Consider the following 57,671-nt stretch of genomic DNA (forward strand, 5'->3'; position numbering starts at 1 on the left):
TTCATCGCGACTTCACGGGCGCGAGATAAATCACGAACGGCCTCGTCTTCAGGCTCAGGCACATAAATAGGGGTTAAGTCTTCAGACTTAAGTAATTTAGCCAGTTTAAGGGCATCACGCTTGTCAGTTTTTACGCGCTCGCCAGGCTTTTTAGGGATAAGCGAAGGGGCAACCACGTAGCAACAATGTCCCAAAGAAGTAATTAAGCGATAAATCCAGTATCCACAGGGGCCAGCTTCATAAACGAAATGCAGAGTTGCATTAGGGTATTTAGATTCAAATTGCCTGATAAGTTTTTTAATAGCGACTTTAGCAGAAGAAATGCGGCCGAAATGAATGGGTTGTGCGCCACGATTGTCTTCAATATAGGCAACTTCAATGAATTCTTTATGAGTATCTAAGCCAATGAAAAGTATGTTATGTTTAGTCATGCTAGCCTCTGCTATTTAGTTATTTGACAAACTAATTATGGCTCTGGCTTTAAGCTAACCCACGAAAATGCGGGGGCTAGCACCGTGTGGGAGTCATTATGTCTATGCTCTTTGTTGAAAATAGGAGATTTCATGGCTAAAAATGTAGTAGAGCAAGCAATCGAAAACATCAGACTCAAGTCTCAAGGTATTGATTCTTCGATAGCTAGTGCTGTTACAATTAACTTCCATCCTGATCGCTTTACTGCTGAGAATAAGCCAATACTCCAAGCAATCGCAGAAGACGGCTATCTTAAATCTCAATTTGAAACTGGTACTAGCAATGGTGGCTTGACTGCCTATATTGGCGGTGAACGTTGGCTTTGGGAGCAAAGTGTCTTTGATGGGGCATACGATGATGCATCAAATAGTCTTCGACCAAAATATGGTGCTCTAAATTACAGAAACTACGAAACAGGAGCATCTCCTCGCTTTGGGTCATCATACTTCCAACTCAAACCAAATGTATCTTATCGAACCACGTTTTGTTATCCCGACAGCTATTTTGAACCTGAAGACTTTGCTGTTTTCAATCGAGTTGGCCTCTTAGTAGATAAAGCACTAGCTTCAAACTCAGACTTGCTAGATGACTATATTGAAGCCCATATACACGGTGAAATATCAGTAAAAGACGACATCGAATGTCTTGTTCTTGATCCAATTTTTCGTGCTGGTCCAATTGAGGAACAAGCTGCGAACTTGGGTGTCCCGGTCAAATGGCATAATGGTTACGAGCTTAGTCTTGAAGAAATGAGTCGTTATCCTGACTATCGAGGCCAGAAGTATATTGAACTAGCTAAAGAGTTAGCTCGAAATGGAAGAATAAATGCAAAGATACTGGGTTTAGCGGTTGCAAGGCAGGGCTATGATGAGCAAGAAGTGAAAAAAGTATGGCATTACTTAGCTCGGTTTGGCTACCAGTCAGCACGAGCATAACAAAGCATTTAAGAGTGATTCGCAACGCTTGCCGTTTTCGCTTCGCTCAAGTATAGGCAAGCGCCGCTCACACCTTAATGCGGCGTTAGGCATACAAAGGTAGGCATTTGGCAAATTTCAAAACCCTTACGAAATGGCATGTTTTCCTCGGAATTCTGAGTCTTATTCTGTTTGGAATTCCCAGTTTTTTAGCTGGAGATAATATTACTGAAGCTGGGAGGTTTTACTTGCCACTAATGAATGTGTTTTTTCCGTTACTGCACTTTTCAATTGCTTACGGGTGTAATATTCAATCTGAATTTGGAAGGCTAGCGTCAAGAACATGCGGCTTTTTGCTAATGCCTTTCTTTCCGTTCGGCACAATTATTGGATTTATTCTTTTTGAAAATACAAAGAAAAAGTTCCAGCTACAAGATGCCTAACAAGGCGCGTCACTCAGAAAACCTCTCGCTGGCCTTCGGCCAAAATACTCGTGTTTTCTGGTGCGCTTGGCGTTACTGATTAAATACTCTAACGTGTTTTTGTCCAAAAATGAGTTAAAACCTAGCGTTTTAACTCACTGAAATGAAAAGTTTAAGACTAACAACGTGTCTTTTTAAATTTAGTGTGGCTTTAAACTTTACGTTCTGTATAGCACTTTGATTACATGCCAACCAAAGCGCGTTTTAACTAGATGTGGCTCTAAGATTTCTCCGCTGAATGCTACTTTGTCAAACTGGGGCACCATTTGACCACGTCTGAATTCGCCCAAGTCGCCGCCTTTTTTACCCGACGGACAGGTTGAATATTTTTTAGCTAAAGTCTGAAACTTAGCACCCTTTTTAAGTTGCTTGATAATGTCTTCAGCTTGTTCTTTATGTTTAACAAGAATGTGCAGTGCGTGCGCTGTATTTGCCATGGGAAATCTCGAAAATTAAAACGCGCACATTTTATCACGGCAATCAACACTGAGCCACTGCGGCTACCTATGTTTACTTGTTGCCTGCAAAAATCCTATTACCAAACAAAATTGCGCTAAATAATAACTACCCATGATTGCGATATCTGCATGCGCTATTTCTAAATAAAAACGGTTAAGGCCTAGTATAGAGTCTGATATTACAAACACGGCCCCACCTAACACTAAAAAACCGTTCGATTTATCTGTCATCCAACTAAAGCTCGCCATTATGGTGAGCACCAACATATAAAAAAGCACGGGAATGAGCATGTCATTCAGGTTTGGGTAGAATAAGCAAAAAACGATGATGGCCAAAAATAGATAAAGGAGTACAACGTCTAGTCGCCAGTTTTTAATTGGCAACATAGTAATGATATAAAAAGCGTGGCTTACAAAAAATGCAGCTAAACCACCTATAAAAAGTTGCCCCGTATCAAGGGCTAACAACACATCACCTAGTGCTGAAAAACTAAGAGCGAATAATAAAGTAATAAAAGTTCGATTTTGTAACTGACTGCGCCCTTTTAACACCATCACAATCAACACACCGATTGGCAACGTTTTAAATAGCGCCATAAAAGGCTGAGGCAATGCCGGCATAAATAGCAGTAAAGCAATGTAAACTGTACTTAAGATTAGAAAGAGAATGTTCATATTCTTATTATTGTTATTTGTTCCCAATAACGAGAATAGCAAGCTTTACTTTAAATGTTTATAAAAAATGCTGCTTTTGTTTTTCGGACAATAACTTACACTTTGTTTGTTTGCCGAAAAACCGATAACGATGACGGCCAACCCAATCATACACACGATCGCGAAAGCCTTTTGGCAGTAGCTTGAACACGTTAGCGACAGAGAATGGAAAACCTAATTTCGTTGCGATAAATAATACAGCATCACTTTGTTTATATAGCTGGTTTTTATCAATCACTAACATTGAGGAAAGTGGATCTTTGACTTTAAATGCCTTTAATAAACGCTCACCTTTATCGCTTTGCATGGGGCATAACTTAAAGGTAATTTGCTTATCAAAACGAAGAATAAACCGCACACAAAAATGGCACAGATTGCACTGACCATCAAACAAAATGACTGGGCAGTGAGTACGCAAGTTTAACCGCTTACTTGTACAACTTGTTTACCTGTAAAACCCCCAGCAAGTTGTTTATTTAAAGCAGCTGAAACAGCCTCAGCGGTAAAGTCTACGGCATGGATTTGCGGCAATTTGATCTCGCCTCGCGCTGCATTATCAAGTAATAAGTTACCCATAAAGCTTAATCTTTGCTGAGCACATAAACTGTTTGCAAGCCATGCACCACCTAACGATACAATGCCAATATTGGGAGCGCGTCTAAACATAAGTTCTTGTTCAAACTTAGGTAATTCATTTAAACAGGCGATGCGACCACAAAAACGCATTAGCTCAACGTTGCGAATGGTGGTATCGCCACCGATACAATCAAGCACCGCGTCAAAGCCCTGCGGACCAAGTTCACGACGAATTTTATCCTGGAGTTTAGGGTCATTATAATCAAACACAACATCAGCGCCTAATTGCTTAAGTAACTTATGATTGTGTTTGCTGGCAGTGGTAAACACAGTCGCACCACGTTGCTTAGCAAACTGAATAGCGAATTGGCCAACGCCGCCAGCACCAGCGTCAATAAACAGTGAATCCCCTTCGCTTAGCTGCAACTTATCAAGGGCGATTAATGCCGTCATACCTGAACAAGGTAAGGTTGCAGCGTCTGCCGGAGATACATTATCTGGCACAACAGATACTGCATAGTTAGGCACTGTAGTGTATTCAGATAACACACCTTGGTCACCAAGGCTGGCATGCCATACAACACGCGCACCAACACCAGGGAATACACCTTTATTTGCTTGAACAACCACCCCAACAGCGTCATGGCCCAAAACATGAGGGTAATGCCATTTGCAAAAGCCTTGCTTTGCAAAGTTGGCATCACCATGATTTAAGCCCACATATTCAACTTTAATCAAGAGCTCATTGCCTTCAGGGCTCGGTACTGGCACAGAAAGCTCAGATAACGCTATGGCGTCATTCGGCTCAATCAGTGCAAGCGCGCGCATTGTTGACGGAAGATCTGTAGTTTGTTGAATATGTGACATTTAATACTCTGGGTTAAAGGTTGTTTAGTTCAAAGCTCCAACGACCATTAAACGCTTGATAAGCACTTACTTTGGCCTGTAATGAAGCAATTGTTGAATCAACAGCGTTCTCTTGCGCTATTAAAACATCCTGTCTCGCATCTAACAACTCTAAGTAAGGAATTTGTCCTTCTTGATACATTGCTTGAGCTTGACCAAATGCTTTATTCGCATAATTAAAACGCTGATCAGCATAACTTAACTGTTGCTGCTGTTTGACTAGCCTTTGTAAAGTAAGTTCACTATCGCTAATGGCTTTTAATACTTTACTTTGGTAGTTACTGTAAGCGGCTTCACTTAAAAATTGCTGTGCATCACGCTGAGCTAATAATGCAGGATAGCTGAGTAATGACCATTCAACTTTTGGCGTTACTTGCCATTGTTGCACAGTATCTTCTAAACCATTACTGGTTAAGCTCACCACACCTGCAAACCCTGCCAAACTAATATCAGGCAGTAACGCTTTTGAGGCTGCAACACTCAATGAATAAGCCTGACTAAATTGATACAAGGCACTGGTGATATCGGGTCTCAGCGCCATTGCTTCACTCGCTTTACTAAACGACACGCTAAATTGGTGGCTGAGTAACTCAGGCTCTTCGACCAATGTTATGTCGCTTGCAAGTCGACCGGTTAGCACCGCAAGGGTTGCTAAGTCGCGATATTGCAAGTAACTAAGCTCAGGAATAAGCGCTTGTTGTTGCTTTAACTGCGCAAGGGTGCGGTTAAGATCAAGCTCATTCGCAACACCCTCTTCTACTCGCGCTTTTAGTACATCAATACTTTGCTCGAGTGCCTCGATTTGCATCTCAATGATAGCTTGCTTTTGCACATTACCTTGATAGGTGACATAGCCTTGCACCACAGCTGAAACCACTTCAACCTGTAATGCTCTTAGCTGCTCTGCTTGGTTTAATGCGCCCGCATTAGCAGCATCGACTAACGCGGTAATACGGCCGAACAAATCAAGCTGCCAATTAACATTAACCCCAGCGTTTGATTGGCGTGTAATAACGCCATCTAAGCTGCTGCGCTCTGCACCTACGCTTAGGCTGCCCTGCGGATAATAATCCGCGCGGGCTGCACCTAAACGGGCAATGGCTGCATCAAGTTGAAGTTGACTGGTTTTTAGGTCATGATTCATTGCTAATGCATCAGTCACTAAATTATTTAACTGGATTGAATCTAAACGACGCCACCAGTTATTCTCGCTCGCGCCTTCGTTTTGTTCACCAATTTGTGTATCACTTACAAATTGCGTCAGGCTAACTTGCTGCTCTTGCATATCTACGCTTTGTGCGCAGCCAGCTAATACGCCGGCTAACAGCATTGCACTTAAAACTTTGCCCTGTTTAAAGATTGCATGAAGAGGCTTATGCATCATCTTGCTCCTTCTGCGATTTTTTCGTTACTAACATATAAAACACCGGGGTGAACAATAAGCCGAACACGGTTACACCAATCATGCCTGAGAATACAGCGTTACCCATGGCATGACGCATCTCTGCACCTGCGCCTGTGGCTAAAACAAGGGGTACAACACCTGCTGTAAAAGCAATTGACGTCATTAAAATTGGACGAAGTCGTAAGCGACACGCTTTAATAATTGCTTCAAGATGTGTCATCCCACCTTTATGCTGATCTCGTGCAAACTCAACCATTAAGATGGCATTTTTACTTGCTAGTGCAACGAGTACAATTAATGCAATTTGCGTAAAGATGTTGTTGTCATCACCTACAAGCCACACACCTAACAAGGCCGAGAAAATAGTCATAGGCACAATCAAAATAATCGCCAGAGGTAGTCTTAAGCTCTCGTATTGGGCAGCAAGTACCATGAACACGAGCAATACAACGAGTGGGAAAACATACACCATGGTATTACCCGCTAATATTTGCTGATAGGTTACTTCTGTCCACTCAAACTCAATACCATTAGGTAATGTTTCTGCAAGAATTGCTTCAATCGCATGCTGCGCTTGGTCAGAGCTATAACCTGGCGCTGGGCTACCATTTAGTTCAGCTGTAGGGTAACCGTTATAGTGCATTACACGATCTGGCCCTGTTGTTGGTGTGACCGTTAATACAGAACCTAATGGCACCATCTCACCCATGCGGTTACGCACTTTAAGATTCAAAATTTGCTCAGGATCTTGGCGGTAATCAGCATCAGCTTGTGCATTAACCTGATAAGTTCGACCAAACAAGTTAAAGTCATTCACATACATCGAACCTAAGTACACTTGTAAGGCATTGAATACTTCATCAAGTGGAATACCTTGAATCAGCGCTTGCTCACGGTCAATGTCGATATCCATTTGTGGCACTTGAATTCTAAAGCTTGAGTAAAGGCCCATTAATGCAGGGTCTTGCTGAGCTTTAGCAATGGTTGCTTGTAAGCTATTAAAGAGTGCTTCAAAGCCTTTATTAGCACGGTCTTCAATTTGTAGTTTAAAGCCACCAGTTGTACCTAAACCTTGAATTGGCGGTGGCGGGAATACCGCAACAAATGCTTCATCAATAGCGGCAAATTTTTGATTTAACTGAGCCGCAATCGCCATTGCTGACATACTCGGATCTTGACGATCTTCAAAAGGTGCAAGCGGAGTAAACACAATGCCGCTATTAGGGCTATTGGTGAAACCATTAACAGATAAACCAGGAAACGACACCGTATTTGCAACACCCGGTACTTGTAATGCAATTTTTTCCATTTCTTGCACGACTTCTTGGGTTCTATCTAAGCTTGCCGCATCAGGTAACTGTGCAACAGCCACTAAATATTGCTTATCTTGCTGTGGAATAAAGCCACCCGGTACAGCATCAAATAATTTAACTGTGCCACCAACAAGCGCAATGTAGGCAACTAATACAATCACACTCATGCGAATCAGTTTTTGTACCAGCTTTTCGTAGCCATTTGCACCTTTATCAAACAAGCGATTAAAAGGCTTAAATAGCCAATTACCAAATACACGGTTTAATAGCTTAGTTAAACGGTCTGGTTTTGCATCATGACCTTTTAATAACAATGCCGATAACGCAGGCGATAGTGTTAATGAGTTAAATGCTGAGATAATCGTTGAAATAGTTATAGTTAACGCAAATTGCTTATAAAACTGACCAGATAAACCAGTAATAAATGCCGTTGGAATAAATACCGCACACAGTACAAGTGCAATGGCGATAATTGGCCCTGTTACTTCTGTCATGGCAACACGGGTTGCTTCGAGTGGCGATAAGCCTTGCTCAATATTACGCTCAACGTTTTCAACTACAACAATGGCATCATCAACAACAATACCAATGGCTAGAACCAAGCCGAATAACGATAAGGTATTGATTGAAACGCCAAGCCATTGCATAACTGCAAACGTACCAATTAAAGACACCGGTACCGCAATCAGAGGGATAACCGATGCACGCCACGTCTGTAAGAACACCACTACAACGATTACAACTAGCGCGATTGCTTCTAGTAGCGTTTTGATAACAGCATCGATAGAACCGCGTACGAAAATTGTTGGATCATAAACAATGTCATATTCAACACCCGCCGGAAAGTCTTTCGATAATAGCTTCATGGTTTCACGCACTTGATCAGAAAGCTCAATCGCATTAGAACCTGGGCGTTGAAATACTGGCATAGCAAGTGCTGGCTGACCATCGAGCATTGCTCTTAATGCATAGGTGTCTTGTCCTAACTCAAGGCGTGCAACATCACTTAAGCGTGTAAGCTGACCTTGTTCACCTACCTTGATGATCACATTTTCAAATTCTTCTTGTGAGCTTAAGCGCCCTTTAACGTTCATCAGAATTTGAAACTGATTTGTTTTCGATGTAGGTTGTGCACCTAAACTACCCGCGGCAACTTGCTGGTTTTGCGCACGTAGTGCATTAACTACATCCATGGCAGTTAAATCACGTGCCGATAGTGCATCGGGGTTTAACCATACGCGCATTGAGTATTGACCACCACCAAACATACGTACATCACCCACACCCGGAAGACGTGCAATTTGGTCTTTGATATACAAGTCAGCATAGTTCGCTAAGTAAGTTGTATCATGCGTTTTTTCTGGTGAGTATAAATGCACTACCATGGTTAAATCTGGTGATGATTTTTCTGCTACGACGCCTAAACGCTGAACTTCTTGTGGTAAGCGTGGCAGTGCACTGTTTACACGGTTTTGCACTTGTACTTGTGCTCGGTCTAAGTCAGTTCCTAACGCAAAGGTAACTGTTAACGTCATACGGCCATCACTGGTTGCTTGCGAAAACATATACAACATGTTTTCAGTACCATTGATTTCTTGCTCAAGAGGTGTTGCAACAGTCTCAGCAATAACCGTTGGGTTTGCACCTGGGTAACTTGCTGTAACAACAACTGTTGGAGGCACCACCTCTGGATACTCACTCACTGGCAATTGAAATAACGAAATTGCCCCCGCAATGAGAAAGATAAGCGACAGCATCGCTGCAAAGATGGGTCGCTGGATAAAAAAGTGTGAAAATTTCATTTTGACCTACTGTTTAGCAACCAAATCTGAGTGATTATTTGAAAGAGTGAATGCAATACCGTCGCTATTAATCGTTACTTTATTAGGCGAAATAGGCATACCTGGACCCACACGAGCAGGACCGTTCACTGCAATCACATCGTTTTCGTTTAGTCCCGATTTAATTGCTCGTAAGCTGCCATAACGTTCACCAACAGTAACTAACTTATATTCAAGAACATTGCCTTCACCAACGGTTAGAACAAAACGATTCTTTAAATCTGTGCCAATAGCACGCTCCGGCACGATGACCTTTTCGCTTACTTTATTGGCTGCAAGCTTAATGCGGGCGAATGAACCAGCACGAAGTTGTTGCTCATCATTTTCAAACACGGCACGAACACGAAGAGTGCCTGTAGTTTCGTTAATTTGGTTATCAATGAAATTAATTTTGCCATTAAAGTTAAAGCTGGTTTCACCCACTTTTTGCATCACAACCGCTTGTTCACTTTGTGCCGTTACATCAGCAAATGACTGATTCCACGTGCGCTCATCAATATCAAAATAAGCATACATTTGCTGATTTGATACGATATTTGTTAACACACTTTGTCCGGCAAGTACGTTATTACCTTTGGTGATGTTGGCACGCGATACTACGCCATTTATTGGCGAGCGAACTTTCGTAAATGCTAAATCAAGCTCAGCTGCAGTTAGCTCAGCCTGAAGAGCGAGTAATTGTGCTTCTCGTTGTCTAAGGGTTGATTTACGAGACTCTGCTTGCTCAGTTGAAATCGCTTTACGCTCAGTTAAGCGCTCTGCGCGTTTTGCTTCACTTTTAGCTTGTTCAAGTGCTGCCTTGGCGCTTTCGATTTGCGCTTTTAAGCTATCAACCACTGCAGCAAAGGGACGTGCATCAAGGGTGAAAAGCAAATCCCCCTCTTTAACGCTATCACCTTCCTTAAAATTAATTTTGTCGATAACACCCGAAACACGTGGCATAAGCGCTACTTCTTGTGGTGCTTCTAAGCGCGTTGTATAGGTGTGCCAATTTTGTACGGGTTTAACCAGTACTTTTGCTACATCGATAGGTTGTAAATGCTGTTGCTGCGCTGCTTGGTTGGCTTCAGTACCGCACCCTGCAAGCGTTAAGCTCGCAATGGTGACAGCCACTGCAAGAATAGATTTGTTCATCACGACTCTCCTGTTAATAGATTGGAGACAATGTTACGGAACTAATTAGAGGATAAAAACGATAGATTTTTAAATTCATTAATGCCAGAATGGCACCAATAAATTTTAAGGAACTGCTATGGATACCACCAGCCGTTTATTAATGCTGCTTGAAGTGATTGAACGAGGCTCATTTGCTAAAGCTGCAGAGTCTAGAAATATAGACCGTTCTGTCATTTCGAAACAAATTAGCCGTCTTGAAGATGAGTTAGGGGTGCGCTTACTAAACCGTACAACTCGTTCTTTTTCGTTGACTGCTGCAGGCGCTGAAATGGTAAAAAAAGCAGCTGAACTCAGGGATTTATTATCAGATACTGTTAGACTGGCCGAGAACTATCACCAAGAACCTCGTGGCACGTTAAAAATTACCTCATCAAGTATTATCGGTAAAAGGTATATTCAACCAGTAATTAATGACTTTCAAAAACGTTTTCCGCAAGTTGAAGTTGAGCTTCGTTTAGACGACAGGCTGATTGACTTAGTATCAGAAGGCTATGATTTGGCTTTTCGTGTTGGCGAACCTAAAGACTCGTCATTTATTGCCCGTAAGATTGCCCGCAACCGTATGTTACTGTTGGCCTCACCAGAATTTATTAAAACTTACGGCATGCCAAAGCATGTTGAAGATTTAAAAGAGCTGCCTGCCGCTAGTTATTCAAGCCCAAGTAAACGCATTAGTGGTATTCGCTATCGTAATGCCGGTGGCGATATTATTGAGCAGGATATTAAAAGTGTCTTTCGTGCTAACGATGCGGAAGTACTTTTGATGAAGGCAATTTCAGGAAATGCCTATGTTCTTGCACCAGCATTTATTCTTGATGATGAGGTAAAACGCGGAGATTTAGTACCAATTTTAACCGATATGGAATTACTCGATTACAGCGCAGTGTACGCGGTTTACCCACATAGAGATTTACCAGTAAGAACACGTTTATTCTTTGATGCTATGCGTGAATACATTGGTAAAGATGTTCCTGTATGGGAGGCAAACATTCCTGATTTTGATACTATGTACAAAGGCTAAGTTTAAAAAGCACTAACTCGCTTTATTACGTTGTGCAAATTGTTCGCTTAACTCATAAGCCGTTACAACTCTATTTCGACCTTGCTGTTTTGCTTGGTATAGCGCATCGTCTGCGCGCTTAATAAAATTTTTAAGGGTTTGATTTGGCATGTAGCAAGCAACACCGATGCTAATAGTCAAATTTATCGCCTGCTCATCAATATTGTGGATAGTTGTTGATAAGTGCTCGCGCAGCATATCTGCAAATTCATATGCACTTTGCGGGTCGCTATCTGGTAAGAAGATAGCAAACTCTTCACCGCCAATTCGAAATACATAGCCTTTACTTATGCGTTGCCTAAAGAAACTGGTTACTTCAATTAGAATACGATCGCCAACATCATGGCCGTATTGATCATTTATATTCTTAAAGTAATCAAGGTCGAGCATTAAGATAAATAAGCCATTTTTGTTTTTCAGCTCAACTTCAAAATAATGGGTCATCGCCAACCGGTTACCTGCCCCTGTAAGTGGGTCAAGTAAAGCTAAGTTTTCGAGTCGCTTACCATATTCTGCACGACTATTCTCAAAGGTGTGAGACACCGCCCAAATACTGATGTATGTGAATGTAAAGTTGAGTAAAAAATTGATGCTATTAAGAGGCTCAAGACTTGATTTGGTGAATAGAATACCGCCTTGCAGTACCGCAACGACCAATGACAAGACTTTGCCGTACTGTTTACCTAACAATAGATAAAATAGAACCGGTAATGAGCATGTCCAAATGAACAGCAAGCTTTTAATATTACTGAGGTAAGTGCCCAAAGTGATAAGTAGGGTTAAAAACACGCATAAGGTGAGCGACTGCCATAGATGACCATTGCGTTTTCGGGTATAAAAAAATATATAAAAACAAAAGGATGCAAAAACGACTTCTAATGCACCAAGAACCCAAAAGTCATTTATAAAGAGATTAAAAACGGCGAATATTCCAGCTAGCACGCCAAGACAAAAGCCCATCCATTTAAGAACGGTATTTCGTAACGCTTGAGTGCCCCTTAGCGCCCCAATATCCATCCAGTTTCTCGTTATTGTTATAATTGCCTAATTTTAACGCGAAATAATAGATATAGGAACAAGTTATTAATAAAAAGTGCATAAAAATGCACTTTTTTACCTACAATTGTTAAACATTTTAGCTCCAAAGCAATAAGGGAAATACACCCCAAAGTGCTAAAATGAGTGACCATTGCAAAGCAGCTACCATTGCTAAACTATTTAACAAATTCATTTTACTCAACTTTTCATGAGCAAATATACGCCATAACCCGTAAGTCATAGCAAACGGTAATATTGTCGTGACTAATGCTAACAATGCACTGGCAAGTGTAAACTCACCAATATTTAAAAATGATTGAGTTAAAAATAAAGGCAGCGGTACAAAAAGAAATAACGTCGCCGTAAAAGGCAATAATAGAGGTGACGACAAGCGTAATTGCCCCTTAACCAAGCAAATAGCGCCATATACTAATATCCATAGTATGGCGATTACGCCGATGGCGAGGCTGAGCCACATTGGCAGTAACTTCCAAAGACTGGTTTGTTCATATGTTCGAAAACCATCACTGATCATATGTTGACCATTTTCAGAAATATACAGAGTGTGTGAAGGAAATCGCTTTGTTTTTTCACGAAACAAATTATCGCCTATAGCTAGCAAGGTTTTTTGCTGAGACTGAAATGGTGACAATGTTAGCGTTTCGCCATTTGAGCTCACTGTTGCAAAATGAAGTAGGCGATCAAAATAGGCAAATCTTTTCATTCTGTTTGGGGAAAGCGTGTAAAACCCTTGCCAATCATCAAGCGCTACTTGCGCTTTTGATGGAGCTATTGCATCGGCCTTATTTACACCAAGGTTGCTAATCAGCATGCTATCAAATTGTTTGTAATTTGCAGTTTCTACATCGGCATTAAAAGCGATAAAAAATGCTTTTTTTTGCTCAGGAAAAAAACAAAAGTTGGTGCGGTAACCTAAAGTAGAGCCACTGTGGCATTTGCCAACCACATTATGCCGGTCACGTGTAGTTACCCCTAGCGCATAGCCTATATCAGTTAAATTATTTAAGGCAGCTTCTGTTTTAAAAGGCTTTCCCATGCTTGTTAATAGTGTCGGTTCAATAAATATGCGGTCATTAATCTTGCCATCGCCCATTAAAAACTGCGCAAACAAAGCCATATCATAAGCAGTCGTTGTAAACTGCCCTGCCGGTCTTAAAAACATAGGTAACGTGGCTTGGCTAACGCCATTTTCAAAATGGCCCATAGCAAGCGCAGGATCGCTAAACTGTCCTACTTGAGAAACAAAATTAAATGTACTCATGTGCATACCCAGCGGCTCAAGCAAGTGTTTATCTAAGTAAGATTCATAGCGCTCTTTAACAACGGCTTCAATCACCATAGCTAAAATTGCATAACCAAGATTAGAATAGGATAAGCGGCTTCCGGGGCGATTTCTAATACGCAACTGGCTTTCAATAAAGGTTTCTTTTAGAGCCATATCAGGCTTTGCTTGTGTCGTTAATAATTGCCAAAGCCGAATGTCTTCAAGCCCTGACGTATGATCAAGTAAATGTCTAACCCGAACTGGTGTGTTCAAGGCCCAAGGATTTTGCAAGCCAATATCTGGTAATATTTCAGTAACTGGGGTATCCAAGGAGAGTTTGTTATCTGTTACAAGATGCAACACCCCTGTAGCAATAAGTGTTTTAACGATAGAGCCTGTTTGCACCTTATTTGCTGTCGTCATAGGTTTTAAATTCGTAAAGTCTGCATAGCCTTTTGCACCTTGCGCAATTTTATTTGCACTCACTGTTGACCAAACAACGCCTATTAGAGATTCGTTATGCAAAGAGTGTTCAATTTGATTACTTAACTCTATTTCTGACCCAAACTTTTCGTTAGCCAAGGTTACATGAGATACAAAAAATAATGCCGTTACAGCAATAACTAAAAATTTTACAAGGTGTTTCATGTTTTATTAAACCATTCCTTAGGCAGCAAGAAGTTGACCTGCGGCGTATTTAGTAACCGCAAGCTAGAAAGTTATTTATTAAAATTACGACTATAAGCGAGGCGTGATTATTTAGTCGTTCATTAAATCTGAAACATCATCGATTAGATCATCAAGCTCTTCACGAACATTTCGACGCTGTTTGTCTGTAAGAGTTGGTTTTAAGGCAAGCAGTAAGGTTACGTAGTCATCTAGATTTTTATCGTCAGCTTTGATTAATTCATCACTCATAAAAGCCAAACGATTATTAATGATCACCGCTAACTGTTGATCAAAATCCGCAGGCTTAGTTTTTTGCATAAACAAGGATTTTAAAGCATCTAAGCGCTTTTGTTTGTACTGCATCCAAAGTAAAAATGTACTAATGCGAGTGTTAGATGCCGATTCGATCAGTGCTTTTTGTTCAGCTGATAACTTTGTGCCAAACCACTCTTTATAGTTCTCAAGATTTTCATCTAGACGTTCTTGTTTGTGCTGCTCAGCAGATTTTTCTTGATGCTCTAAATATTCTTCATTGATTTTATCTTGCAGTGCCGCTACAAATTCAACTCGTTGTTCATAACTCAATGCGTTTGCTAAATCGATCAATTCTGGTTCTAGCTTATCAACTAGTGTTTGCCAATGTTGCTTTGCTTGGCTGAAATGCTGTTTTAATTGAGCGTGATTAACGTCAGTTTCTAACATTAGTTTTAAACTTTCTAAGTCATGTTTATATAGAGGTAGTTGAGTCTCTCGATGCCAATCACGGCTGGTTTTAACTATATGTTCAAACTTTTCAGCTTGCTCATTGTTTAAGTCAACATAATCATCAATCCAAAATCCTGACAGCCAACCTAAATTGTTATAAGTGAAGCTAGGAGAACAACCAGCAACTGCCAAAAGTAAACTCAATGTGATTAAACACTTTGCTATTTTTTTCATCATACTCAATTTATTAATCTAATTTTAATTAGTACCTTATTAAGTTAACACTGAGAATAAATAATCAGCAAGACCCTCTAAATGAAATTAATTATCATTTAAGTGTTGACGCCCACGTTAATCTAAGTAATAATCGTTATCAACAAGTTCAGGTAGGCTATTAATCTCACAACAATATCAATGTCTATAAGGCTTTGATGGTGTTTTTCTGGATTTGTTCAAGATTTAACACTTGATTGTTTGCGGCTTCCTCGACCCAAGCAGCGACATAAAACGTTACACTTTACTTGCTACATTGCTCATATCGGTGACGGTAGATATGACACTAAAAAGCCCATCATGGGCTTTTTTTATTTCTTTAATTTTTCTGTAAAATCTGTATCTTAAGCCTACTTGTTAATTACAACGCTTGCCGCTGTCTATAAATTAGGCATTTACAGCTGTTGGGTCTAAACTATAAGAGATGTTTTGCTCAGTGACTGTTTGGCAATGCATTTTATCAATAGCTGATTGCCTATTATTGATACATAACACATTTGGAGGCAGACTATGATCAAGCCTAATTTTAAATCACTACTGTTCGCTAGTACGTTAATCCTCTCACCTTTTGCAAATGCCAGTCTTGAAGATGCCCAATTAGCGGCTAATGAAGGTCGTTTTGAAGAAGCACTTCATGAATTTAATTACCTTGCTGATAGAGGTTATGCCCCTGCAATCTATGAGCTTGCTAAAATGTACGAAGGTGGTTTTGGTGTGCAACGAGACTATCGAAAAGCGGCAGAGTTGTATGAAAAGGCTGTAAAGAAAGTACATGCTGATTCAATGTTTGCATTGGGTGTGCTTTATCAAGAAGGTAAAGGTGTTAAACTTGATAAAGAAAAAGCGATTTCACTTTTTGAAATGGCATCAAAAAAGAATCACCCTGCAGCTCAATATAATTTAGGCGTTATGTACGCTAATGGCGAAGGTGTTATTCAAGATTATCGCACCGCGCTTAGCTGGTACCAAAAAGCTGCAGCGAATAACTTTACTCTTGCTCAGTTTAATATGGCCTTGATGTACTACGAAGGTTTAGGAGTACCCAAGAACCTTGAGAAATCATACATTTGGAATACAATTGCTGAGTACAATGGCAATATGAATGCAAGTCATAGTCGTAAACTAGATGAGCGCAATATGATGCCTGCAGAAATTGAAGCTGCTAAAGAAAAAGCAGACGCAATTTATGCAAAAATACAGGCAGGCCTTTACGCCCCTGACGGACGTTTGTAAACAAGTAATGTACTTGCGCTTAACGGCGCAAGTACATCCATTTTAACAGTTTAATTAACAGCTTATTTTGTTTTAACAATAGGCTTGTGCGTGGATTAAACTTTCCTGATACTAGGGTATTTCTTGCGTGGCTAAAGGTTTTAAATCCCTCAACACCATGATAGTGCCCCATTCCTGATTCACCAATGCCACCAAACGGTAACTGATCTGCTGTAACCTGCATAAGTACATCGTTAATCGCTAATGTACCGCTTCTGATTGATGAACTTAGCTTACTAATTTTCTCTTTGTCATGGCCCAATATATATAATGCAAGTGGTGAGGAGTCACCATTGATGGTGTCAATCACTTGTTGCTCTGATTCATAACTTTTAATAGGTAGTAAAGGGCCAAAGATCTCATCTTGCATTACACGCATATCATCATTAACTTGCGTTAAAATATGTAACCCCATGCGATGTTTAAGTTCATCAACTTGGTGCCCTTCAATAGGCTCAAACACTTGTGCACCTTTGTCTTTTGCATCAAGCAGTGTTACGCTTAAACGTTGGTACTGCGCATCAGAGACGATTGAAGTTAGGTTTTTACCTTCAACACCTTGTTTATAATACTTCTTATAAAGCTCACTCAACTGTAAGACTAACTGATGTTCAAGCTTTTTAGGCACAAACACATAATCTGGCGCGACACATATTTGCCCCGCGTTGTTTAATTTACCAAATAATAGTGTTTTTGCAGCTTCTTTAATATTCACATCTTCTAAAATCACTACCGGTGACTTGCCACCTAACTCAAGAGTCACAGGGGTTAGGTTTTTACTGGCAGCTTGCATAACTTTGCGCCCTACTGATGTCGAGCCTGTAAAAAGTAAGTGGGCAAACGGTAGGTCACAAAAGCATGCTGCGGTATCGGCTTCACCTTCAACAATGATGCAGTGTTCTGCAACTGTATCTGCCATCAGCTGTTTGATAACATTATTGGTATGCGGCGTAAATTCGCTTAGCTTTAACATCACTCTGTTACCAGCCGCTATTGCGCTTATAACTGGCACTAAAGCCAATTGAATTGGGTAGTTCCAAGGTGCGATAACGCCTACTACACCCTTAGGTTGGTAATGAATATGCGCTGATGAAGGCCACAAACTAATACCGACGCTGCGCGATTCGTTACGGGCCCATTTAGGTAAACGTTTTATTGTATCACTAATCGATTTCACAGTTGGCAGCAGATCGCCTAACACCGTATCAAACTCAGTACGATAACCAAAGTCTTTACTGGTTGCTGCAACTAAGGCCTGTTCATTTTCAATGAGGCGAGTTTTGATGGTTTTTAAAAGCTTAATACGCTTATCAAGCGCTAAATAAGGCTCAGCCAAAAAGGCGTCATTAAGTTTTAAAAATTTGCTGTGTAATTGTGCGTATATATCAGTCAAAAGGTCATCTCTTGATAAACGATTTTAGCCACTATAACCAGCTATAATTATCTGAGCAACTTTATAAATGTAAAAACAGCGCTCATAGTGAGCGCTGTTGATGGTTGGATTAGGTTGAAAACTTTTAAACTTATCTAAAAGCCAAACACAACTGCTGCAATGGTCATAGTTACTAAAGTGATCATCGCAATAGCAATAATGTTTAGTGCAAAACCAGATCGGATCATATCGCGCATTTGAATTTGTCCTGAGCCAAATACAATCGCATTTGGCGGTGTTGCAACTGGCATCATAAACGCACAACTACACGCGATTGCCGCAGGAATGACCCACACAAGAGGTGTACCAAATACAGATTCAGCAACCGGGCCTAAAAGTGGAAGGAAGCCTGCGGCTGTTGCTGTATTACTCGTGATCTCAGTTAAGAACGTAATTAAAGTAGCAACTGCTAGAACACTTAGTACCAAAGGTATAGCACTTGCACCCTCTATCATGTGCGCAATGTATTCAGCTAGACCTGATGATTTAATTTGCGCAGCAAGTGTTAAACCACCGCCGAATAGTAATAATACACCCCATGGCACCTTAGCAGCGCTTTCCCAGTCAAGAATACGCTCACCATCACCTTTGTTTGCTGGTAAGACAAATAACAATAGTGCCGCAGCAATCGCAATACCAGTGTCAGAGATTTTTAAACCCGACAGATCGGCAAGTAGTGGTCTAAAGATCCAACAAACAGCTGCTAAGACAAAGACTGCTGCTACGCCTTTTTCAGCGCGCTGCATTTTACCAAGCTCTTGTAACTGCGATAAGAATAACGATTTCGTATCTTTACTTGCTGCTTTTGCACATTGTGTATCTACTTTGTAAGCAAACTTAGTTAACCAAACCCAGCATAAAATCAGCATAACTGTTGCAAGTGGTACACCTACTTTCATCCACTGTGCAAAACCTATTTCGATTTTGTAGCTATCTGATAAATACGCAGCCATTAACGCATTTGGCGGCGTACCAATTAACGTTGCAATACCACCGATACTCGCACCATAAGCAATCGACAGTAACATTGATTTACCAAACTGGTCATTATCAGGGTTAGATTGCTTCACCAACATGGTTATCGACATAGCAATCGGTAACATCATCACAGCGGTAGCTGTATTTGACATCCACATTGATAAAAATGCCGTTACTAACATCATGGCTAAAATTTGTAGGCTTGGCTTAGTCCCTGCTCGAAGCATAGTATTAAGCGCAATACGTCTATGTAAACCCCAACGCTCCATCGCAATTGAGATTAAAAAACCGCCCAAGAATAAAAAGATCAAAGGATGTGCATAAGGCGACGCGACCCCTTTGATTGCAGCAATGCCAGCAAGAGGTGATATAACCAGTGGCAATAATGAAGTAGCAGGAATTGGCACAACTTCGCTTACCCACCAAGAAGCCATCCAAAAAGCAAGGCCCGCAGTGCGAAGTGCAGACACACTCATTCCCGCTGGTGGATCAATTAAGCAAGTTAATAGCATTACTAATGGGCCAAGCAGTAACATGACTGTGCTCATTAATGGACGTGGCTGAGAGCCATCTTTTGTTTGATTTACTAATGACATACCTACTCCTTAGAACTTGTATTTAAGGCCAATTGCAATGCTGTTGTCAGATTCAAGTTCTAAATCTAAATCAGTATAGAATAAGTAGGCTGTGGTTTGTTTATCAAAAACATAATCAACACCTGCTGTCCATTGTTTACCTTCTTCAGCATGGCGAATTTTTGAGTCATCTTTAACGTACTGAAGCTTAGGTACCCATTTATCGATAGCATAGCTTGCACTGAGTGCATAGCCATTACCTTCTTTACTGCCATCTGTTGATTCACTGCGTTGGAATAAGCCCGCAAGTTGTAGGTTTTCATGTTTCCATGCTGCAACCACACGGCTTGCAGTCAACTTGTTAAGTGCATCAACATGGCTGATAGCTAAATAGTAGTCTTTTGATTTTAATGCACGGTCACCATAAATAACGGTTGCAGCAAAACCATCTTCATCGTTGCTACTGTCATCTTTTGGTGCATAAGTTAGCGCAAGCGATGCGCCACCATAGGTTTTTGAGCTATAGGTAATTGTATCACCAATACGGTCTTGACCAGGGATCAACTGGGCAATGTCAGCTTGTGTTTCGTTAAAACCGTCAACTTTACCTTCTGAGTATTTAAAACGAGTATCGTTACGACCCACAACGACTTCACCAAAATCACCTGCTAGACCTAAGTAGGTATTACGAGCAGAAAATGGTTCACTGGTATCGTCATGCTCGAAGCCTTTTACTTGTACTTCGTATTTGAATACCGCTTTTAGCGATTCAGTTAGTTTATGACTACCTTTAATACCAATACGAGAAAAAGGTGCTTCAATTTGAGTGCCTTCATCTGCATAGCGCATAACGCCAGTATCTGTGTTTGCTATTTGAACTTCTGCTTTACCATATACAGCGTAATCTGCTGCCATTGCTGAGCCCGCTGTGCTCGCTAAAATCACAGCCGCTGCTAAGCGTGTTTTGTTATGAGTGAATATTGTTGTCATTATGCGCCCCTTATTAGGTTCAAATTGTTGTTCCTAACTGTTAAGGCAAGTAGGTTGCCAACTTAGTTAATTTATAAAAAAACTATAAATAACAAAACATTAACTTCATTGGCTTAGTGGAGGCTGAGTTTTATGGGTGGATCTCCACACATTTTTAAGATTGTGTTGTCACCTGTTCCACCCATTATCTTTAATTAACTGTAGATGTACTGGTTAGTCTTTAAACATTTCCCGATTAATACCGTATTTAGTCATCTTGTCGTAAAGGGTTTTACGAGCAATTTGTAAAGTGACCATAGTATCTTTAATGCTACCGTTGTTACGCTCTAACGCCTCTTCAATCAGTGATTGCTCATAAAAGCTGATTTTCTCAGCTAGGCTTAGGTCCTGAGCAAGTTCGTTCTCATTGTTTGCGTCGTTGTATGAAGCAAATGCTAAATCAGAGCCTAGCAATACTGCACGTTCGGCCTGATTTCTAAGTTCTCGCACATTACCTGGCCAATCATAAGCAAGTAGTCGCTGTTTTGCTTCACTACTAAGTGGTGCAGGTGGCTTATGAAAGCGTGTTGCAGCAATTGAGCTAAAGTGTTTAAAAAGTAATGGAATATCGGCTTTTCTATCGCGTAATGCAGGAATACTCACTTTAACTAAGTTTAATCGATAATAAAGATCGGCTCTAAACTCACCTGCTTCTACCAAGGTCATCAAATCAACTTTTGTAGCAGCAACAATGCGTACATCTAAATCAATGGCGTGGTTGTCGCCTACAGGCGTGACTTTTCTCTCTTCAAGCACCCTAAGTAACTTGACTTGTAAACTTGCAGGAGTTGACTCTATTTCATCTAAAAAAACGGTACCTCCTTTAGCAAATTCAAATTTACCTTGGCGAGATTGCGTTGCACCGGTGTAAGCCCCACTTGCCGCCCCAAATAACTCACTTTCAATTAATTGCTCAGGAATTGCACCACAGTTTATCGCTACGAAATTAGCCGCTGATCTGTTACTTTGATCGTGCAAGTAACGAGCGACTAACTCTTTACCAGTACCTGTTTCACCTTCTATAAGCACATCGGCGGGAGTATCAATTACCGCATTAAGTAAATGCATCATTTGTTGCATTTGCTCTGTTTCACCTAAAATACGCACACCGGGCGCTGAAGTTTTTTCTACCGCAATTTTCAAGGCGCGGTTTTCCATCACTAAAGCCCGTTTTTCTGAAGCACGCGCAATACAATCTAACAATTGCTCAGTAAGCGGCTTTTCAAATAAATCATAAGCCCCTAACTGCATAGCTTTAACCGCAACAGATACATCAGCAAAACCGGTAAGAAATATAACCGGCAGTTCACTATCAAACGCTTTTACTTGCTCTAAAAACTCCAAACCATCCATTTTTGGCATATTTATGTCGCTAAGCACAATTCCCTCAAAACGACGACCCAGTTTTGAAAGTGCAGCTGTAGGTTCGCTAAAACACTGAACTTGATAACCCTCAATTTCAAGCAGTTGCTTTAATGAATCGCGGATCACCGCTTCGTCATCAATAACAATTACCTGATTACAGGTAGTTGCAACTACACTCATGATTGTTCCTTATTAGTTTGTAAGGTTATTATAAATTGTGCCCCGCCTTCAGGACGGTTGTGAGCCGATAGTCGACCATTAAATGAGTCTATAATTTGTCGTGAAATAGATAAACCAAGCCCTAAACCATTACTGGTTTTAGTACTGTAAAATGGCTCAAAGATGTTACCTAATGCGTGTTGATCAATACCCGGACCCGTATCAAGAATAGATAGCTTCACTCGGTCGTCGAAAAGTTCGAGCTCGAAACTCAATTCGCGCTTTTCTGATTCACTCATTGCTTGGCTGGCATTGGTGATTACGTTTACCAAGACTTGTTCAAACTTCACGCTGTCGACCCACACGGTTATATTTGCGTCAATATCACTGGCTTTTACCTCGATATCGTCTTGCTTAAGTTGAGCGCTGGCAATCATTAAAGCATTCTTTAACATACTCGCTAAGCTTTGCTGCCTCAATTGAGTTTGCGCTGGTTTACTAAAATGCTTTAACTGAGCAACAATTTTATGAACACGCTCTATTAACGACTGTACTAGCACTAAATTTTCGCCAGCTTGTTCAATATTGCCTTTCATAAGTAACCTTTTTGTACTTACTAAGTAGGTATTCATGGCACTCAAAGGTTGGTTTATTTCATGGTTAATGCCTGCACTTAATTGGCCTATCGTGGCCAATTTAGCTGTTTGGATCAGTGCTTTTTGAGCTTTTTCGAGCGCTTGGGTTCGTTCAATCACTTCTTGCTCAAGACTATGCCTTGAAAAAAGTAGTTTTTTATAACCAGCAAATCGTACCATTGCCATATGAATAAGCACCACAGCAATGGCATAAAACACACTAAACCAAAGAAGCCTTGGAATTTGTGCAAGCTCCACATTTGTCACATCCACCAACACACTGGCTTTAGCGTTTATAATGTCTATTGTTTCGGTGGCACTAATAAAGCGCGCTTGTTTGCCATCAAGCTGAATGTTTTGCTGCGCTGTTTGTTTACTTAAAGGCTTGTGATTATGGGCAAGTAAGCTCGGTTTATGAGACAAGTATCGACGTGACTTAATTAAAGCAGCCATTTGTGCATCATTGAGGGGCATAAGAGATTTTAAACGCCAGTCAGCAACATCTGACATCACAATTACACTGTCTTCTAAAGTGATATAAAAATGGGTGCTATCTGATGCATTAAGTAGTTGGCGGTCTTGCTCAAACTTTTTAGCATTAACCTTTAATGTTACAACGGCAATGACTTTCCCTTTATCTATAACCGGCTCTGAAAAATAAATACCGCGCTCACTTGAGCGCATGCCTAAAGCAAAATAGGCAACTTTCCCACCTTGCTTGGCTAAATAAAAATAAGGCCGAAAAGCAAAATTACTTCCCAAAAAGGTGTAATCAACTTGCCAGTTACTACTTGCCACGACCGAACCTGATAAATCCATTAAATAGACATCTGATGCACCACTGGCACGTTGAATATCTTCTAAATAATAATTAACGGCTTGTTCGCCTATACCTTGCTTAATCACAAAGGATTTAACTAAATCATTAGCACTCACTAAGGTAGGAATTGTTTTAAATCGGGCTAATTCACTGGAGAAGTAATGACTTAACTGAGTCGCTTGAACACGGCTTTGTTGCTCTGCCTGCTGATAATCATGGGCTCGCCCAACGTAAAAAACTAACACAAGCAACAATAAAAGCATTGCACCTGCAATAACTAACTTTTTACTTAATGACGACATTCAAACCTTTGTGAGCAGCGCAACTAGAAATTAAACTGGTAGTGTAACGATAATTCTTCTGTTGTACCAGCGACAGCGCCATTGTCCATACGTGGGTCAAACACGTTATATTTCTTGCCTAACAGATTTTCTGCTTTTAACGTTAACTGGCTCTTTGCGTTTACTTGCCATTTTAAACTGCCACCTAATAAGCTATAGGCAGACTGTTTGAAGTGAGCACCAGTTACTGAACTTACCTCAACTTTATCACGCCATAATAAGTTTAAACTTACTTGCCAGCTGTCAGATAAGTTGTAGCTGCTAACTAAGCTTGCGAAACGCTTAAAGCTCGCATTAATTGGATCTTCAAAGTATTGCGTGTAAGTGCCCGTTACAGAGAACTCTTTACTTGATTGCCAAGTGCCATCAAGCTCGATACCACTGTTTTGAGTATTAAATGAGTTTGCAAAAGTAAATAAGGCATCATTAGATTGCGTTGGCTCAATGTTTATAAAGTCATTGAGTTCATTATAAAAAAATACGGCATTAGCTTGTAACTCTGAAGTTTGATAATGCCAAACAAGCTCAGTGGTTTTTACTGATTCAGAGCGAAGTGATGGGTTACCTACGGTGACATCATCATTTGAAAAAAGCTCATTAGTAACCGGGGTTCTGAACGATTCGCCATATTGCACTTTAACGGTATGCTCTGGGTTTATAACATAAACACCCGCAAGACGAGGCGAAAGTTTACTGTCGATGTCTTTCACATCGTCATAGCGTGCCCCTATAAATAAAGTAAGTGCCTCTGAATAAGGTATTTTTAACTGGCCATACGCACTATATGTTTCGAAAGTATATTTAAGTGGCGCAAATTCAGGAAAGTCCATCACAGTCACGATACCTTGCTGATAATAAGCGGGGTCAATAATGACTAACATAGACTCATCATCATAGTAATTGGTACGTACCCCTGCTTTTACTTGCTTAGCCTCTGCATATTCAACACCTGCGGCAAGCTGCCATTGATTATCAAATTGATAACTCAATTCCGTTTCAAATTTACTATCGGATGTTTGCCATGCTGGACCGAGGAAAAAGTCAGGTATATCGTCAAATGCAGCGATTAGACCAGCGCTAGAGATATTATGCTTTGTGTATGAGTAACTAGAATCTAGCTTTAGCTTATCGTTGTTAACCCAGTTATATTTAATGCCAACAAAGGTGTTATCACTGCTATGATGGTTCTGTGTTGAATAGCCAGCAAGGTTTAAAAACTCATCAAGGGATGTTTCGTTGTAACGAGCACGTAATTTAAGCTTTTTATAATCAACACCCGCTTCTAGATATATCGCTTCAAGAGGATCTTTTACTCCTTGCGGATAGCTTTCGCCGTCTTTTTGATCATAAGAAAAACTCGCAAAGAGTGCGGCGTCATCACTAAAAGAGCTATTAAACTGCCCTGTTCCGCCATAACGACCATTATTACCAACCACAAGTTGCATAGTATTTCGCTCTTTAGAGGTAACAATATTCATGACCCCTAAAAACGCATTACTTCCATACAGCGCCGAGCCAGGGCCGCGAATAAACTCAATTTTTTCTATAACTTCAATGGGAATATAAGGCATGTAAACAGAGGCTTTACCGAATGATGATTCATTGACTCGTTCACCATTGATCATCACCAGTACATTGCCACTATCTAGATAAACACCCCGAGCATGATCTTTAGGCACTGCACCGACCCAATCACCTCGGGTTGATTGCATACCAGGCACAAAGTTCATTACTTCATAGGCGTTATCAACACCAAGTGCTTGAATTTGTTTACGACTAAATACACTCATGGTTGAGGGAACAGAGGACAAGGTTTCGTTGGTTTTGCTAGCAATATCAACTTGAACGTCAAGCAAGTCTTCAAAACTTAAAGAGAATAAGTCTTGCTCTTCAGTCGCGTTTGCAACCAATGGAATGGTTGAGGCAACTGCAATTGAAAAAAGTGCTGAACATCTTAAAAACTTCACGTTGCGACATACCTGTACTAATAGTCTATGCTGCAATAGCAACACATTGTTTACACTATTAATACAAAAGATTGGCAAGCTTGCAATGTTTTTATAGCTTTAGTTGAAGAGTTCTCGGAAGTAGATGCAAAAAAACCCATTTTCAACTGTAAATGGGTTTTAAGAAAATCTGTATTGGTGCACCAAACTTAATTATGCTGTTTCAACATTACCAGTGCGCTTTGCTTTGATGTACTTATATAAACCAATAAGTGACGCCGCTATCCAGAAAATTTCGATAACAAAACTAGCAAGGTTAAAGTTATAACAAAGACTAATCAGTAACAGAATTGCACCGGTTAAGTTCATCATGTTATACACAAGGCCGGTTGGCGATGCTTTATTCAGTTGCAATAAAAAGAAAGCACCAACCACTAAGAATGTGCCTGTCATGCCAATAATATCAAATAAAAGTGCTATCACGTGCGTGAGTCCATTTTGTTCATGTGTTTATACCCATACAACTGGCCCAATCCATGGGGAGGGTTGTTTTCATTCATTGAAACAGCAAACCGGCTAATATTATCAGAGCATGAGGAATAAACGAGGATAAATGTCCGTATTTTAAATGCTACTTATGCGTCACCTTACCACCAATGATCTTTAGAGCAGGTGTGCCACGGATCATAGTCTGGCGGGCGAATTGACGTTGGCAGTCAGGACAAATACCGGTTTCGTTGGTAAAGTCTTGGCTAATACGTTCGACAAAACATTTAACCAACGCCCCTTTTCCACCTTTGCGGTATTTAAACAATTGGCTTTTACATTGTGAGCAAAAAATATCGACAGTTTTAGTCGGGCCTTTTTTGTTTGGTTTTGCCATTACAACTACATTACTAAACTAAAAGCATACTTTAACATGTTAAGGCCAGAGCCCCAAAACTAAGCCAATAACAGAAAACTGTAATATTGAATAACTTGCATTAACTAAAAACAACTTTAATGGTCGCTGTTCAAAGATATAACCAATTCCCAAAGCACAGCTGACCCAACATAAACCAATAATAAAGCCAGTGCCAACAGCCACCCCTACATTGACATTTGCACCAATAAATAACGATAAACTAAAAGCAATTAAACAACATAAAACAAAGCTGCCACCAAACACCATAAACGGGTTAATGCTCTGTAGGTCAAGTTCAGTTAAGCCACAGCTTTCCATCCAAATTCGTTTAAAAAGCCAAGGAGAATACCACACAGCGCCCAATAGGAAAGATGCAAGGGCAGCAAAAAATATCGCGAAGAAATTAAGTTCTGAAAAATGCATACGCCAGACTCATACAACTAACATGGTTATTTTGACTTTAGTTAACGATCAGCAATGCAGCAAATCAAAGAGGTCGAGTTTTGTACCTATTTGCATTAAATTAATACTTTATCATTAATTTTCTCATTATTTCAGTTTATTAAACAATCACTTTATTGTTGTACGGGTTTTTTCTGTAATTTACGTTGTAAAGTTCTTCGATGCATATTGAGTTGGCGTGCTGTCTCGGAGATATTGCCATTATTGCTATGCAATACATGCTGAATATGCTCCCACTCAAGTCGCTCTGGTGACATAATCTGGTTTGGCTTTGTGTCATCCAGTGATTGACTCGTCCCTGTATTACCTAAAATGGTTCTTATTAATGCATTAAAATCAACAGGTTTTGGTAAGTAATCATTAGCTCCTAAACGTATTGCTTCAACCGCACTGGCGATACTGGCAAAACCTGTGAGCAATACAATGCGTGCTGTTGGAAATTGAGCTCTAATTGGTTTAATTAATGCGAGGCCATTATCATCGCCAAGTTTCAAGTCCACTAAAAAGTGACTTGCTTCAAAAGTGACTATTTTTTTTAATGCTTGTTCACTGTTATGAGCCAGTTCACATGTAAAGCCTTGTTTTGTAAAGCGCCTTGCAAGTGTGGTGGCAAGATTTACATCGTCTTCAATAATTAAAAGTTTCATACAATTTTTAAACTAACCATTGCAATTGCACCTTGCTGCGAGTGATTGCACAGTGTTAATGAGCCATTTAAGCGCTCTAAAGTCGCATTAGATAACATAACTGCCATCCCCATTCCGCCGCTACTTGGCATTAGCTGACCACCTAATGATGTCATTTGTTGCTCGCTAAAGCCTTGACCGAAATCACGCAATGATAAAGAAAGTTGTTGATTATCTATTTGCCAATCAGCTTCTATGATGTTTTGTTGGCTCTGATTATTCGCTGAAACAGCATTTTGTAGTAAATTCAAAATAGCTGGTAACAGCATAGCGTCACTTAAAATAGAGCATTCTGGTGCATCATTTTGCCAATGTATGCTTTGCTCTGGAAAATGCAGGGTCATAGCATCTTGAATGGTATTTTGTAATGTATCCGCGCTGATCACCTGCTGTGTTTGACCGGTTCTTAATGCATTTGATAGTGCTCTAAAGTGCTCAAGCTGTTCTTTACATTGTGCTAATGGTTTAGCCATTTCTTGGACAATAGGATCATCAGCTTGTTGCTCTTGCAACTCTTCAAATAAAAGCTGTAAGTTTGCGATTGGTGTCGCTAGTTGGTGTGTCACTTGTGCTGCAGCGCCATCGAGAGTTAATAACTGCTCATGCCTCAGCTGCTGTTCACGGGTACGTGCAATGGTGGCTTCTCTAGCTCTTAAGGTACTATTTAATGTGCCAATTACAAACGCGATTACAATTGCACTAATAACAAAGTTAATCCACATACCAATAAAATGGTGTGTCATTTGCATTTGATGCATGGTGTGCTCAGGCATTCGTATCAGTAAAAAACTGTAAGCTGCGATTGCCAACACAGCGGTATAAGCAAGTCCTTTGGCATTAACAGACACTGCAGCTATCATTATTGGCAACAGCAATAATGAAACAAACGCATTGGTTGCCCCGCCGCTTAACGAGAGTAAAATAGTTAAAAACAGCAAATCAGCAGTTAATTGCATCAACACAGCAGCAGGTTTAGCTTTTGTTACTTTTCGATAAGCTAATATACTTAACAGCTGAAAAATTGCTTCAACACAAATAACAGCAAGTAACGGCAGTAAAGGTATTTGGTATTCAAATAGAAAATACACTGCAATCACAGCAACAAACTGCACTGCTATTGCGGCGCTTCTCAAAATTAGTAGACGACTAATCGCCGGATCGGTTTGCATAGCGGACTCTTTAAGGCTTAATCATCGTCCATTGAAATTGTAAAAACAGCACAAGGCGTTCCCTGATGAAACACCATTTGCCATTGTTTACCATTAAAACGCCACAGTGACATGCGAACTGAATAGTTAAATTCAGAGCGGGCAGAGCGTCTAAAGGCCGCTTGATAGCTTAGTTGTGCAATATCCTCACTGAGCATACGACCTTTAAAATATTGATTGTAAAATTGCGGCACCACCTCAGTTGGCAGACGGGTTAATACTTGGAACTTATTAAAAGACGTGCCATCGGCGGCTATTTCAATAAAATCATCATCAAGTAATGCATCAAGCGCTTCAGTGGATTGCCGCACTTCTGGTTCAAGCAATTGTCGCTCTGCATCAATCAAATGATTAAATAACGTCTCTTTAATTTTACCGCCCATAGTAACCCTTACTGTTTGAGCACTTTACCGTCCTTCATAACAAACTGAACCTGACTAAGTTCACTAATGTTATCAAGTACATTCATATTAACGCTGATAATATCTGCTTGTTTACCAACACTCAAGTCACCAAGGCTATCACTTTGACCTAATAGTTTAGCAGCTTCAACGGTGGCTGATTTAATTGCCTGCTTTGGTGTCATGCCATATTTTACTAATAACTCAAACTCTTTGGCATTATCACCATGCTTAGATACCCCTGAGTCTGTACCAAAGGCTATTTTAACTTTGTTTTTTAAAGCTAATTTAAAAGACGCTTCCATTTTTGGCGCTACGATTTCTACTTTATCAGCAATGGCTTTTGGCATATTCGGGTTGTTAAGCACTTCTTCTTTTACTGTTGCACCAGCTAACAAAGTAGGGACTAAATACGCGTCTTGCTTTTTAAATAATTTAACTGTGTCTTTATCTAAAAAAGAGCCATGTTCGATTGAGTCGACACCCGCTCTAAGTGCAGCTTTTATACCTTCCGTACCATGAGCATGAGCGGTGACTTTACGACCTAAATGATGGGCGGTGTTGACAATGGCACTGAGCTCTTCATCAGTAAATTGCTGATTAACCCCTGCAGCTGTATTACTTAAAACACCACCTGTCGCAGTAATTTTAATCACATCAGCACCACTTTTTATTACATCGCGCACTGCACGAGTACAGTCGTCAGCACCATCACAGATACCCAAACCACCCCCTTCTGTTGCTTTGGTAATATCACGGCGATAACCATGCATGTCACCGTGGCCACCGGTCGGTGTGATCATATCGCCTGCAGCAAAAATGCGCGGACCAACAATATCGCCACGTTCAACCGCTCGCTTTAATGGAAAGATAACTTGATAACTGCTGCCAAGGTCGCGCACAGAGGTAAAACCCGCTTCTACCGTGCGTTGTAAGTACTTTAAAGAACGCAGTGCATAATCTGCTTCGTATTCAGTTGCCCATTGGTGTGGGTTACGCTTTGCATCTCGTTCAAAGGTAACATGAACGTGCATATCAATCAGACCCGGCAATACCATCTGATTTTTTAAATCAATAACGTCTGCGTCACTGAGCTTTAACTGTTGTTTTGTTAAATAACCTGCTTTGATTGCTGCAATTTTACTGTCTTCAATAACCAGTGTTTGCTGCTCTTTGACATCTTGATCAGTGCCAACTAGCATTTTCCCAGCATGGATTATGGTGGTTTGAGCATGAACCGTAAACGCAGATAATAAAGTCAGTACCGATAATGTGCTTATTTTTAGGTTTATTTTTTTCATAATCGCCTCTTTTTTATACTAGGTTTAACTTAAATGCTGAGTAAATGCCATTATTTACGACGTAGCGCAGCAATGAACTAGTGTTAACAAGTGATTTTTGATATAACTTCGGAAAAATTTAACAAGTCTGACCACATAAAGAGAACACATTATGTCTTATGCCCAAATTACTGGCTGGGGTAAATGTATACCACCAGCAAGCATCAGCAATGATGAAATTAGCAATATTGTTGATACCAATGATGAATGGATAACAACACGTACAGGCATCAAATCTCGCCGTATCAGCCATGTTTCTACTGCCGATTTAGCAACTGTCGCAGCAAAACACGCGCTTGCATGTGCAGGTGTTGAAGGTAAAGACATTGACCTTGTGATTCTTGCGACTTGTACACCATCAACTATGGTGGCAAATACGGCGTCTTTAGTGCAAAAAAACATTGGTGCGGTAGGCGCAGCAGCAATGGACACTAATGCTGCATGTTCAGGCTTTTTATATGCATTACAAGCTGCTACAGCACAAATTCGTTCAGGTATGATCAAAAAAGCCGTAGTTATTGCAGCTGAACGCATGACTTGGTACATCAACTGGGCTCGTCGCGACAGTGCTGTATTATTTGGTGATGGTGCGGGTGCAGTTGTATTAGAAGCCTCAGATACACCATCAGGTTTACTCGCAACGAAAACAGGTTGTGACAGTGAAGATCGTGATATTTTGCATATCGAAAACTTTGGTAGCGACTTAAATAAATACGAACCAATTGGTCCGTCTAATTTATTATTCGAAGGACGTGAAATCTTCAAACGTGCAGTTAAAGGTATGAGTGAAGCCTGTGATGACGTGCTAAACCAAGCACAGTTAGATCTTGATGATATTGATGTATTAGTTCCTCACCAAGCTAATTTACGTATTATTCAAGCCATTCAACAACGCTTGAAAGTAGCTGACGAAAAAGTAATGGTGAACATTGCCGACTATGGTAATACTTCTGCTGCTACAATTGCGATTGCAATTTGTGAAGCTGTTGAGAAAGGCCTAATCAAGCCAAACTCAAATATTATGTCAGCAGCATTTGGTGCAGGCTTAACGTGGGCTGCAAGTTACATTAAATGGGGCGATCGGGTGACACCAATTGCAGTGTCTGATGCAGCTCTACCTGAGTGTGATAAAACAGGTCTTGAACTTGTTGCACCGGCTGTTGCGGCATGTAAAGCGGCAGAATAAAAAGCTGCACTCATTAATAGAAAAGCGCGGCTTAGTCCGCGTTTTTTTATGAGCATAAAAGGAATCGACCATGGAACTATTAGGTATACACCACGCTGCAATCATCTGTAGCAACTACGAGAGGTCGAAGCACTTTTATAGTGAAATATTAAAACTACCGGTAATTAACGAACTATACCGCGCTGAACGTGACTCTTATAAACTAGATCTAGCACTACCAGATGGCAGTCAACTGGAGCTATTTTCATTTCCCGCAGCCCCTAAAAGACCAAGCTACCCAGAAGCACAAGGACTTCGCCATTTAGCGTTTAAAGTTACTGATATTACAAAATCTAAACTCTATTTAGAAGAAAAAGGTATCAAGGTTGAAGAAATAAGAGTGGATGAAATCACCGGGAAGCAATTTACGTTTTTTGCTGATCCCGATGATTTACCATTAGAGTTATATCAGCTCTAATTTATTGGAAACGGTCTTGTAGATAGTTAAATACAGCGCGAATACCCAGTGCCTCACCACCAGTAGGACGACCTGGTAATGCACGTAAGTTCCAAGCCATTACATCAAAGTGGACCCAAGGGGTGCTTGGCTCAATGAACTCTTTTAAATAAAGCGCTGCAGTGATCGCACCACCAAATGGAGTCGACGCACAGTTAGCAATATCAGCTACATCACTTTTTAATAATGGCTTGTATTGATCAAATAACGGCAGTTGCCAAACAGGATCATGGCAGCTTTCGCCTGCATCCATCAATTTGTTAGCCACTTCACGGTTATTTGCGAAAAAGCCTGGTAATTCAGTACCTAGGGCTACACGACAAGCACCGGTAAGGGTTGCAAAATCAACAATAAGATCTGGGTTATCGTTTTGTGCTTCAGCAAGTGCATCACACAGCACTAAACGACCTTCAGCGTCAGTGTTATCAATTTCTACTGTGATCCCTTTACGAGTTTTGATCACATCACCAGGTCTAAATGCATTTCGAGAAACCGCATTTTCAACAGCAGGTACCAGTACACGTAAGCGAATTGGTAAGTTAGCAGCCATAATTAACTGCGCAAGACCAATAACATGCGCGGCACCGCCCATGTCTTTTTTCATATTACGCATACCTGAACTTGGTTTGAGATCTAAACCGCCAGAATCAAAACACACACCTTTACCTACTAAGGTAATTTGCGGAGCATCTTTTGCGCCCCAACGTAAATCAAGTAAACGAGGTTTATTCTCAGATGCACGTCCAACCATATGAATTGTTGGGTAATTTTGTTCTAATAGCTCATCACCAACCCACTCGCTAAACTCTCCATCAAAGGTGTCGGCTAAATCTGCCATCACTTGTGATAGGTGTTGCGGCATCATATCTGCAGCAGGCGTATTAACTAAATCACGCACTAAATTAATTGCACTTGCATGCTGCGATAAACGCTTAACTAAGCTTTCATCTTTAATAGCTAGTGTGGCACGTGGCGATGGTTTTTCTTTATATTCACTAAACTCGTAACCACCTAACACAAAACCCAGCGCTACTTGTTCTACAAATTTGTCATCACCTTGAATTTGATAACAGCCTGCAGGCAGTTTAGTTGATAAGTCACCTGCCAACCAAAAGTCCTGCAAATCATTAACTAAGCAATACACATGCTCAAGTGAACCCGATTCACTATCAGCAATTAAGGCCATGCCTTTGTTTTTGAAATCACAATTTGTTAGCCAATTTTGTAAGGCTTGCGGCTGCTCAGTTAACCAGGTTGATAGGTCAGCTTTAGCGATAAATGACAGGGGAATTCCCGTAGAAGAATGGCGAATTAATGAACTCATTAAACGACTCGATATAAAGAAAAGGTATTTAAGCATACCAATATCTTGGTACAAAAGGTATAGGCAAAATTAGATAATCAAAACCTAATCAGTCTTTGTTTTGGTTCTCTTTTTCTTCTTTTTCTACTTGTTGATCAAGTTCTTTAATCGACTTATTGATATTAAAAGAACTTGGCAGAACATCAACACCGACCCATTGTCCTAGTTTTACAACCAAAGGAATCGTAATAGGTGCAAAGGGCAATACAGCAAATACCCCTAAGCCAAGTCCTTTCAAAATATCTAAGAATTGATCATTAGCAGTATGCAATTCTTCTTTAGTAGCTTGCCCTTGGGTGTATCGTCTATAGATATGAAGCATCTCTTTTGTTTCTTGCTTTTCTTGGGCAAGTGCGATTTTAAGTGCTACCATAGCACGCTTAAAACGTAGGGTCTGACGCTTTTTGGTAATTTTAGCCACTCGGAACGGGGCTCTATGAATAACTTTATATAATCGCATTAGGTTATTTTCACACAGCAGGCGACGTTCACAAAGTATAATTTACTTATATTAGGTTTTGTTTTATTCTTAAAACTCTAGTCCTAATTATTTTTCAGTATTAAAAATGAACACACTCAAACAACAGGCTGAGCCTAAACCCCAAAAGCCAGCCCCAGATGAATGTTGTGGTGGTGGTAGCTGTTGTCCCTGTGTATGGGATGAATACCGAGAAAAATTAAAACAGTGGCAATTAAACCGCAATCCGCAACAAGCTCAATAGACTACTCCATACCCAATCCTGCTTAAAATTCACTCAAAAAATTCATTTTTTAAAATATTTTTAGATATTTTATATATTTTCTTACATGAACAAGAAGAATAAGGAATAAATTATCCCCATTGATTTCATAGACATAATCAAAAAACGAGCAATAAACAATCACAAAAAAACCAACAAACAACATAACATTAACAATTTGCAAAATAAATTTACAGGATGTATAAGAGATTTACACCAAGTTTAACATTTAGCTTCGGTGACATAATCACAAATATTCTAACTGGGGAAGTCAGAATGAAATTCAAAAATAATGCGCTACAACAAGCAATTAAATTTGCTTTAGCGACAACAACAGCAGGCCTGTTTGTGTCGGGTTCGGTTGTTGCTGCAGAACAAGCAGCTGAAGAAACTAAAGTTAACAAAAATGTAGAAAAAATTGCCGTAGTAGGTACTCGTTCAGCACCACGTTCAATTGGTGATTCACCTGTACCAATTGATATCATTGGTGGTGAAGAGCTAGATAAAGGTGGCAACACTGACATGCTAGAGCTTTTAAAAGGCTCTGTTCCTTCTTTTAACGTTCACCAAAACCCAATTAGTGATGCTGCGTCACTTGTACGTCCAGCTAACCTTCGTGGCCTTCCATCAGACAGCACTTTAGTGCTTGTTAATGGTAAACGTCGTCACCGTGCATCTGTTATCGCATTCTTGGGTGGTGGTATCAACGATGGTGCTCAAGGTGCCGATATCTCAGTTATTCCAAGTATTGCTCTAAAACAAGTAGAAGTACTCCGTGACGGTGCTGCAGCTCAGTACGGCTCTGATGCAATCGCAGGTGTAATGAACTTTGTTTTAAAAGATGCCTCTGAAGGCGGTTCTTTCGAAATCCGTAAGGGTGAATACTACGAAGGTGATGGCGACACAACACAAATTTCAGGTAATGTGGGTCTTCCATTTACTGATAGCGGTTTTGCTAACTTAAGCTTCCAATATAAAACTGCGGATGCTACAAGTCGCTCAGTGCAACGTCCTGATGCAGCAGCACTTAACGCTGCAGGCGTGCCAGAAGTTTCTTCTCTTGCTCAAGTTTGGGGTGCACCTGAAGTCGATGACGATATTTCAATCTTTGGTAACATTGGCCTTGAATTAAGCAATTCATCTGAATTCTATATGTTTGGTAACTACTCTGAGCGTGATGTACGAGGTGGTTTCTACTATCGTAACCCACACACTCGTCCAGGTGTTTACTCAAATGACGGCGGTGAAACACTCCTTGTTGGTGATTTAACAGGCGATATGAGCGGTAACTGTCCTACCGACATCATGATTGATGATAACGTTTTAGATAACCAAAGATACATTGATCTAGTTGCTAACAACCCAGACTGTTTTGCGTTTAACGAAATGCTACCTGGCGGTTTTACACCTAACTTCGGTGGTAATATTACAGATACTGCTTTAACAATTGGTACTAAAGGTGAAATCTCAGATGGTTTCCTTGCAGGTGCTTACTATGACTTAAGCGGTACAGTTGGTTACAACGAATCGCGTTATTTCATCTATGACACTATCAACGCGTCATTAGGCCCAGAAAGCCCTCGTGACTTTAGCCCTGGTAAATATTCTCAGTTAGAGAAAAACTTCAACGCTGATTTATCAAAAGGTTTTGACTTTGGTTTAGCCTACGACGTTAACGTTGCTGGTGGTCTTGAATGGCATGAAGAAACCTTCACTGTTGTCGCTGGTGATGTGGCATCTTTTACAGCGGGTCCATTAACTCAACAAGGTTTTGGTATCGGCTCGAACGGTTTCCCTGGTTTCAAACCATCTGATGCTGGCGAATATACTCGCCGTAACTATGCAGCATATGTTGATGTTGAAGCACCATTTACAGAAGACTTCTTAATGGGCTTAGCACTGCGCTATGAAGACTACGACACATTTGGTTCGACAACTAACTACAAATTAACTGGTCAATATCACTTAACTGAAGACTTGAACATTCGTGGTTCAATCAGTACAGGTTTTCGTGCACCAACGGTTGGTCAAGCAAACGTAAGTAACGTTCAAACTAACTTAAGCAGCGGTGTTCTAGTTGACTCGGCACTTTTACCACCAACAAACCCAATTGCTGTGCAACTAGGTGGTACAGAGTTACAACCTGAAGAGTCGCAAAGCTACACATTTGGTGCAGTATGGACCCTTGGCGACTTATTCTTCACCATTGACTACTACAACATTCAAGTTGATGACCGTATCAGTCAATCAGATAAAATTGAGTTAAGCCAAGCAGACAAAGACACACTTGAAGCAGCTGGTGTACCTAATGTACAAAACTTAGCGCAAGTTAGCTTCTTCACAAATGACTTTGACACAACGACACAAGGTGTAGATGCGGTTGCTAACTATTCAACTGAATTGTTAGGTGGTAGCTCAACATTTAGCTTAGCGTACAACTGGAACGACACCGAAGTAACTAAGTCGAGCCCAATTACAGGTGAATTTAAAGTAAGCCGTCTAGAAAATGACTTACCAAACCACCGTGCAACGCTTAGCTGGGCACAACAATGGGAGAACTTCTCGGCGTTTACACGTGTTAACTACTATGGCGAATACCAAGGCGTTCACGTAGATTACGATGCAACAGCCAAAACAGCTGATGCTGCAGTAACAATTGATGCAGAAGTTACTTACTTCCTAACTGAAGAGCTTAGCTTCTCTGTTGGTGCGACAAACTTATTCGACCAAGAAGCAGAGAAACTTGATTTCTTCGATAGTACAGGTATCCCAAACAACAACTGGGGTGGTAAATACTACGAGACTTCACCATATGGTATTAACGGTGGCTTCTATTACGTGAAAGCGACATATACTTTCTAATAGAAGTGCTTTCTAGGTTGAGCAATCAACCTAGAAAGTCGATACCCCGGATTTATTCTGGATATTTATAGTTAACCAAGGCGAAAGACATTTCGCCTTTTTCGTTTTATAGTAAATAAAAATAACAAATAACCCGCTATTACTATGCTGTTACAGAAAGCGAATCAACTACTAAATGAAAACAAGCTAAAAGAGGCTGAGTTTCATTTTAAAACCATTCTCGATTCAGATCCTGAAAATGGCGAAGCGTTATTTGGATTAGGCCGCATTGCGCTGCGATTAGAGCGTTATGATGCCGCGGTTTACCTTTTACAAAGAGCCTGTGAGCGCCTACCTCATATGCTTGAACCTTTACATGCTCTTGCGGATGCCTTCAATGGTGTGCATTCACCGCAAGATGCGTTAACTGTACTTGAATATGCTAAATCAATTGCTAGCCATAATCCTGAACCGCATTATTACCTCGCCCAGCATTATTTAACCTATGGTGAGTTAGACAAAGCTTATCGCATTTTAAAGCATGCTCTCAGTATGGGAAATTACCCAGTTACGGCGTACATATTATTTGAATTAGTACAGTTTGGCCGCTTTAATAACGAACATAATTACATAAATGAGCTACATCAATTTTTAACATTGACTAATAACCTACGTTTAAAAATGGTGTGTTATTATGCGCTAGGTAAAAGTTATGACCAGCTCAATGATACAGAGCAAGCCTTTAACTACTTCAGCCTAGCAAATAGATTACAAATAAAACTTACTCAGTTTAAAACCAGTGACTTAGTGCCTTTTTATCAGCGTATAATAGAGCAAAATACCGAAGAGCTAATAGATGCTAGAGACAAATCATTCACAGGCACCATTACACCCATATTTATTATTGGTATGCCAAGAAGTGGCTCAACGCTAGTAGAACAAATGTTGGCAAGCAATGATGATTTTGCAAGCTTAGGTGAAGATGCCAGTATCAGTAATCAGGTTGTTGCATATCTTGAACAACAAACACAGCTCCCCTACCCAGATTGCTTAGCAGAGCTAAACCAAGGGCTAATTAACAATGCCCGTAATATTTATATTGAACGAATAAAACAAGCGCCAGTTGTGCGGCCCTTTATGATCAATAAGCTGCCTGCGAACTATCAGTCACTTGGTTTGATTTACTTACTCTTTCCTAATGCCAAATTTATTAATATGCAGCGAGAGTATGATGCAATTGCTTGGTCGGTGTTTAGCAACTATTTTGCTGAAAACGAACCTTACTTTTGTTCTCTCCCAGAGTTTAAACAGTATTTTGATTTGTATCAGCAGTTAATGGAACATTGGCAAAACGTAATGCCAGAAGCAATTTTTGATTTAAGCTATGAAGCACTTGTCAGCGACAGCGAACAAACACTAACAGCGCTGTGTAAATTCTTAAACATTGAGTACAGCAAGCAGTTTTTAAATTTTTATAAGTCAAAAAAACCGGTGGCAACGCTCAGTAAAACGGCTGTAAGGCAGCCGTTAAGTGATAAAGCATTAGAGAAATACAAACGCTACGAGAGCGCAATGCACACGCTTATGCGTGAGTCTCAAACCAATTCAACAAATCAACAAACTGATCAAAACGCGCCTGTGGGTGAGTAAGCATATTTATGTGATCATAATCGACCTTATGGCCAAATTTACGGCCATAAATGGTCATCGTTTGCTTGCCGATGCCCGACTCTTCCATAAACTTTTCAATATCAATAGGCTGGCATAGCGCTTTATCTTTAATACCCGCCACATGCATAATGGGTGGCAGTGCCTTATCAGCTAATGCGTTGGCGTAATCAAAGCCATCGTCTGTATCGACCCAAGGTTTACGCTTAGCCCATTGCATACTTTGATAATGTGATTTACGGGTTTCATCATCACTGCCCCACTTCAGCTTTTTAGCCGGAACAAAGCCATGCTTACGGGCAACTAAGGGTGCCAAGCCATACCAAATTAAATTACCTTGAATATACTTACTCGGATGATGATTATACAAAGACCGTTTAGAACCAAAATAGCCGCAGGCTTTCACATCATCAATCAACTCAGGAAAACGGGCAAACACACTGTTCATTAACACCCCGCCCCATGAGTGAGCAACCCAATAACGAGCAGGCTCGCCTTCAAGTTGTTTAATTTTATCTAGAAATGCGGGGATATCTTCTAAAATAGCCTCAGTTTGACCATACTTTGCATGTTTCGAGATCGCGGGTTTACTTTCACCACGACCACGTAAATCAGCCACATAGCAAGTATAACCATGCTCAGCTAAAAAAGGGGCTAAGCCTTTATTGCTGTGAGTGTAAAAGATTTTGCCATTTTCAACGGCACCATGCATAAAAAACACCGCAGGGCCCTTCGCATCAGTTTTGCTAATACGGCGTAAATGTAAAGTTTGGTTCTCAGCGAGTTTGATAAATACTGATTCTTGTTTAATCGTCACGTTTGACCTTTTTATTCTTATAGACTCATCGTACCAGTATTAAGGTACGCCAGTCTATTTAGCAAAGCAAGTTTTGGCTTGGCGATTGCCACTCAAAATAAGAATCTCAGGCACGATGAGATTTTGACTAAATTGTAACGCCAATGCAGAGCCATTATTTATCGATGTTAGAAATTCTAGTTACAGAAGCCTTTGGCTAAATGAGCGCTAACGAAAAGCTATGAAATGGTGCTAAAAAAGTTTGTTTGATGATTTCTATAGATTCGGGGCTGATGTCTTTATAGATAAAGAGACAAAGGTTTATGTATGGAGCACAGAAACGAAGCGTTAGGGCACGCTAAACCAACAAACATTTTCCGTAAGTTTCAGTTATAAGTTCTAGCAATCACGATGCACAATAAAGTAGGCATTATATGATTTATTGCTTGCTTTATTAGGCATAATTTAGGTTTATTAATATCTTTAAGATATCAAAGCTTGGTATTTCCTTTACTAAACAGAAGCGATTATTTTTGACGAAAAACTTTCTCTAGTAGGCTTTAAGACCTCCAGTGAGCTAACTAACGGATTTACCAGTTTGGTCATAATGAACCCTTTAAATATAGAGTTTTATCCATATATCCAAATAGGTGTAATATTGCACTGCATTCTGTTTATAGGGATTGTTATGAAAGATTCGGAACATGTAAATTTTTCAGAAGATTATGAGTTAAATCGTCATCTTGAATTGGTAGGAAAGTCTAAGTCAATTAAGAACCGAGAGTATCTAAGAGAGCACACCGGTCCAAGAGCTAAAAAAGAATTAGGTAAAAGAGTCTTAACACATGCTGAGTTTAAGCCATATGTTAAGCAAGACAAACCACACTTAGATGATCCTGTTTAGTTGCCATCTTTGCTTGAAATGTATTCTATGCACCACAATAAAAGTCAGTCATTGGCTGACTTTTTGTTATGTCCCGTTAAGATAATATGTATATCAAATAATCATTTCCAGGCTGTAAATGCTTTTCAGCACTAACGCAGAATGGGGCAGTTTATAACTCGTCAATGGACAAAAACGTTTTATAGCCGCCAGTAGGAATTTGTCTTTTAAAGTTAGAAAAATTATTGTTACTTATTCTCAAAAAATCAATTCAGCCTTAGTTAGTTCAATAATATGAATATGTTGTTTGTCTATTTCTGATAGAAACTTTTTATTTTCTTCTATCGTATGTTCCGACCATTCACCCTCTGAAATGCCCTCATCAAAATCAAATGTTTGTGAACTGATTAACTTATCTTTGGCATGTTCAAAAAAATCACATAATTCAACAGTATTTGTGGACAATATAGCTTGATGAAAACTTATTTGATTCAATACAGACTCAATAGAACTGATGACTGATGTAAAAAGTAATTCATCCTTTTCCTTATATTCTGGAGAAGTATACTTTTGCTTGTGTTTTAATTTTTCTAATTCAATCTCTTTTTCTGCAAATGCCCAATACTCAGCCTCCTTTCGTTCGGCTTCTACTTGATGCCTTGGATCAACACCATAAGGGACATCAAACCCGCCACCAGAAAAACCACAGTGTTCATAATATATATGATGGTACATTAAATGTTCTTGATTACGTGAATAAACCAACTCTCTTAAATCAGTGACCGCTTTAGTCACAATATGCATAACCTCCTGTCTTATTGGGAAAAACTGCTGATTAATCCACGACTTATTAGAGATTTTGTTCTGAATTGTTTCCACTAACTCAGTTGTCGATTCCAACTTACGAAGAATATTTGGGAAGTTAGCATCATCTAGCTGGTCTTTAAGTTTCCGCAGTTCTTTGGCTGTTTCTTTGTCTTGCTCTATCTTGGTTCTATAGTTTGCAGTATCGATTCTGCGCTTTAACCAATATGTCGCAACAGCTATAGCTATTGGAGATATAATTATATTTCCATATTTAAAAATCTCTTGGAGCAGTACACTATCAGACACGTTAATAAAGTCCTCTTTTAATTGGTCCGCTTTATTTCAATCTATAAACAGACCTGAATGGCATTCATTTCATAGCATAATGGTGCATTAAAAAAATCAGGTCAACTTATAACCAAACAATTTCTAAATATTGAATGTAATAAAAGGAATGAGGCAAAGACGAGTTATATACATAACCCGCCTCTGGACATTTATGAGTTAAAGCCGTAAATGGCTATATGCAATATACTGTCGTTACATTTGTGATGCCCAAGGGGAAGGTTTACGGCTTTGACTTGTTGTACTTATGTAAAGCCTTATGTGCGAAAAATTATTTTTTTAAGGTGAGGTATGTTATTTTCACCTTCAGATACCCCCTCTATTGATTTTATATGGAGGTAATTTTACTAAAAGGATTTTTGTAATGCAGTTTGTGAATAATGGACCAAATATTCCTGAAAAGCTATTACAAGCACATGAAGAAGGTAAGGTTGTTTTCTTTTGCGGTGCTGGGATATCTTTTCCAGCTAAACTCCCGGGGTTTGGTGGGCTTGTTAGAAGCCTATATGAGAATCTAGGTGTTGTTCCTTCCCCAATACAAGAGCAAACATTAAAGCTAGGACAATTTGACACTGCTGTATCATTACTAGAAGCGACTAGACCAAGTAGTGAATGGAGAAACGCTGTTAGAAAAGAGTTGGTTAATCAATTAAAACCTGATTACTCTGATGCAAATGCTACTACTACTCACAAAGCTTTACTTCAGCTCGCAACAACAAAAGATAAACGAGTTCGTTTAATAACTACCAACTTTGATAGAATTTTTCAAGACGTTAGCTTAAGTGAAAAAATAGAATTTCCTATATTTCAAGCTCCATTACTTCCAGTCCCAAAAAGTAGGTGGAGTGGTTTGGTTTATTTACATGGATTAATACCTGAGAACATCAGCGATTTTGACCTTGATAATTTAGTTATTTCAAGTGGTGACTTCGGATTGGCATACTTGAATGAGAGATGGGCTTCACGGTTTGTTAGTGAGCTGTTCAGAACTTATGTAGTGTGCTTTGTAGGATACAGCCTTAATGATCCTGTACTTAGATATATGATGGATGCTTTAGCAGCGGACCGTTTACTAGGTGAATCACCTCCTGAGATGTTCGCGTTTGGTAATTATAAAACAGGTAAAAATGAAGAAAAAGAATATGAGCACGAAAAGCAAAACTGGTTAGCTAAAAATGTCACACCTATTTTGTACAAAAACCACCGACATCATTATTATTTACATAAAACGTTAGAAAAATGGTCTGAAACCTATAGAGACGGACTGGTTGGAAAGCAACAAATAGTAGTAACGACTGCTTTTACAAAGCCATCTGAAGCGGATTTAGATAATGGATATGCATACAGACTTGCTTGGGCTTTAAGTGATCCAACTGGTATTCCTGCAAAAACATTTGCTCAATTAACCCCCCCTCCACCTATTGAATGGTTGAATGTACTTAATGAAATTAAGCTTGATAAAAGTGATCTACCACGTTTTGGTATAGTAGACACAAGCTTTAAAGAAAATTTTGAGTTTAGACTTTTCAGTAGGCCTCCAAAAAGCGCTTTTTCACCAAATATGTCATTAGCAAGTTTTTCTCATGATGAGGTACAGTGGGATAAAGTAATGAACTTTCTTGGCATCTGGTTAGTTAAGCACTTAGATAAACCAGAACTTGTTCTCTTTATATGTAAACAAGGAGGAAGGCTACATAGCGATTTACACTGGAAAATTAATAATGAGCTAAGAGCGCACAGGAAAAATAGTGGTGACATTTTATGCGCTAATTTAGGTGAAGAAATGCTAACTATATGGGAGTTAATACTATCGGGCTATTGCACTAATTCTAGCCATCGTTTTAGTCTTTACTCATGGGTAGATAAATATAAGGTAAACTATTTATCATTACCCCTCAAACATGAGCTAAAGACATTACTTTCTCCAAGAATCCGTTTTAGTGAGCCTCTGAGTTTAGCTAGCTCTGTGAGTGGGATAAAACGTATTTTTAGGAGTGAGGTTGTTCTCACTAGTTCTCACCCATATTCTGCGTTGAAAGAACTAAATAAAGTTGATAAATGGAGCCATGATATTGGTAATCTATTTATTGAGTTTAATTTAATTCTATTAGAAATAATGGAGTTGAAGAGTTTACTGGGGGAAGTAAATGAGTATTACGATTATTCATACATTCACCAGCCTTCGATCGCGAAACATCCACAAAATAAACATCATAATGATTGGACTGTATTAATTGAGTTAGTTAGAGACTCATGGCTTGCAATGAAAACAACCAATTCCAATGCCGCTATGAACGCTATTATGGATTGGTGGGCGTTACCATTTCCAATCTTCAAAAGGTTGGCATTATTTGCTTTAGCAGAGTTACCCCAAAATTTTTCAGTGGATGTAAATGAGCTACTGGAAATAGATGACTCACGTTGGTTATGGAATACCGCGACACAACGAGAGATATTAAGTTTATTACCAAAACTTTTTTTAAATTTAAGTGATGTTGATAAGAATCGACTAGTTTGTAATATTTTAAAAGGGCCATCTAAATCTTGGTTTAGGAAAGAACTTACAGAGCAAGAGTTTAAGGATATTAAAGATCGTGCTATTTGGCTTAGATTATCCAAATTAAAAAATTCTAGACTAAATGTTGGTATTGAGGGTGATAGGGCATATGAAAAAATGCTTCAAAAGCATCCAATATGGGGGGAAAAAATTAAAGAGGAACAAGAGTTCCCTTTTTGGATGAGTACAGGTTTTCATAAAGGACTGGAAAATAATACTCCTTCAGAGCTTAATAGCTTAATAAAATGGCTGGAGGATAACCCTGAGGGAGGGTTTCGAAATGAAGATGATTGGTCCATTCGATGTAGAAAAGAACCAAAATTTGTTATAGAGGCACTTATTAAATGTAATTCATGGCTACCAGAACGATGGAATGAGGCAATAAACATTTGGTCTGAAAATAGGCGGCTTTCTTATATAGCTTGGGACTCGTCATGTAATTATCTTCTAAGGTTAGAGAAAGAAAAGTTAGTCGACATATCAAGGTCTCTTGCGTTTTGGCTTGATAAAAATTTCGATTGTAAGGTAATTACAAAAAGTAAATTTTTTACCTTTTATGATCTATTAATAACTTTACCATTTGAAAAAGAGATTGATATTAATAGAGATCCGCTAACGGCTGCAATAAATCACCCCGTTGGAATCTTGACTGAACTTTTATTTAAACAATGGTATAGAGAAAAACCAAAAGATGGTTATGGTATAACTTCAGATTATGAGGAAAGGCTCAACCATCTATGTAATCAAGATAATGAAATATATATTTTCTCTAAAGCTATTATATCTACTAATGTTTTATCTCTTTATAGTGTTTCACCTGAGTGGGCTGAAGAGCATGTTTTAAACTGGTTTAATTGGAGCGATTGTAGTTTTTCTCAGGTAGCATGGTTTTCCTACTTATGGTCACCAAGATTGCACAAAGAGTTTTTAATTAAAATAAAAGCAAATTTATTAGAAACAGCATCTCATTTAGATGATTTAGGTGAACAATCACAACAGTATGCTAAATTTTTAACCTATGTTGCTCTCCAGAAATATGATGAATATGGAGTCAAAGAAGTCGCCGTTGCCTTCTCACAACTCTCCGGAAATGCTTTTTATCATGTTACTGTTGCTTTAAACGATGCATTAACGAGTTCTGGAGATAAATTTGATGAATACTGGGAAAATAGAATTAAACCCTTTTTATTAAAAGTTTGGCCTAAAAATCAAAATTTTAGTGAATTAACAATAAATCAACTTGCAATTCTATGTTTAAACACTCAAAAATATTTTGTAGAAAGTTATTCTATACTGCAGCATAGTTTAAGTAACATTAGTGATTTTAATTATTTATTGAGAAAGTTAAATGAAACAAATTTACCTGAGGAATATCCTGAAACTGTATTGAAGTTTTTAAATCAAATTATCGAGGATGAACCTAGAATTATATTGGGTGATTTAAACGCAATCTTAGCTCGAATTAGCTCAGTTGATCCATTATTAATAGAAACTCAAAAATTCTCTAGATTAAATGCATTGGGAATGTTAACAGGTTAGTCCTGTATGGTTCTTCTGAGTTCAAACATAACATTTTTAACTTTGAAGTTTTAGTCAATGACTGTCCGTTAATCTCGAAGCAAACCTTTAGAGCATTTACGTTAGCTCGGAATAGGTCAGAGACGAGTTATATAATAACCCGCCTCTGGACAGAAACAATTTAGCGCCGAAGGATGACTCTGTGCCAAGGGCGGATCTTTATGCCGTAATGAGCGGAAATTTACCGTTGGCTAAAATTTGAAGCGAAGCGGAAAAAGCCAACTGTTAATTTTCCGACTTAATTGCCTTGTTATATTTTTTTTATTGCGTAACTTTCCGCTTTTTTATATGAAACTTGTAATTGCTTAGGAAGAAAACTTAATATTGTATTTTTTAAAAAATCTACAGCAAGCTCACCACCCTTTATGTCACTAAATTCCCATGCATCATTTGCATTGGTGCTAGAAGCATAACGTATTATATCTTCAAGTAAGGAGCGTACCGAGCTAAACGCTTTATCCAATTTCATACGTTCAAGATTACAAACAATTGCACTATTTATATTTAAGCTATAACTCTCATTCGAAGGGCTAACATCCAACAGTAACAATTCATTTTCACCGCTATATTTCCACTTTGTAGTATTTTCAAATGCTTCAATAGCTTCAACAAACGCATTGTCGCTGTAGTACCACTCTGTACCACCAATGCTAGTTACAATCTCTAAATCAGGATATTTATGCTCAGGCCAATATGCGCCGTAGCCACAACAAAATATATTAATATGATGCTTTGAACGGTGATGTAAATAACTTAAGGATGCAAGAATCTCTTTTTGGCAAAAGTCAGTCTTGGGATTGCAAAAAAGAATAGCTACAAGTACATGCTTTTTAATTTTACTATTAATTTCTTCCATTGCTTTAGATGTTACAGGATCAACAGAATCGAAGCATACTCCTCTTATTGGTAAAGATTTGAGATTTTGATTTACTGAATCTACGATATCCTTAAAGCAAATTGCATCGATCATATTTCTCTAACCCATTAAAATATAACAACTTTGTAGTTCACCCATCGCGCACCATCCTGCCGATGTTACGCACATGTATTAATAAATCTATTTTTAACAAATAACGTAATGCAATGCCAACTATAATATTCTTATTAACACTAAAGGTATTCAGAAATAGAAAATACGCTCATCGCTGATTTTCAAAGTACCCCGAATGTTTCTCTCTCATAATTGAAGTACCACGATAATTATGCTTTGCGCTGGCTCATATCATCGAGGTCTGAACAAGGGGCATCTCTGTTCTTTGATGAAAAAATATGAAACGTATTTGGCCATCCCCTCTTTTTGGCACACAAAAACAGCACTTATAATTGCTGTAAAACGCATTTTTGGTGTAGGAGCCCCCAAAATCAGCGTATTTATGGCCATAGCATTCCGGTAAAATGTCAGTTACAAACTCATAAAAAACCAATTATTACCATTAAAAATCATGACCTTGCTATTTTTTAACCAATTATTCGTGACATTTGGAAACGACAAGAGTAAGGTATAATTCAGATTGTTTCGTCTGTAATCGAAAGGTGGTCAGACCATGCAATCGTCCCAATTTTATGAGCAATTTCGCTCATCATTTCTTCCTCTTCGCGCTCATTTTGCGTCAATTTACCCTGCTGCGAGACAAAAAAAGAGCCTCCGAAAGCCCAAATTTCCATTAAACTTTCAAACGCTTAATGTTGTAAAAATTCAAGACCTGTTAACTTCCCGCTGTTCTATTTTGAAAAAAGAGACAGCAAGAATGAAATGGATTGATGCGCTTTTAGGGGGTTGCTATGACTCATTATAAAGCGAACAAACATCGCGGGCGTCACATAATTCGTATGTACTCTCCCAAGAATCAATGCGCGGTTAAGCTAGAGAGCGCTTTAGAAGCCGCCTTTGCGCGAGGTTTGGAATTAGACCCGAACGTTAAAAGCTATGCGAGCCAGCCTGAAACCATGTCATGTGATGGGCTATCGTACACGCCCGACTTTTTGGTTGTGTATCACAGTGGCCGGGGCAAATACATTGAAGTACACCAGTCTTCTCGCGTCGACGCCGAGTATGCACAGAAGCTTAAAAAGTTCTCTGCTTATTCTGTCAAAACCACAGACCGCCCAATTGAGTTGGTCACAGAGCGTTACATAAACCTTGGTTGCACACGGGCTTATGAGCAAATGCTCTTTATTGCTGCGGATGTGATTCCGGATGATTTGCTACTGTGTGATTTGCCGCACAGTCTAACGCTCGGTGAGCTCGTTTCTTGCCTTGCAGAGAGAGATGACGCGCCCCTATCGCTCGCTTACAAGCTGATTATTGACGCCTGGTATGACACAGACCTACGCAACTGCTTGTCGAGCGAAACTATCTTAACTGCTAATCAAAAAGTTCGCGGAGGTGGCTCATGTTCGGCATAGGGATTGGGGGTAAACTGAACTTTGACGACGGGCGTTCAGTCTCTTTACTATATGAAGACCCCTATAAAGTTATTCTCCAAGAAGATAATAACCCCTCAACGGCTCTACCTCTATCGGTGGAGGAGTTCAAAAATAAACTGCAATGTTGTGAGTTGCAGCCGGCGCTTGATTTCACGCCCAGACCAACGCTGACAGAGCCTCAAATTCGTGTGCGTGACTTACGTGTTAAATACATTCACACACTGCATCAGCTCGTAACCGAGCGTGGGCTGAATCACACGACGCTATCGACCTATAATATCTTGATAAAGGAAGTTGAAAAACGCCATCCAGATACTCAAAGTGCCAATCCACAGCTCGGTGGCAAGGGCCACCCAGGACGCTCAACCATCTCGCGCTGGTACAAAACGTGGGTCCAATCACTCAAAGAAGATGATGCACTGGCCTCGAAATCGCGCGATTGCAAAGTGCGTCTCGACAGTTATTCAGAATCTGTTCTTTTGAGCTTTTTATCAAATACATTCAATGGGTCTAAATCAGAGCAAAAGCGCGGGCACTATACAGCCTATTGCGAACATATCGAACGCATGCCGCTTGAGCGACGACCAGCGCACATTGCAAGCGAGCGGACATTTCGTCGAAGAATCGATGAACTCAAAGCATTTGACCATGAATACGAGTCGGCAAATGAAGCACAACGAAATCAGCTTTTACTGACTCTCACACGAAAATACCGACAGAATTATGCGTTGCAACGTGTTGAAATGGACCGCATCACATTGAATCTATGCCTCATCGATGATGATACGGGGAAAGCCACTGAAAAAGTGAGTTTACTGGTCGCTATTGACTGTTATTCACGACTGCCAGTCTCTGTTGTCGTTGAGATTGGCGAAGCTGAAAACAAAGAAAATGTGGTAAATCTCTTTCAAAATATGCTCTTAAAAGACAGTCAGTTGATAGGCCAAGGTAATGCAGTGAATTACGTGATTGATAACGGCCCTGGCTTTAACAATAATATTGTCCGAGAAATTGTAAAACGACTCAAAAGCTCGCTCATCCACACACCTGCATTGAAGCCGCAAGCCAAACCTTTTATCGAGTCTTTCTTCAGCGTGATGCGTAAACAGTTTTTCAAGGGATGGACAATTTTTGACAGCGATGGGCAGGCACATGTTGGCATCCCTGGTTACTATGCAAAACGCACCGCCGCCGATGTGGGTGTTAATCTTCCAAAAGAAGCACGACTCACTGTCAGTCAGTTTAAAGACCAGTTACACCGGTACCTGGTCGAGTACAGCAATAGGAGTCATGGTCAAACTAATCGCTCGCCAACTGAGATGTGGAACGACTCAATGCACGCGCATCACCATGTGTCTCTTCAAGCATTGCCTGATTATGAAGCCATGGCACCGGCTTTCAACGTATTTGTAAAACAAGGCTCAAACAGACTCGATAAACGCGGCTCAGTAAGATTACATGGTCACGATTTCGCCAGCCCAGATTTGAAGTCGCTGTTCCAGCAAATAAGTTTATATAAAGACAAAAGTAGCGGCAAAGCCCCGAAGGTCGCAGTGCACTACAACCCATTTGACGCAAGAACCGTGTCTGTTACCGCGCTTATACCTGGTGAAAATTCACACAAAGAAGTGTTGGCTTACAACCGCGACTTAGACCCCGATGCTGAACGTATATCATACGAAGAGCTCGCTGGATTAAAACCAAAGTCATTTGGGATTTACAGCGATTATGCTGAGCCACCGCGTGGCAAGTTGGTTGGAGATGTAGATAAGCTGCGCAAACCGAAGCACAGCAACAAGTCTAAGCGTTCAGGCACAAAGGCAGCCAGTTTTGAAGAAAACAATACGCGGTCACTCAGCGCCGAAGCGCGTGTCGAGCAGTCACATTTAAGTGAAAGTCAATCTGCATCACTCCCTGATGCCCACACTGCGCTTACTCAGCGCGAAGCTCAACAAGCAAACGAAGGGCCAACAAGCGATTGGACTCAAAGCAAAAAAACCAAGAAAAACAGAAAGAGGCGAGATAATTCGCAATGGTAGTAAAAACAACACAAGATATGCCGACCTCACTTGTCCCTCACGACAGTTTGCGCAAGGCGTGGAAGTTTCTTCACGCTGTGCATAAACTACATCAGCGCGTTTCAGGTAAGCGAGCGCTGCTGCTATATGGCGGCAGCGGTGAAGGAAAAACATTCACTGTAAAACAATATCTATCACTATTTCCAACAATCAAAACCACGGAGGTGCTTAAAGCGCCAGTCTTTTATTGTCGACTCGATGAGTCAAAGAAAACCCCCGACGACCTGCTGTGCATACTCATTATTGCTCTTGGCCAAACGCCGCCCAAAGGCAAACCGCGTGCGGGTGTCTTACTACATCAATTCAAAACACTCGTTCGAGAAAAGTGCATTGAGTTATTCATCATTGATGAAATCCAACAAGTGCTTCCTAAAACAGACGGACAACGCGCGTTAGAGATGTTGAAATTTCTGTGTGCATTAATAGACGCGGAAGATTTGCAGACTAGCTTTGTATTTGTTGGCAGCACGCGTGCAATGCATTTGCTTGCATTTGGCGCCTGCGAAAATACTGTAGACGATAATGAGCAACTATCTCGTCGCATGCTGCGACCAGTCAAACTCGATCGCATTGAGCCTCGCTCTCCCCAGTGGATACGTGTCACGAACTACTTCGTTCAAAAAATTGGCTTCAGAGAATTGGAGGTACCAGACGACAAAGAACTGTTTGACCGGATTTACTTAGCTTACACAGAGCGCGCATTTTCAACCCTTGAAGATTTGTTTCTCGATGAAGAGCGTCCCAACCACATTGAAGACACACCTCAGTTGTTAGCTTATCTCAGCGAACGCTTTTTGCTCACCTCTAAACGCGCAATTAACCCTTTTGATACCGAACAAATGGACGCAGACGAGGTCGATGAGGCCATGCAATGCGTGAAACAAGACTACTTTAAACAACTTGAAGCTGAGGATTAGTATGCAGTTTGCCGTCACACCTTGTTGCAAACCTCAAGAGAGCATCATCGGCTATTGCTTACGCCTCGCCAAACGCAATGGCTTCACCACCATCCGAGACATGTTAAGCGATCCAGTAATACTGAGACTCGCCAAAGGACTAAAGTCGGGCATATTCGAACTCGACGCACTTCTCCCAGATACAGCATCAGTGGGTCAAGCAAGTGTTCGCTGTGTGCTATTTAAAAAACCACACAGCATATTGCCGCGCATTTGCCTTACATGCATTGCGCAAGATAATGTAATTCCAGTCAGCCACCAATCCCCTTTCATTTACCGATGCGACAAACACAATGATGTGCTCATCGATACGTGCAGTCATTGCACCCATCCGCTTCACTGGGATGTAGATTTACTTAATGCGCGATGCACGAATGCGTCGTGCCAGCGCCCCCTGCACGCATGCCAATCAGTATTACCCGATTCACTGCCACCACAAGACTTAAGTGACTGTCTATTCGCAGGTATCTTTGCTCGCAATCCACATAAACTGTCCATCAAAACGCACACGTTTGCTAAGTGCTATCACATCCGGTCAATCATCGAGGACGGGTTCGAATTATTGACTCAGGAAAGGCGCGCAAAAATGTGGTTAGCGAAGACGATGAGTAACTTTTCTCACCAATTGCCAATTACCTTTCGCACTATCCCCATAGCCTTATTGCAACGTCATCTAAAGTCTAAAAATTGGCCTGCAAATGAAGCATTCAAGCAACTAGCGCAATGTGAGTATGACAATGCCGCTGGGTCAAATTGTTCAGTTCCGCCACTATTGACTCATGCTGATGTCGCTATGCAGTTATTCGGAGTTGAATTGTTTGAACTAAAACAGCTTCAGCAATTCGAACTAATCATTACTACCTCAGCCGCAAACCTCAATAAGGGCGTAGTAGTTGACATAAGCCCTGCATTTAACGCACTGTCATTTAACACTACCCTCCAACAGATGCCAACGCTTAAAGAGCTTATGCCGCTCCTACATGCGTCAAATATAACTGTAGGTAAAATACTGGAAGCAATACTAACACAACGCTTAGCAACGAGTTATCTACCCTCTTATGACATCCTAACGTCTCTTAGGGTGGACCCTGATTGTCTATTAGAACTTATAAAAGCGCTAAAATCCCAGTCTACGCTCCAAAAATTAACCCTATCAGAAGCCAGTAAACTAACCGGTTTAACTGAAAAAAAACTATTGTCACTTCGTGAGGATGGAATAATTAAAAAGCTCCCATGGGACCATGATTTTTCTCTAAAGTTTTGTTCGTATAATGAAATTGTGAAGTTACAAAAAGCGCAACTAACTAAGCAAATGCTACTCCAACTGCCACATGATTAGTTACACCGCTGAGTTTTTGAGTTTATTAAATCGACATCAAGAACGATTGAAAAGTCTCTAGAGTATTGATGTCGATTCAGCATTAACAGTTGACCTGAAGGTTGAGGCTAAAACTAATTCGGTCATAAAAGCTTATATCGACAACACTTTGGGCTGTAATAAAGCGAAGCGGAACGAAGTTACCAGCACCGCAAGTGCTAGCAACAAACGCTTGTTAAGTTGCCCCTAATCAATGCTACGGCTTATTAATTTAGCAAGAAAAGTAACTTTGCGAGCAGACTTAGTTTTGGCCAAAAACACGTTAGAGTATTTATTCAGTAACGCCTCAAACACCGGCATGGTGAAGTTGGCGGCTTTTTTGGAACAAAAAAGGTGACAGCTTTACCATGTCCGCGTGCTTTGACTTGTTAACTGCCGAACTCCTTAACCCATTCTTGATGCTGCTCAATAAAGTTTTGCCAATAGTATTTTTCACCAGATATTTCCAGTAATTTTCTCTCAATGACAGCAAGCTCCTTAGGGTCAGTTATGGTATTTTCATCTGGGTCTATCCGCGCGAAATCCTGTTTACTGATGCCATTTAGATAGGAAAGAACTTCAAGGAAAGAAGACAACGAGGTAGATACTAACTCTGCGCTCCACTCACCCATACCATGCATTGCCGTATAAACAGGCAACAATGGTTCGCTTGTATCTACGAAGAAGGGATCTCCGACTTCGGTATCGGTTCCGATAACAACCCAGCTCTTCTGCCAATCACCTTCGTTTGGCCCACTTAGAACACTGCCATCTGGATGCACACTGTAACCTAGCTGAAGGTCATTGAGGTTAGCTTCATCCGCGATGCTAAACCCACTGGAGCCAAAGAATACCTCCTTTAGGTTTTTAGATTTTATTGCTTCTATAATTTCGTGCACAGAAATCTCCTAAAGCAGTTAACGCCTTACTAATGCGCATAAATGCATGGCTAAAATTAGCGACAAAGGAGCACAAGCCTGCTGTTTTGTATCCTTTGTTTAATTACTTTGTTAGCTGTACGATTTTTATGATTTTGTTTTCTTTAGCTATTGGTAAGTAGCTAATTTCTATGCAATTGCCATTTTTTATAACTCTACCTGGTAACTCTTTTTCATAGAAAAAAGGTGTTCTTGTATAGTTGTTATATGAAAACTCAACCCCTTGTACTTCAAATGTTGCTGTATGTCCCTTAACTTCGTCTAGGCGATAGCTTTGAATACAGCCTGATACAAGTGAAAATTCACCTGCATCGATCTGTTTTTTAATATCGATATCTTGTTTTAACTCTGAGTATGTCCTAAACAATCCAATGAAAAAAATCAAACCAAAAATAGTTAAAAGCCAATTTCGTGAAATTTTAACCATACTCAAAACAAGGTCAGAAACGGCTGGTAATTTAACAAAAACAGCAAACAAAAATAAAACAGGTAGCATCCACAAAAGGTAATCAACGCTGGGTTCTAAATTAATTTCAAAATACGGGCTCAAATTTCACCTAGTACAGCTAACGCCGCCAACAGCGGCCGAGCGTAGCGAGGTCCAGCGCACGTAGTGCGCGATGCTGCTTGGCCTTGTTATGCATTTAGTAGTTCCTGCTCAAACCAAACATCTTCGTAGTCATTACCATCAATGAGAAAACGATAGCCTGGCGGTAAATCAAGATACTCTTTTACCTCTGGCAAATACTCTTCTATGTGGTCTACGTGGAGTGGTGAAAAGAAATCTTCGTCTTGTGACATTTCTTCGCCACACCAAATGTACCAACCATTTGTACCGTTTTTAGGGTTATATCGCAGCCCATTTATTGGCTCTTTTCCCAATGTACCGAGAGCAATCCCTAGCTTCGTTCCTGCTTCTGGTTTTAGTGGTTCTACACCTGCCCACTCACATATAGTTTGCTCACGCTTAATCTTCATGGTGCTCCAGATGCATAACATTTTAGTATTTATGCGACACGCAGTTTGTGTTGCATAAATACTAAAATGTTATTTATGTCGTCACCAACATAAAAGTTAGTGCAATATCAAATTATGGAGCAGAGCCAATAACATTAGGCGAATCACTATATCTGATAGCTCAAAGGTGACCTATAGAGTATTTATTCTGTAACGCCCGAATAATGGGTGGATTTTGCTTGGTTACACTTAGCGAAGAGTAAGCGCCAGCCAAGCTTTAAGCGTCCCATCCATTATTGCCTTGTTATAACCCCCACACCTGTGATGCTGCAAGAATTATTGCCCCTGAAAATACTGAAAAAGACATAATATTGATAATTTTCCAGTTTCCACCATTATTGGTAATTATTTTAAACAAACTAAACAATAAAGTTAAAAATGCACAAACTGAAACCCCAATCAAAACCAACATAATTGGTGACCAAGTTATGTTGCCAGAATTAAAGTGATAATCGAAAAACGCAAATGCCCATAAATGAAAAATACAAACAACCAAAATATATAGTTCGTTTAATCCAAATCGCTTCTGCTGAATACCACATACAGGACAAAAGTACGCAACATACTTACCAGAACGAACAGCTTTCGGGAATATTTTGGAGTTACATTTTTTGCAAATAGTCATGGTGTTCAACTGATACTACAGGGTTATAACGCCCTGTTAATGGGCGAATTACGCTTGGCTAAAATTAGCGAAGAATGAGCGCCAGCCAAGCAGTAAGGCGTCCATTTTAAACAGCTTGTTATGTTTACTGTTTCACCCAAACCTGACCATCAATTTCAATGGACACCAGACTATAACGTTTGTAGCCAGCAGGAGAATATAAAACATTAGCGATTGAGCCTATTTTTACTTCATCATTAAATTGTTCACAATCGAAATTTTTAAGCCGCGTTTTAAACGAGTATTCTCCAGATTTTAATTTGAAACTAATTACCAACATGTTGTTAGTTCGCCAAACATCCTCACATTTGAAAGATACAATTGGTAATGTTTCTTGAACAATGTTTTGCGGTCTAGGTGCTTCAGTTTGTTTTAAAAGGAAAACAACAAGAGCAAAAATAATTATCGGAGCTATCCATTTCATGCTGATTCCTTAGTAAACATAACAGCGTATTACCGAGAATTCCCGTTAACACTCTATGTGTTAATTTCCAGAATTATCAAAATACGGTTTTTAATAATCTAATTATTAATAACTTACACATAGCTAAAAGGATTTACAATTGTTTAGGCTACGCTAAAACCGAGAATTTACTCATTCGAGATTGGATATAATAGCATTACGAGAAGCCACTTAAATTGCATAACGAGAATTGCTTATTTATACATTAGCACTTTGAATGCTTGCTTCGCTCAACGCTGTCTCAAGTTATTCAATCTATTAAAGTCGCACCTTTAAGATGCATAAAAAAGCCCTGCGTTACTATATAATAACAACGCAGTGAAATGATACTATATAATAACTTAACCTACACCTTGTTATGATATAGTAACAAAAAGAAGCGTTATAGGTGCTCCTATGAAACTGTATGACGGTGAAAAATTAAAAAATGCACGTAAATCGAAAGGACTTACTCAAGAAAAAGTGTCAGAAGTTCTTAATATTGGCCGTAGACAAATATCACAAATGGAAAATGGTATCTTTGATGGTGGAATTAAGTACCTTCTTAAATATTTATCGCTATTAAATTTAGAATTAAGCATCACGCCGGGTAAAAGCGGATGGGATAACATTGACAGTACTTGGCCTACTAATTTTGAAGAAAATGACTCGCTACAAGATCCATTTGCTTCAAATAACCAAGCAAGTGGAAAATCTGCAACATCAACTATCGTCAGGTCAAATTTACCTCGAATCACCACAGACTTTACGATGCTAAACAAAGAAATAGACTCAATGTTCAATGATGAAGGTGATATAAATGAATAATGATGTGTCACATAAGTGTATATCTTCCTCTCGTGAAAGTTTAAGTATAAACCAACCTTCGAGTGTAATAATTTCTATAACTCTCCAGAGCGCACATGCGACTACCACTTGATAAGTGAAAGTGTTAATTACTCAAATCCCCCAAACAATAAAGGTATACAGCCTTTGTGTATCTGTTGAATTTGAGGTACATCATTAACTATGATTCGGTGCCAGTCAAAATCACCGCCACCAAAGCCCTATTTTTGGGCCACTTCACCTGTTTATGTGCGCTACAAACCACTTGACCAGTAACTGGCTTCATATGTAGCATACAAGTTCAATAATCGAGTACAACACCGCTACAGGCTCAGTAACGCCAGATGGTTAGTGTTTTATGAATCTCATTTTGAACGCCAATTTTATAAGGGATCTCAAATTGAGTGGCAATTTCTTATTTCCTCGAATCTTCAACTCTTTGAATCCAAATAATAGTAGCTGCCTGAGATTCTCAAATTATGTGGCAATCGCCAGGCTTGGCGATTGCCATTCAAAATGAGAATCTCAGGCACGATGAGATTTCATTAAAGAATAACACCAATGCAGAGCCATTTTACATTGATGTTAGAAGTTCGACTTGCAGGAGCCTTTGGCTAAATGATCACTAACGAAAAGCTATGAAATGGTGCTGAAAAAGTTTGTTTGATGATTTCTATGTTACGTAATTAACATATATGGAGGAGACAGCCTTTTGCCATTCGTGGTCTTAAGTTTATCATTGAGTGTGAACAGACGTTGAGCATGATAAATATCTGGACAAAAACGTTTTAGAGTATTTATTTGGTAACGCCGCCATATGGGGCGCACAAATGCTTGGCTAAAATCA

At 39.9% G+C, this 57,671-nt stretch carries 50 protein-coding genes; 15 read left to right on the top strand and 35 right to left on the bottom strand.

From position 1 onward, the window contains the following. A partial coding sequence (locus tag HCZ11_RS16225) for a transposase (RefSeq protein WP_167658915.1) occupies positions 1–431 on the bottom strand: 431 nt, incomplete at its 3' end. A 132-nt stretch (positions 432–563) separates the two neighbouring features. Here HCZ11_RS16225 and HCZ11_RS16230 point away from each other — a divergent pair. Then, positions 564–1,406, top strand: coding sequence for a DUF3626 domain-containing protein (locus HCZ11_RS16230; RefSeq protein WP_167658916.1), 843 nt, complete (start codon positions 564–566; stop codon positions 1,404–1,406). Positions 1,407–2,025: 619 nt separating this feature from the next. Here the strand turns inward: HCZ11_RS16230 and ppiC are convergent. From ppiC to HCZ11_RS16265, 7 genes are all read right to left on the bottom strand, one after another. Next, the gene (gene ppiC / locus HCZ11_RS16235; RefSeq protein WP_054552145.1) at positions 2,026–2,304 is read right to left on the bottom strand and encodes a peptidylprolyl isomerase PpiC; all 279 of its coding nucleotides are present in this window, start codon (positions 2,302–2,304) and stop codon (positions 2,026–2,028) included. Between the two features lie 63 nt (positions 2,305–2,367). Then, positions 2,368–3,000: a lysoplasmalogenase gene (locus HCZ11_RS16240; protein WP_167658917.1), complete on the bottom strand. Its 633-nt coding sequence runs from the start codon at positions 2,998–3,000 to the stop codon at positions 2,368–2,370. 58 nt (positions 3,001–3,058) lie between these two features. Beyond that, on the bottom strand, positions 3,059–3,457 hold the full coding sequence (locus HCZ11_RS16245) for a DCC1-like thiol-disulfide oxidoreductase family protein (protein ID WP_167658918.1): 399 nt from the start codon (positions 3,455–3,457) through the stop codon (positions 3,059–3,061). 2 nt (positions 3,458–3,459) lie between these two features. Further along, on the bottom strand, positions 3,460–4,482 hold the full coding sequence (locus HCZ11_RS16250; protein WP_130052463.1) for a zinc-binding dehydrogenase: 1,023 nt from the start codon (positions 4,480–4,482) through the stop codon (positions 3,460–3,462). 13 nt (positions 4,483–4,495) lie between these two features. Next, a complete protein-coding gene (locus HCZ11_RS16255; protein ID WP_167658975.1) occupies positions 4,496–5,902 on the bottom strand; it encodes a TolC family protein in 1,407 nt (468 codons plus the stop codon). Continuing rightward, the gene (locus tag HCZ11_RS16260) at positions 5,895–9,041 is read right to left on the bottom strand and encodes an efflux RND transporter permease subunit (protein ID WP_167658919.1); all 3,147 of its coding nucleotides are present in this window, start codon (positions 9,039–9,041) and stop codon (positions 5,895–5,897) included. Before HCZ11_RS16260 ends, HCZ11_RS16255 begins: the two co-directional genes overlap by 8 nt. 6 nt (positions 9,042–9,047) lie before the next feature. After that, the gene (locus tag HCZ11_RS16265; protein ID WP_167658920.1) at positions 9,048–10,214 is read right to left on the bottom strand and encodes an efflux RND transporter periplasmic adaptor subunit; all 1,167 of its coding nucleotides are present in this window, start codon (positions 10,212–10,214) and stop codon (positions 9,048–9,050) included. A gap of 118 nt (positions 10,215–10,332) precedes the next feature. On the opposite strand from HCZ11_RS16265, the gene HCZ11_RS16270 reads away from it, so the two are divergent. After that, positions 10,333–11,277, top strand: coding sequence for a LysR family transcriptional regulator (locus tag HCZ11_RS16270; RefSeq protein ID WP_130052466.1), 945 nt, complete (start codon positions 10,333–10,335; stop codon positions 11,275–11,277). A gap of 12 nt (positions 11,278–11,289) precedes the next feature. Here the strand turns inward: HCZ11_RS16270 and HCZ11_RS16275 are convergent, their stop codons facing one another. From HCZ11_RS16275 to HCZ11_RS16285, 3 genes are all read right to left on the bottom strand, one after another. Then, a complete protein-coding gene (locus HCZ11_RS16275) occupies positions 11,290–12,333 on the bottom strand; it encodes a GGDEF domain-containing protein (protein WP_167658921.1) in 1,044 nt (347 codons plus the stop codon). Between the two features lie 118 nt (positions 12,334–12,451). Then, positions 12,452–14,287, bottom strand: a complete 1,836-nt coding sequence (locus HCZ11_RS16280; RefSeq protein WP_167658922.1) for a serine hydrolase — start codon at positions 14,285–14,287, stop codon at positions 12,452–12,454. 111 nt (positions 14,288–14,398) lie between these two features. Continuing rightward, positions 14,399–15,250, bottom strand: a complete 852-nt coding sequence (locus tag HCZ11_RS16285; RefSeq protein ID WP_167658923.1) for a DUF6279 family lipoprotein — start codon at positions 15,248–15,250, stop codon at positions 14,399–14,401. A 546-nt stretch (positions 15,251–15,796) separates the two neighbouring features. On the opposite strand from HCZ11_RS16285, the gene HCZ11_RS16290 reads away from it, so the two are divergent. Beyond that, complete coding sequence (locus HCZ11_RS16290; RefSeq protein ID WP_130052469.1) at positions 15,797–16,519, top strand: tetratricopeptide repeat protein; 723 nt, start codon at positions 15,797–15,799, stop codon at positions 16,517–16,519. A gap of 19 nt (positions 16,520–16,538) precedes the next feature. Here HCZ11_RS16290 and HCZ11_RS16295 read toward each other — a convergent pair whose 3' ends face one another. The 13 genes from HCZ11_RS16295 to HCZ11_RS16355 all read right to left on the bottom strand — a co-directional run bounded on the left by HCZ11_RS16295 (position 16,539) and on the right by HCZ11_RS16355 (position 30,803). Next, positions 16,539–17,951 (bottom strand): coniferyl aldehyde dehydrogenase, encoded by a 1,413-nt coding sequence (locus tag HCZ11_RS16295; protein ID WP_167658924.1) that lies wholly within the window; start codon positions 17,949–17,951, stop codon positions 16,539–16,541. A 134-nt stretch (positions 17,952–18,085) separates the two neighbouring features. Then, entirely contained in the window at positions 18,086–19,516 is a 1,431-nt protein-coding gene (locus tag HCZ11_RS16300) for an SLC13 family permease (RefSeq protein WP_254869172.1), read from the bottom strand. Positions 19,517–19,573: 57 nt separating this feature from the next. Then, positions 19,574–20,533, bottom strand: a complete 960-nt coding sequence (locus HCZ11_RS16305; protein WP_167658926.1) for a porin — start codon at positions 20,531–20,533, stop codon at positions 19,574–19,576. A gap of 213 nt (positions 20,534–20,746) precedes the next feature. Further along, positions 20,747–22,117, bottom strand: a complete 1,371-nt coding sequence (locus HCZ11_RS16310) for a sigma-54 dependent transcriptional regulator (protein ID WP_130052473.1) — start codon at positions 22,115–22,117, stop codon at positions 20,747–20,749. After that, complete coding sequence (locus tag HCZ11_RS16315; RefSeq protein WP_167658927.1) at positions 22,114–23,853, bottom strand: ATP-binding protein; 1,740 nt, start codon at positions 23,851–23,853, stop codon at positions 22,114–22,116. The genes HCZ11_RS16310 and HCZ11_RS16315 overlap by 4 nt, the downstream gene beginning before the upstream one ends. A 23-nt stretch (positions 23,854–23,876) precedes the next feature. Beyond that, positions 23,877–25,859 carry a TonB-dependent receptor plug domain-containing protein gene (locus tag HCZ11_RS16320; protein ID WP_368484058.1) on the bottom strand — a complete coding sequence of 661 codons (1,983 nt, stop codon included), beginning with the start codon at positions 25,857–25,859 and terminating at the stop codon, positions 23,877–23,879. A 192-nt stretch (positions 25,860–26,051) separates the two neighbouring features. Next, complete coding sequence (locus HCZ11_RS16325; RefSeq protein ID WP_054552127.1) at positions 26,052–26,321, bottom strand: hypothetical protein; 270 nt, start codon at positions 26,319–26,321, stop codon at positions 26,052–26,054. Positions 26,322–26,469: 148 nt separating this feature from the next. After that, the gene (locus HCZ11_RS16330) at positions 26,470–26,721 is read right to left on the bottom strand and encodes a hypothetical protein (protein WP_130052475.1); all 252 of its coding nucleotides are present in this window, start codon (positions 26,719–26,721) and stop codon (positions 26,470–26,472) included. A 39-nt stretch (positions 26,722–26,760) separates the two neighbouring features. Further along, positions 26,761–27,165, bottom strand: coding sequence for a DUF1761 domain-containing protein (locus HCZ11_RS16335; protein WP_130052476.1), 405 nt, complete (start codon positions 27,163–27,165; stop codon positions 26,761–26,763). 152 nt (positions 27,166–27,317) lie between these two features. Continuing rightward, the gene (locus HCZ11_RS16340; RefSeq protein ID WP_167658928.1) at positions 27,318–27,851 is read right to left on the bottom strand and encodes a response regulator transcription factor; all 534 of its coding nucleotides are present in this window, start codon (positions 27,849–27,851) and stop codon (positions 27,318–27,320) included. Continuing rightward, positions 27,848–29,059 (bottom strand): ATP-binding protein, encoded by a 1,212-nt coding sequence (locus tag HCZ11_RS16345; protein WP_167658929.1) that lies wholly within the window; start codon positions 29,057–29,059, stop codon positions 27,848–27,850. Before HCZ11_RS16345 ends, HCZ11_RS16340 begins: the two co-directional genes overlap by 4 nt. Before the next feature lie 17 nt (positions 29,060–29,076). Then, positions 29,077–29,481 carry a DUF4440 domain-containing protein gene (locus HCZ11_RS16350; protein WP_167658930.1) on the bottom strand — a complete coding sequence of 135 codons (405 nt, stop codon included), beginning with the start codon at positions 29,479–29,481 and terminating at the stop codon, positions 29,077–29,079. Positions 29,482–29,489: 8 nt separating this feature from the next. Next, positions 29,490–30,803, bottom strand: a complete 1,314-nt coding sequence (locus HCZ11_RS16355; protein ID WP_368484059.1) for an amidohydrolase family protein — start codon at positions 30,801–30,803, stop codon at positions 29,490–29,492. Between the two features lie 148 nt (positions 30,804–30,951). On the opposite strand from HCZ11_RS16355, the gene HCZ11_RS16360 reads away from it, so the two are divergent. Further along, the gene (locus HCZ11_RS16360; RefSeq protein ID WP_167658932.1) at positions 30,952–32,025 is read left to right on the top strand and encodes a ketoacyl-ACP synthase III; all 1,074 of its coding nucleotides are present in this window, start codon (positions 30,952–30,954) and stop codon (positions 32,023–32,025) included. 70 nt (positions 32,026–32,095) lie between these two features. Further along, the gene (locus tag HCZ11_RS16365; protein WP_167658933.1) at positions 32,096–32,482 is read left to right on the top strand and encodes a VOC family protein; all 387 of its coding nucleotides are present in this window, start codon (positions 32,096–32,098) and stop codon (positions 32,480–32,482) included. Position 32,483: 1 nt separating this feature from the next. Here HCZ11_RS16365 and HCZ11_RS16370 read toward each other — a convergent pair whose 3' ends face one another. Further along, positions 32,484–33,845, bottom strand: coding sequence for a M17 family metallopeptidase (locus HCZ11_RS16370; protein WP_167658934.1), 1,362 nt, complete (start codon positions 33,843–33,845; stop codon positions 32,484–32,486). 88 nt (positions 33,846–33,933) lie between these two features. Beyond that, on the bottom strand, positions 33,934–34,344 hold the full coding sequence (locus HCZ11_RS16375) for a hypothetical protein (protein ID WP_167658935.1): 411 nt from the start codon (positions 34,342–34,344) through the stop codon (positions 33,934–33,936). A 106-nt stretch (positions 34,345–34,450) separates the two neighbouring features. Here HCZ11_RS16375 and HCZ11_RS16380 point away from each other — a divergent pair, with 106 nt between their 5' ends. From HCZ11_RS16380 to HCZ11_RS16390, 3 genes are all read left to right on the top strand, one after another. Beyond that, positions 34,451–34,606 carry an oxidoreductase-like domain-containing protein gene (locus tag HCZ11_RS16380; protein ID WP_167658936.1) on the top strand — a complete coding sequence of 52 codons (156 nt, stop codon included), beginning with the start codon at positions 34,451–34,453 and terminating at the stop codon, positions 34,604–34,606. Between the two features lie 294 nt (positions 34,607–34,900). Then, on the top strand, positions 34,901–37,486 hold the full coding sequence (locus tag HCZ11_RS16385; RefSeq protein WP_167658937.1) for a TonB-dependent siderophore receptor: 2,586 nt from the start codon (positions 34,901–34,903) through the stop codon (positions 37,484–37,486). A 144-nt stretch (positions 37,487–37,630) separates the two neighbouring features. After that, positions 37,631–39,115, top strand: coding sequence for a sulfotransferase (locus HCZ11_RS16390; protein ID WP_130052487.1), 1,485 nt, complete (start codon positions 37,631–37,633; stop codon positions 39,113–39,115). On the opposite strand, the gene HCZ11_RS16395 is transcribed toward HCZ11_RS16390, so the two are convergent. After that, positions 39,048–39,950 carry an alpha/beta fold hydrolase gene (locus HCZ11_RS16395; RefSeq protein WP_167658938.1) on the bottom strand — a complete coding sequence of 301 codons (903 nt, stop codon included), beginning with the start codon at positions 39,948–39,950 and terminating at the stop codon, positions 39,048–39,050. The two genes, HCZ11_RS16390 and HCZ11_RS16395, sit on opposite strands and share 68 nt — an antisense overlap. A gap of 667 nt (positions 39,951–40,617) precedes the next feature. Between HCZ11_RS16395 and HCZ11_RS16400 the strand changes: the two genes are divergently transcribed. Continuing rightward, complete coding sequence (locus HCZ11_RS16400; RefSeq protein ID WP_167658939.1) at positions 40,618–40,833, top strand: hypothetical protein; 216 nt, start codon at positions 40,618–40,620, stop codon at positions 40,831–40,833. Positions 40,834–41,070: 237 nt separating this feature from the next. Here the strand turns inward: HCZ11_RS16400 and HCZ11_RS16405 are convergent, their stop codons facing one another. Further along, positions 41,071–41,925, bottom strand: a complete 855-nt coding sequence (locus tag HCZ11_RS16405; protein WP_167658940.1) for a hypothetical protein — start codon at positions 41,923–41,925, stop codon at positions 41,071–41,073. Positions 41,926–42,328: 403 nt separating this feature from the next. Between HCZ11_RS16405 and dsr1 the strand changes: the two genes are divergently transcribed. Next, positions 42,329–46,060, top strand: a complete 3,732-nt coding sequence (gene dsr1 / locus HCZ11_RS16410) for an anti-phage defense-associated sirtuin Dsr1 (RefSeq protein WP_167658941.1) — start codon at positions 42,329–42,331, stop codon at positions 46,058–46,060. A gap of 289 nt (positions 46,061–46,349) precedes the next feature. Here dsr1 and HCZ11_RS16415 read toward each other — a convergent pair whose 3' ends face one another. Further along, on the bottom strand, positions 46,350–47,069 hold the full coding sequence (locus HCZ11_RS16415; protein ID WP_167658942.1) for a hypothetical protein: 720 nt from the start codon (positions 47,067–47,069) through the stop codon (positions 46,350–46,352). A 536-nt stretch (positions 47,070–47,605) separates the two neighbouring features. Next, a complete protein-coding gene (locus HCZ11_RS16420) occupies positions 47,606–47,764 on the bottom strand; it encodes a hypothetical protein (protein ID WP_167658943.1) in 159 nt (52 codons plus the stop codon). Between the two features lie 234 nt (positions 47,765–47,998). Between HCZ11_RS16420 and HCZ11_RS16425 the strand changes: the two genes are divergently transcribed. From HCZ11_RS16425 to HCZ11_RS16440, 4 genes are read left to right on the top strand one after another with little or no spacing between them, the layout of a single operon-like run. Further along, the gene (locus tag HCZ11_RS16425; RefSeq protein ID WP_167658944.1) at positions 47,999–48,505 is read left to right on the top strand and encodes a TnsA endonuclease N-terminal domain-containing protein; all 507 of its coding nucleotides are present in this window, start codon (positions 47,999–48,001) and stop codon (positions 48,503–48,505) included. Continuing rightward, on the top strand, positions 48,493–50,565 hold the full coding sequence (locus HCZ11_RS16430) for a transposase family protein (protein ID WP_167658945.1): 2,073 nt from the start codon (positions 48,493–48,495) through the stop codon (positions 50,563–50,565). The genes HCZ11_RS16425 and HCZ11_RS16430 overlap by 13 nt, the downstream gene beginning before the upstream one ends. Beyond that, positions 50,559–51,521 carry an AAA family ATPase gene (locus HCZ11_RS16435; RefSeq protein ID WP_167658947.1) on the top strand — a complete coding sequence of 321 codons (963 nt, stop codon included), beginning with the start codon at positions 50,559–50,561 and terminating at the stop codon, positions 51,519–51,521. The genes HCZ11_RS16430 and HCZ11_RS16435 overlap by 7 nt, the downstream gene beginning before the upstream one ends. A gap of 1 nt (position 51,522) precedes the next feature. Continuing rightward, the gene (locus tag HCZ11_RS16440; RefSeq protein ID WP_167658948.1) at positions 51,523–52,899 is read left to right on the top strand and encodes a hypothetical protein; all 1,377 of its coding nucleotides are present in this window, start codon (positions 51,523–51,525) and stop codon (positions 52,897–52,899) included. A gap of 407 nt (positions 52,900–53,306) precedes the next feature. Here the strand turns inward: HCZ11_RS16440 and HCZ11_RS16445 are convergent, their stop codons facing one another. The 5 genes from HCZ11_RS16445 to HCZ11_RS16465 form a co-directional block, all read right to left on the bottom strand. Further along, positions 53,307–53,816, bottom strand: a complete 510-nt coding sequence (locus HCZ11_RS16445) for a hypothetical protein (protein ID WP_167658949.1) — start codon at positions 53,814–53,816, stop codon at positions 53,307–53,309. 103 nt (positions 53,817–53,919) lie between these two features. Beyond that, positions 53,920–54,405: a hypothetical protein gene (locus HCZ11_RS16450; RefSeq protein WP_167658950.1), complete on the bottom strand. Its 486-nt coding sequence runs from the start codon at positions 54,403–54,405 to the stop codon at positions 53,920–53,922. 86 nt (positions 54,406–54,491) lie between these two features. Beyond that, positions 54,492–54,833, bottom strand: coding sequence for a hypothetical protein (locus HCZ11_RS16455; protein ID WP_167658951.1), 342 nt, complete (start codon positions 54,831–54,833; stop codon positions 54,492–54,494). Positions 54,834–55,116: 283 nt separating this feature from the next. Continuing rightward, positions 55,117–55,497, bottom strand: a complete 381-nt coding sequence (locus HCZ11_RS16460) for a hypothetical protein (protein ID WP_167658953.1) — start codon at positions 55,495–55,497, stop codon at positions 55,117–55,119. A gap of 124 nt (positions 55,498–55,621) precedes the next feature. Beyond that, entirely contained in the window at positions 55,622–55,960 is a 339-nt protein-coding gene (locus HCZ11_RS16465) for a hypothetical protein (protein WP_167658954.1), read from the bottom strand. A 435-nt stretch (positions 55,961–56,395) separates the two neighbouring features. Between HCZ11_RS16465 and HCZ11_RS16470 the strand changes: the two genes are divergently transcribed. Beyond that, positions 56,396–56,806 carry a RodZ family helix-turn-helix domain-containing protein gene (locus HCZ11_RS16470; protein ID WP_167658956.1) on the top strand — a complete coding sequence of 137 codons (411 nt, stop codon included), beginning with the start codon at positions 56,396–56,398 and terminating at the stop codon, positions 56,804–56,806. The last annotated feature ends 865 nt before the right edge of the window (positions 56,807–57,671 follow it).

This window comes from Pseudoalteromonas sp. HF66, from assembly GCF_011806445.1.
In the GTDB taxonomy this organism is placed as follows: domain Bacteria; phylum Pseudomonadota; class Gammaproteobacteria; order Enterobacterales; family Alteromonadaceae; genus Pseudoalteromonas; species Pseudoalteromonas apostichopi.

Excerpts from the sequence above, each read along its gene's own strand:
- HCZ11_RS16230 (WP_167658916.1), top strand. The coding sequence starts at position 564 with ATGGCTAAAAATGTAGTAGAGCAAGCAATCGAAAACATCAGACTCAAG.
- ppiC (WP_054552145.1), bottom strand. The coding sequence starts at position 2,304 with ATGGCAAATACAGCGCACGCACTGCACATTCTTGTTAAACATAAAGAA.
- HCZ11_RS16240 (WP_167658917.1), bottom strand. The coding sequence starts at position 3,000 with ATGAACATTCTCTTTCTAATCTTAAGTACAGTTTACATTGCTTTACTG.
- HCZ11_RS16250 (WP_130052463.1), bottom strand. The coding sequence starts at position 4,482 with ATGTCACATATTCAACAAACTACAGATCTTCCGTCAACAATGCGCGCG.
- HCZ11_RS16255 (WP_167658975.1), bottom strand. The coding sequence starts at position 5,902 with ATGCATAAGCCTCTTCATGCAATCTTTAAACAGGGCAAAGTTTTAAGT.
- HCZ11_RS16260 (WP_167658919.1), bottom strand. The coding sequence starts at position 9,041 with ATGAAATTTTCACACTTTTTTATCCAGCGACCCATCTTTGCAGCGATG.
- HCZ11_RS16265 (WP_167658920.1), bottom strand. The coding sequence starts at position 10,214 with ATGAACAAATCTATTCTTGCAGTGGCTGTCACCATTGCGAGCTTAACG.
- HCZ11_RS16270 (WP_130052466.1), top strand. The coding sequence starts at position 10,333 with ATGGATACCACCAGCCGTTTATTAATGCTGCTTGAAGTGATTGAACGA.
- HCZ11_RS16275 (WP_167658921.1), bottom strand. The coding sequence starts at position 12,333 with ATGGATATTGGGGCGCTAAGGGGCACTCAAGCGTTACGAAATACCGTT.
- HCZ11_RS16280 (WP_167658922.1), bottom strand. The coding sequence starts at position 14,287 with ATGAAACACCTTGTAAAATTTTTAGTTATTGCTGTAACGGCATTATTT.
- HCZ11_RS16285 (WP_167658923.1), bottom strand. The coding sequence starts at position 15,250 with ATGATGAAAAAAATAGCAAAGTGTTTAATCACATTGAGTTTACTTTTG.
- HCZ11_RS16290 (WP_130052469.1), top strand. The coding sequence starts at position 15,797 with ATGATCAAGCCTAATTTTAAATCACTACTGTTCGCTAGTACGTTAATC.
- HCZ11_RS16300 (WP_254869172.1), bottom strand. The coding sequence starts at position 19,516 with ATGAGCACAGTCATGTTACTGCTTGGCCCATTAGTAATGCTATTAACT.
- HCZ11_RS16305 (WP_167658926.1), bottom strand. The coding sequence starts at position 20,533 with ATGACAACAATATTCACTCATAACAAAACACGCTTAGCAGCGGCTGTG.
- HCZ11_RS16310 (WP_130052473.1), bottom strand. The coding sequence starts at position 22,117 with ATGAGTGTAGTTGCAACTACCTGTAATCAGGTAATTGTTATTGATGAC.
- HCZ11_RS16315 (WP_167658927.1), bottom strand. The coding sequence starts at position 23,853 with ATGTCGTCATTAAGTAAAAAGTTAGTTATTGCAGGTGCAATGCTTTTA.
- HCZ11_RS16330 (WP_130052475.1), bottom strand. The coding sequence starts at position 26,721 with ATGGCAAAACCAAACAAAAAAGGCCCGACTAAAACTGTCGATATTTTT.
- HCZ11_RS16335 (WP_130052476.1), bottom strand. The coding sequence starts at position 27,165 with ATGCATTTTTCAGAACTTAATTTCTTCGCGATATTTTTTGCTGCCCTT.
- HCZ11_RS16340 (WP_167658928.1), bottom strand. The coding sequence starts at position 27,851 with ATGAAACTTTTAATTATTGAAGACGATGTAAATCTTGCCACCACACTT.
- HCZ11_RS16345 (WP_167658929.1), bottom strand. The coding sequence starts at position 29,059 with ATGCAAACCGATCCGGCGATTAGTCGTCTACTAATTTTGAGAAGCGCC.
- HCZ11_RS16350 (WP_167658930.1), bottom strand. The coding sequence starts at position 29,481 with ATGGGCGGTAAAATTAAAGAGACGTTATTTAATCATTTGATTGATGCA.
- HCZ11_RS16360 (WP_167658932.1), top strand. The coding sequence starts at position 30,952 with ATGTCTTATGCCCAAATTACTGGCTGGGGTAAATGTATACCACCAGCA.
- HCZ11_RS16365 (WP_167658933.1), top strand. The coding sequence starts at position 32,096 with ATGGAACTATTAGGTATACACCACGCTGCAATCATCTGTAGCAACTAC.
- HCZ11_RS16370 (WP_167658934.1), bottom strand. The coding sequence starts at position 33,845 with ATGAGTTCATTAATTCGCCATTCTTCTACGGGAATTCCCCTGTCATTT.
- HCZ11_RS16375 (WP_167658935.1), bottom strand. The coding sequence starts at position 34,344 with ATGCGATTATATAAAGTTATTCATAGAGCCCCGTTCCGAGTGGCTAAA.
- HCZ11_RS16380 (WP_167658936.1), top strand. The coding sequence starts at position 34,451 with ATGAACACACTCAAACAACAGGCTGAGCCTAAACCCCAAAAGCCAGCC.
- HCZ11_RS16385 (WP_167658937.1), top strand. The coding sequence starts at position 34,901 with ATGAAATTCAAAAATAATGCGCTACAACAAGCAATTAAATTTGCTTTA.
- HCZ11_RS16390 (WP_130052487.1), top strand. The coding sequence starts at position 37,631 with ATGCTGTTACAGAAAGCGAATCAACTACTAAATGAAAACAAGCTAAAA.
- HCZ11_RS16400 (WP_167658939.1), top strand. The coding sequence starts at position 40,618 with ATGAAAGATTCGGAACATGTAAATTTTTCAGAAGATTATGAGTTAAAT.
- dsr1 (WP_167658941.1), top strand. The coding sequence starts at position 42,329 with ATGCAGTTTGTGAATAATGGACCAAATATTCCTGAAAAGCTATTACAA.
- HCZ11_RS16415 (WP_167658942.1), bottom strand. The coding sequence starts at position 47,069 with ATGATCGATGCAATTTGCTTTAAGGATATCGTAGATTCAGTAAATCAA.
- HCZ11_RS16420 (WP_167658943.1), bottom strand. The coding sequence starts at position 47,764 with ATGGAAATTTGGGCTTTCGGAGGCTCTTTTTTTGTCTCGCAGCAGGGT.
- HCZ11_RS16430 (WP_167658945.1), top strand. The coding sequence starts at position 48,493 with ATGTTCGGCATAGGGATTGGGGGTAAACTGAACTTTGACGACGGGCGT.
- HCZ11_RS16435 (WP_167658947.1), top strand. The coding sequence starts at position 50,559 with ATGGTAGTAAAAACAACACAAGATATGCCGACCTCACTTGTCCCTCAC.
- HCZ11_RS16440 (WP_167658948.1), top strand. The coding sequence starts at position 51,523 with ATGCAGTTTGCCGTCACACCTTGTTGCAAACCTCAAGAGAGCATCATC.
- HCZ11_RS16455 (WP_167658951.1), bottom strand. The coding sequence starts at position 54,833 with ATGAAGATTAAGCGTGAGCAAACTATATGTGAGTGGGCAGGTGTAGAA.
- HCZ11_RS16460 (WP_167658953.1), bottom strand. The coding sequence starts at position 55,497 with ATGACTATTTGCAAAAAATGTAACTCCAAAATATTCCCGAAAGCTGTT.
- HCZ11_RS16465 (WP_167658954.1), bottom strand. The coding sequence starts at position 55,960 with ATGAAATGGATAGCTCCGATAATTATTTTTGCTCTTGTTGTTTTCCTT.
- HCZ11_RS16470 (WP_167658956.1), top strand. The coding sequence starts at position 56,396 with ATGAAACTGTATGACGGTGAAAAATTAAAAAATGCACGTAAATCGAAA.